This is a genomic window from Bacillus sp. N13C7, from assembly GCF_026790065.1.
GTDB lineage: Bacteria > Bacillota > Bacilli > Bacillales > Bacillaceae > Bacillus.
In genome coordinates this window covers 1-57,505 of the sequence record NZ_JALAMO010000005.1, presented here as the reverse complement: position 1 = coordinate 57,505, position 57,505 = coordinate 1, and the positions used below count along the sequence as shown (strand labels likewise).

Here is a 57,505-nt window from a genome sequence, read left to right as displayed (position 1 = left end):
CCCGACTTTTACAAATATGTGAAGATGGTTCATGTTCATAACCATTTGGTTATACCCCCGATAATAAAAATGTATTTCAGTTATATATAAATGTAACATAAGATAGAAACCAGCACGATACCTAAACAAGAAAGGCGGCTTACTAATGGTAAAAGTCATGCTGGGAATTTTATCTGTCACACTTATTTGGGGATATACTTGGGTTGCAATGAAAGTAGGAATTCATGATATCCCCCCGCTTTTGTTCTCGGCTTTTCGCCTGTTCATTGGGGCGGTTCCTTTATTTCTCATTCTCTTCATTCAAAGAAAAAAACTTTCAATAGGAAAAGCACATGTCAAAAGCTATATCATCATGAGCCTGCTGATGGGTCTGGGCTACATGGGAATATTAACGTATGGAATGCAGTTTGTTGATTCCGGGAAAACCTCTGTCTTGGTGTATACGATGCCTATATTTGTTACGGTGATCAGCCATTTTACATTACACGAGAAAATGAATGTATACAAATCAATCGGGCTGATCTGCGGCTTCTTCGGACTTTTATTTATATTTGGAAAAGAAATGCTGCATGTCGATCAAAGCGCCTTATTTGGAGAACTGTGCGTCCTTGCGGCAGCACTTAGCTGGGGAATCGCGAATGTGTTTAGCAAGCTTCACTTCAAGCATATCGATATCATTCATATGAATGCCTGGCATCTTCTGATGGGAGCCGTCATGTTATTGGTTTTCTCCTTTTTATTGGAACCGGTCCATTCAGCCGAGTGGACATATCAGGCGATATGGTCATTGGCGTTTAATGGTTTGCTTTCTACCGGCTTTACATTTGTCGTATGGTTTTGGGTGCTCAATCAAATCGAAGCATCAAAAGCATCTATGGCATTAATGTTTGTCCCCGTCCTGGCTCTATTCTTTGGATGGCTGCAATTGCACGAACAGATCACCATAAATATCGTCATCGGCGCACTACTGATATGCTCCGGCATCTTTATGAATACATTTACATTTTCACGGCAGAAGGTGTGAGTTTTTAAAGAAATACTTTTTCCCTGTTGAAGTTGGAGACAGATATAGAGAGCGTCTGACGGCAGTCTATTAAACAATGAAAAAAGCTAATGTCTGGTGTGAGACATTAGCTTTAATGGCTGGCGTTTAGAATGGTGAGTAGCAAACTTGCAGGCGGCTTTATTTGCGAAACCAGGTTGCTTTTTGTAATGCACTGTACTTAAAATCGTTATTTATTTGATTTACGTGTCTGCTTCGGCAGGCTTCAAATCATAATCGCTTATGTATGACCAATTATTATCCGCCCCAAACTTTCTCCATCTGGCAAAAAAAGATTCTTTTATCAAAAAGCCTTAAATACTGAATTAAAGAAAAATATCATAATAATGATGGCCAGTACAATAACAATCTCAAACGTATGTGAACTGCCGTCTTCTTTTTCTTGTTCAGTCTTCTCCCTCATTTGTTCCCTATATTTTCTTTGTATCCCATCCTTTTTCTTATCCATTTTATTTCACTCCATTTATCTAAAGAAGCCTGTGAAATGTTAAATCCATATAAACCTCATTGAATAAAAGATGATTTATTTACTTTCACTTAAAAATTTTATTCAAATATACTCTTTCGTGTTTTCTTCTCTCATCTTTTTGTTTAGTTCGAAACCAATAAAGATATTGATAACTGCAGCTGGAAAATATAAAATCCCTGCACCTATAATTCCTATCGCCGTACTTGAACCAACAATAAATGATTGCGTTGCTACACTTCTTGCCTTCAAGCTGAGTAATATAAGAATCCCCGCTAAAACACCTATAAACCGAGCGTTACCCGAAATAAAGAAGTCAGATAAAACCCCAAATAATTGTCCAACGATTGATAACAGGATTCCTATAAAGCTTGAAAGCACAACTAATTTTTTAATGACTTCACACTCCTTTTTAAAGCTTTTTTGCTCAACTACTATAATCCCAGTATCCATTGGGGTCGCTATGACAATTGGTGTTTAAAAGTTCTGTAAACAGGTATTAACAATCAAATAATGTATTCTCATTCATAAAGGTTAACATTTTCACATTAAACAATTCTATACTTTTATGTATAAAACTGTTGTTTCATAAGTCGCCTTCTCTTATTTCTACGCCGCCAGCGAGCTACTATTGCAGGTATTAATAGCAGAGAACCGACAATAAGCAACATAAAAAAGATCACAAACAGCGCGCCTGTACCTGGCACAATTTCTTCATAGGCAATAAAGCGTTCCTCCCCCTGCAGGACGAAGAACCGTGAATTTTCGAGAAAAGCTAGATGAAAGGCTATAGACGTCCACAAGCTTCCTGTTAGGACACGCAGGAGCTGAAGGATGAATCCAAACAACAACAATAAAACGATGTAATCTACTGTGATAGCAGGCGATTCAATTCCTGCTAGGTATTGAAAACCACTTACAGTTAATGGTGCAAGCACAAATAGGATCGGCTGTAGGAGCAAGGCTATGAAACAAGTAAATCGCCTATTCAGAGCATAGTACAACGTTCCGCGAAAAGTTAATTCCTCTGGAAAAGCTTCATAAAAGAAAGCGATAATCATGTTTAAGAGCAATACTGTCACTAAATGGATAGAGAAATGAAATTGTGTAACTTTGATCCAGCCCAATAAATGGGCGATCGCGAATCCGGATCCAGATAGAACAATCACATACATTGCTCCCATCGCGGCTTTCGGAATGGCTTGCCGCCACCCAGTCAGTCCGATAGAGCAGAATGGTTTACTAGACATCCGTCTAAGAAGAATGTAGAGCAACGGGACAGTCCATAATGTTACTAAACCTGCTTGGATACCTTGCTGCAAAAGCTTGGAAGCTCCTGCTTGGCGGGCCATTGAACCGATCAAAGTAGCAACAAACAAAGCAAAAACGAACGTCCCCCAGCTGAGAAAAATCGTTGCCAGCCATTTAAGATGATTGTTTTGTTTTCCGCTTTGGGTATGATGAAGCTGCATTTGGTTACCCCTTTCACATTACTCATAAGCACTAAATAAGAAAATAAATTGCGCAATTTATATTTAAACTTTATTATCTCGATACATTCCACATAATGTTATTGTTCAAATTTCTGTATTGCTTTACTACAATTGCGTCCTTTTCTTTCAACAAATAGACATATTCCATCATTCAAGATATTTAGACTTTAACAAACAAATGCCCCTTCAGTTAAGGGGCATTTGTTAATGACTCTTTCAATTTATTGTATTCATTAACTCAAAGAAGTATTCAGGTTTATGGGTCTGATTCAGCTTATACCATGAATGCAATGTATCTGGTGCAAATACATCTAGTTTTTTCAGTACTTCCATCGCAAATTCCAAGGGAGCTATTCCTGATGCAGTTACCAAATTTTCATCAGATACTGCAGGTCCCATCTCGTAAAATGTTTCTCCTTTATAAGTAGGACAGGCCATTTTCATATACGCTAGATCATTGCTTGTATGCTTTCTAGAATCTAAGTAGCCATCATTCGCAAGGCCCACTGTTGCACCACAAATTGCAGCTACAATCGCGCCGAGCTTTAAAGCTTCACCAGCTTTTTTCAGGATCGGTTGATGAATATCTTCTCCCCAAGTATTCCCTCCGGGTAAAATCAAAAGATCTTTACTCTTAAGCGTACACTCATCAAGGGAAATATCTGGTTTTATGCTGAGCCCTCCCATCGTTGTAATCATTTCTTTTTTAACTCCTACTGTAACTACTTGTAAAGGGGTTGCATCTTTTTTAAAATATCTCCCTGAATGGAGTTCTGCAATTAAATATCCATATTCCCAGTCTGACATTGTATGAAATGCATAAAGATAAACTTTTTTTGTTTGCATCCATAACACTCCAATCACAATTGATAAAGCCTAATAAAATGACTCCGTCCCACACTTTAAAATAAGGCCATATGGATGACAATAGGAACAAATAGAAAAATCTCATGCTGCACCTGCCCTATTATCAGCGATTTTCATCATGCCCCTAATTCTCTTAAACTTTTAATGGGAATATATCGATTTTACACCTATTTTTGTGGTACTAATAGAAGAGGAATACAAAATCAATGATCAGGAGGCCTTGATTAATTTGAAAAATAAAGCGACATTAAAACTTGGAATATGTATTGGGCTTTTATGTTTAAGCCTTACTGGTTTCAAACCCTTTGACGGACCAACGCATGCTGAAGCAAAAGCCATACAAGACACAAAAATGACTAACCGTGCAACAATGAAAAAACTTGTTCAACTTGAGAAAAAATTTGATGCTAGGCTTGGCATTTATGCAATTGACACAGGTACAAACAAGACGATCGCTTATCGGCAAAATGAGCGGTTTGCGTACGCATCAACCTATAAAGTTCTAGCCGGCGCTGCGGTCCTGAAGACAAACCCAATTGAAAAGCTTAATGAAGTCATCCGCTACAGCAAAGACGACCTTGTTACATATTCTCCGATCACAGAAAAACACGTAGATACAGGCATGAGCCTGAAGGAAATCTCAGAGGCTGCTATCCGTTACAGCGACAATACTGCGGGGAACATATTGTTGCAACAGCTTGGCGGCCCTAAAGGCTTCGAAAATTCACTGAAACAGATTGGGGATTATGTTACCAAGGCGAATCGATTTGAGACGGATCTAAACTCTGCCATTCCTGGAGATATTCGAGACATAAGCACCCCAAAAGCACTAGCAACCGACCTTAAAGCTTTCACTGTGGATAACACTCTCACGACTGATAAGCTCACGATCTTAACTGAATGGATGCGTGGGAACGCTACTGGAGACGAACTGATTCGGGCAGGTGCTCCTATAGGGTGGGAAGTCGGCGATAAATCTGGAGCCGGAAGTTACGGAACACGAAACGACATTGCTATCGTTTGGCCGCCCAATAGAGCTCCTATTGTTTTGGCAATCCTATCAAACCATTTTACGAAAGATGCTAATTATAATAATGCTCTTATCGCTGAGGCTGCAAAAGTCGTCCTTCACGACCTCAAATAAAGATGAAGACTCCTATTCCGGAGTCTTCTTTTTCTGAAGCCATTTTGTCACATTTTTGATTATTCTTCCCAATATTTCGCCCCATTAGAAGAGACGAACATGTCAAACCATATCTCAAACTTGGAATCTAAGTTAACTGCATCATCAATATCATCGATTGAATCCAGATATAACATATAACCTAAACCGTTTCTTGATTTGTTTGTGTCTATGACATATCTTCCATCATAATGATATCCAATTAGGACGTATCCCTCGGGGAAATCTTGAACTTCATTATATTCAATGATTCCTTCTAAGCTGAGTATTTCAATGCCATCAAATATTTCCATCCCATTGTGTTGTAACAAAAATTCTTTATAATCATTAGGGAAAGTAACACCTAACTTCTTTTCTAAATCGCTAATTGCTTGAGGGCTTGCTGGATCTCTGAAATGGAAAGTAGCATCTTCCATGACATAATCCCCCTGCATAGAGAATGTACCATATTTAGAAATTGCTTTCTTAATACCATCGAGAGTCATGTGAACTAACTTTCCTTCTTCCATAAAAAGCTCCTTAATGTTTTTTTCCATTAGTATGTTCTTCTTGTTTGATAAGCATATACCAATAGAATGTTGGAGTACACTTCTCTTAAGGTGAAAAAAGATCGGCAAATGCACGAACATCTCACCGATCTGCAAAAGAATAGTTCTTCTTAGAAGCTTCACAGCATCCTATTTGATTCTGGAGCTCTCATACTCAAACACTCTGTGTTCATCAGGTTCCGTTACATTACAGTCAACATTTCACTAGCTTTTGATAAGTAATCGCTTTAACCTTATAGTCATAGAACCGTATAGGTATACACTATACCCAGATGCAGCGCGAATTTTTGTTCATTTCTGGAAACCTTATATTCTTGTCCATTATTGGAGGCTCAATCTCATCGTATTAGGTTTACATCAATTACGTTATAAAAGGCATTAGAGGTATCCGCAACATCCCACACCCCTAGAATGACATGATAACCACTGCGATCAGTTGGTACATAAATGTTATGAGATAGATTAGTATCAGCCTTTGAACCATCGTGAACTACAGTTCCAATTAATTCAAATTCATCTCTTGATAAAGGTTTGTTTGGATTCCAATCTTTCTTGGTTATATAATAGTGCCACTTTGATGTTGCGTGAGGAGCAGTATAGTGCCAAGTAAAGGTGTTTAGCCCCCCACGCATGTTTTGTTTTACCCAATGATCTGCAGTCTGCCTGTCTAATCCAAAATCAATTTGACCCGATCCTCCATTTGCTGATGCAATTTTTCCATCTGGTGGCCCTGCGGCTGGAAACCCTTTTGGCCCTTCCACCGATTGAGGATTATCAACTACGGAACCATATTTTTGGGCAGCTGCCGTCCAACCAATTATTTGTTTTTCTAATGACCCCATATAGGCTCTACTAGCAGGTTCTTTTATATACCCGTGTGCAGATACATCACCTGCAAATAAAGTGGCACCAACACTCAGAACAGCAGTTAAAACAGCGCCTTTAATAAAACCCTTCATTACCAACTCATTCCTCCCTTTATTGTAAAATTTTTCTCTTTCCTGCTATAATAATTCATTACATGTGAGGTAATCTCCTTCTTTATTTATGATGTCGTAAACTTTAAAGAACTTCATGTTCCTCTATTCCTTTGTTCTTCAGCTTATACTCTATCAGTCTCTTCTTGATCTTATGGCAACTTTATAAAACACATATCATCTGCAATATCATGTACCCTGCGTGCGGTGTGTGTTCTGTATATTATCGCGATGTCTTTTTTCTTTTGTCTATCGATCTGTTCTTTTTAATTAAACGGGGCACTATAATTGAACTGTAGGTTCGCAGAAAGAAAATAAACTATTATAAGGGGGATTTTTATGTTTCAAACCTTAAATCATTTTTTAAAGTCTTGGGAGTTCGAATCCGGTGCGACACAGAAGATACTAAGTACTCTAACTGATGAATCACTTAAACAAGAAATCACTTCACAAAATTGGACTTTAGGGCGCATTGCTTGGCATACTGTTGCTGCCATTCGCATCATCACCTCAAACACAAACTTAACATTTGATGCTCCAGCTGAAGATTATCCTGTTCCTACTTCGGCCAAATTGATAGCAGACAGCTATCACCAAGCCAGTAATGCATTTGTACAGGCATTAGAAACCCAATGGACTGACAAAACACTTCAAGAACATATCCACTTTATTGGTGAACAATTGCCAAATGGTTCGCTTTTGATGTTTTTGATTCAACATCAAAATCACCATCGAGGACAAATGACGGTTCTTATGAGACAAGCAGGATTAACTGTTCCAGGTATTTATGGTCCAGCTCATGAGGAATGGACAAAATTTGGTTTGGAACCCCCGAAAATGTAAATAAACTTTTTTATAAAGAAGTTAACCTATTACAATATATAAAAACATGTTTTGATCAATCTTATTTCAAAACATGTTTTTTCATTTATCAATGTTGTTATTAATAAATTTGATTCGCTTGACGATCAGGAGTACAAAAGGTGACTATATTCGACTTCTTCCATTCTCGTTGAGATCGTTTTTTCCCGTCTCTTTTCTGATTAAAATTGTTGATTTATTAAGATTCCTCATCAAAAAAAGCGCTCTGCTTTCGGCGGCAGGTGCGCTTCATCTCTCAATATTTGGACATATACCATCATTCCAGAACTATGAAAAACAACAGGATATTCGCCTAGATAATCATATTTGCCAATCCAGCTAAATACGATGACCATCCACCTGGAAGGAAGGTTTAGTTCAAATCCTAGAGTCTGAACAACTGCAGCTAAGAATATTTTTCAAACTTTGTGCTTCCATACTCGGTTCCTGCTGATACCAGTCATCAGCAGTTGTTTTGACTGTTAAGCTCGGAGGCTGTTTTAATGACATTAACTGGTTGATTAACACTTAATGCAATTGTATTGTTGTTCCTGACGTTTTCTTTAGCTTCCGCCCCATCCAAAAACTTAAAAGCTTCCTCTTCCAGGTTAAACACAGTTTAATACTAAGCACGGTAAAATCCACATACCCCTCTTCGAATCCTGGAGAGTATAATCTCTCCATCCCTGCATAAGAGGGTGATACAAATGTACAAGACATTCTCATTAAAAATAAAGGTTGATACATATTGCACACGACTAATATGTATCAACCTTTTAGTTTTGCTCAACAAACTCGCTTGATTGTTGAACCATTTTCTTCGCACTTCAATTTCAATAAATCCTTATTTCGTTTGTCCCACTATAGTTCTGAATCAATCTCCTTTAATAGTTCATAAAACCACTTCACATTAACTTTATGGTGTGAAATGGAATTTTCCAACATACGAACAAAACTCTTCATGAGAGTTGATCTATTTGCTAATGCATCCTCTATGAGAGAAATTTTTTTCTCTGTTTGCTTAATCTGAACTAGAATGATTTCCCTCATCTTTTCTTTGTCGAATTCCTCTTCAAAAAGCATAGCACCATAAAAGGAAAGATTCACATAATCCGTTTTTGTCCCATACTTGGTCATTAAACGATTGAACTCTGTAATTCCTAAATCAGTAAGAATGTATTTATTTCTTTCTCTCGATTCTGATTCCCTCATTTCAGAAATGCGTTGAATCAATCTTTTTTCTTCTAACTGTTGAATATTGTAATAAAATGAACCTTTAGTGTAATTGACTACATACTCGTAATGTCGCTCATTCATAATCGCCAAAAGTTCATATCCATATGAACCGGGTTTTTCTTTTAACAACCCTAAGATTAAAAGTGGAATCAATTGATCTCTCCTCATAAAATGAGATTAATTTTGCTTTACTTACTTTCATTAATATTTGAGACATTAATAGAAAACTCCTCAAAACTTAATTGTCCCAAGGCAAACTTCATACTTTCAACAAATATACGTTCATTTTTAGTTAGTTCACGCTTTGCTTCCTTTTCAATCCATTCATGCTCAACGTCCAAAATATCTAAAACATGCTTTTGTTTTGAAAAAGCCTCATAGTATCTTAATCCAAATTTTCTTTGGGAGACGGCATCAATATGAATGCCATCTGGATTTGCTGTTAAGCCTTTTGATGTTACAAAATAACAATTTTTTTCGGTATGAGCAACTTTAGATAATATCTTGTTTATTTGTTTATATTCTACAGCGCTTTTTCCAAATCCGACATCTCCAAGGTAATGTCCCAACTCACCGATAATGATCGGGATATCTGGTGCATTCAATTCTTCTCTCAAGTGTTTAATTAATGAAAGTAATTTAACTTCATACGTCTTATAACGTTCTCCGTAACTGTCGCTTTCTCCTTGATGCCACAGAATTCCCACTAATTCACTTGTTTCCATTGCGAATTTTGCTTCAGAAATCGCGTGCCTTGTTAATAGTCCGTCAATTGCCCACTCATCAATTGAGCTTCCTCCCTCGGCACATGGTATTACCCCAATGGACTCGCCCGGATGATCCGTTGTCCAAGCTTGAGCAAATGAGGCTGCCGGCCCAACACCAGATACGTGACGATCAAAATTAAGCGGTTCTGCCATCATTTGCCATCTGCCGTTTCGCAACATATTTATACGCTCATTATAAATCGGCGGTACATCCTCAATAAATCCTCTGCCTGCCATATTTGATTGTCCGATTAATAATATAGATTTCATAGAAATACCTTCTTTCTTTGTTTACGATAGTCTAATTAGACTAAGTAGGTTTATAACCATAGTTTAATGAGACTTTCTTGTCAAGTCATTTTTGTCCTTATTCACTAAATGGCCAATAACAAAAAAGACACACCTCTATATGTGCATCTCGATTTTGATTAAGTTTAATCCCGTTTTGCCACTTAGCTAAGCATATATTTTTGTGGCCTCACTCTTTCATGACCAAGTAAGCTTTGGATCGCTTCTAGTAGAACAACGTTATTAATCATATAAGTAGCATAGCTGTGTCGTAGTTGATGAGGATGAATACTCTTTTTTATCCCAGCTCGATTTAATTTTTAACTCTTTGCCTTTTTTATAAAAGTACCTCTTTCTATGTGGCTTTTGCTTTTATATATGAAATCAAATGCAATATCAGCTAAAGCTTGTTTCCATTACACGTTCTATCTTCCTTTTTCTTCACTTCTATATATTTTTACGAATTATATAAAAAAAAGGTACCACTTGGTACCTTTTTTATCTTTACTTCGTATTTCTTGTGAATTTTGGTAGTCCGAATATAATTGCTATGATGCCGCAGATCCCGATTAAAACAGGATAGAAGGAGTAATGCAAGATGCTGACGGGTGAAACATTTCCAAACTTCCCGGCCGATAACATCTGCGCCCCATAAGGGATTAAGCCTTGTATCATGCAAGAAAAGATATCTAAGATACTTGCCGACTTTCGATTGTCGATTTTAAATTCATCAGAGATATTTTTGGCGATTGGCCCGGCTGCAATAATAGCAATCGTATTATTGGCAGTAGCTAGGTTAGTAACGCTGACCAATCCGGCAATGCCGGCTTCAGCACCTTTTTTCGAATGGATTTTTTTAGAAATGAATCCCAGTAAAAAGTCAATCCCGCCGTTTTGTTTCATGACGCCGACCATTCCGCCAATTAACATTGAAAGGATGATAAGATCAGACATTCCGGCAATTCCATCTGTAATTGCTTTAAAATATGACTCAAGAGTTAAGCTGCCGCTTACAAACCCTATAATTCCTGTTAAGATCAATCCGCCGAAAATGACAGCCACCACATTAAAACCAATTAGCGCAAAGACTAACACGGCAACATAAGGAAGTACTTTAAACCAGCTGTAAGTTTCAGCTCCGGTATGTCCTATGTGTCCTGTCGGTATAAAAAATAATAAAATGATAGTTATGATAGCAGCAGGCAAAACGATCAAAAAATTCGTTTTAAATTTATCCATCATTTGTGTTTTTTGTGAACGTACTGCCGCGATGGTGGTGTCCGAGATAAAAGAAAGATTATCTCCAAACATAGCTCCGCCGACAACAGCTGCAATAGCAATTTCAGTAGACAATCCAAGTTCTCCGCTCAAACCGGCGCTAATTGGAGCAACTGCCGCAATCGTCCCCATTGATGTTCCCATCGAAACAGAAATAAAACAAGCAATGATAAAAAGCCCTGGCAGTATAAACTGCTGCGGAATAATGCTCAAAGCAAGGTTGACGGTTGAGTGTACCGCTCCCATCGCCTCAGCTGCAGAAGCAAAAGCACCTGCTAATATAAAAATGATAACCATAATAATAATATCAGGATGTCCCGCACCGGAAGCAAACCATTCTATTTTCTGATTGAGCGATTTCTTCTGGTTAAATGATAGCGCGAAAGCTGATGCTATAATTGCCGCAATCAATATTGGTAATTTATAGAAATCTCCAGTCAATACACCAGAGCCGACAAAAAGACCTACAAATAAAACTAGCGGCAATAGCGCCCATGGATTTCCATTCTGTTTCATCTAAGTAGCCACCTCTAATTTCAATATCAAAACCGTTAAACATAGTCTAAGCAACATTCCATACTTTAAAAGGCTACAGTAAAAAAGTCAAGCTGAAAAATAGTATAGTAATTATTAAATTAATAACAGAAAAGAGAGAAGGATTATTCAAGGTGAGGAAAAGCACTCTTATCAACAGATTTATTTGGAAAGTACAATATGCAAATACAACTGTTTTGAGGCGTGTTTAAGCGGGAATATCTAGATAACTAAACTTTCTCATTAAACTTTGGGGAAGTTGGCAACAACGATATTCGGCAAAAAAACAGTTTAGTATTATTTATAATATAAAAAGGAAAGGGTTCATCCCCTTCCTCTATATGCACCAACTCAATCTGTGGTCGTAGCAACTGTTATTCAAACAAGACAAAACAATTTCAGAGAACATGAGAAGCATTTACAAGAAAATGCTTTCAAACGGGTATGAATATGCCTTTACTTGGATTAACTTTAAATAATTTTTACACTTTAGAAACAGTTGATACACCTTTAATTTTCTTATACATTTCTCTTTCTTTTTGTGCTTATACATATTCGTCACAAGGAATATGTCATCGTTTTGTTCGAATAATTCATTAAAAATGATTGAAATTTTTTTTAAGCCAAAACATCCAAATAAAAAAGCTGGTTATAATTATTATAAAAATCAATAGGAACAATATATATATTAAAGAGGGATTGTTATGACTAAATTATATACATGTTTAATTTGCGGATATAAAGGATTAAGTGAAAACCCATTAAACAACGATGGTGAGTATCAAAAAACATTTGAAATCTGCCCTTGTTGCGATTTTGAATACGGCTACAGTGAAGATCATGAAGTAAGCTTAGGTTTTATTGTGACGCCAGATTACTTAATTGACGCTGCACTTCAGTTATATCGAAAACAGTGGATTGAGAATGGAATGAAAATTGCAAATCCCAAATATATTCCAGATGAATTAAGAAACGGTGACTGCTTAAAATTTGAGGTGTTGTTAAAGCAATTGAATAGCCTAAATCTCGATACTGAAAACTTTGAAATTAAAGGATTTAATGGTTATTAAGCAGATTCAAGCCCCCATATGGGGGCTTTCTTATTATTGTACAGTCTATCAGAAAACTATTTATAGAAAAACTATTTAATGTATTGTATAAATATCACTGACCTTTTCTTTCTCCATTCAACTTCTTTAACCTCAACTGTTTGCTGCTGCATCACATTCCTCCTTTTTGATTTTCGTGTATCAAGCCTGTACAATATTCAAAAACCCTAAAGGATGATGAACATGTGTGGAAGGTTCACTTTATTTTCTGAGTTTGATGACATCATTGAGCAATTCAATATAGATCAATTCTTACCTGAAGATGAATATCACCCAAGCTATAATGTCGCTCCTTCACAGAACATCCTGACAATAATCAACGATGGATCTAATAATCGTCTGGGTAAACTTAGATGGGGTCTCATTCCTCCTTGGGCAAAAGATGAGAAGATCGGTTATAAAATGATCAACGCTCGAGCTGAAACATTGGCTGAGAAACCCAGCTTTCGAAAGCCGCTTGTCAGCAAACGCTGCATCATCCCTGCAGACAGTTTTTATGAATGGAAACGTCTTGATCCGAAGACTAAGATCCCTATGCGGATTAAGCTTAAATCATCTAATCTCTTCGCTTTTGCCGGCTTATATGAAAAATGGAACACGCCAGAAGGCAATCCGTTGTACACTTGCACAATCATCACAACAAAGCCTAATGAGCTTATGGAAGACATTCATGATCGTATGCCAGTTATCCTTACTGATGAGAACGAAAAGGAATGGCTTAACCCTAAAAATACTGATCCTGATTATCTGCAAAGCTTGCTGCTGCCTTATGATGCTGATGATATGGAAGCATACCAGGTTTCATCTTTAGTGAATTCACCTAAAAACAATTCACCTGAGCTCATTGAATCCCATTAAGTACCACTGCCATATCGCTTTATATATCGCCTTCGCTTAGCTAATGTGTTCTAAGTAGGAGGTGATATTTTGTTTGTATCGCCAATGCTATTGCATTCGATAAAGGAACCACTTGAGGACAAAGACTATATCACTGAGCTCAAAATTGATGGTATCAGACTCATTATCAAGACTTACTTTGAATAAATTAAACACGCCTTGTTGTCATTCATTGTTTATATGTACACGATGATTCTTTCCAAAGTAGTAACCCAACTAGTTTCAGTTACAAAAAAACATTCAATAAATCATATTTGAGGTCACAAATCACTTTAGTCCTTACTCCACTTCGCCACTTTGAAAGTTTGATTTAAGTTCCCTTTGCCAAAGAACAATATATTGCTTGTTAAAGTGATGAAAACGATCATAAACATATAAAAATTTCTATCTGACTGATATTTCGTCCTTCTCCCCTGCTATAAACGCTATTAAATAAAATAATGCCCTTATCAATATGCTCCTTTAAAATATATGCATGCATGAACATACATAATTTTTAATTCACCATTTAATACAGAAAGAATTTAATATAACTCTCATACAAACTGTTAAGACGCTTATCATTCCTCTGTCCCCCAACCTTGTTGATCCCTGAATACAGAATTAAGGCAAAACTAAATAGTACCCTCTCTAAACAAATTCCTCGACCTTTTCTTTAAAAAACGATTCATATTTTTTAAGAACGTCCAAATTTATTCCGTTTAAGCAGCATTCTCCTTTTACAGGAAAGAATCATTCCCTCTGAACATTACGATATACATATAGTATCCGAATGAAATGGTGAAAGGACGGAGGTTATGATGAAAACGAGTATTATTGTGCTCACTTATAATCAATTGGCGTTAACGAAACAATGCTTGGAGAGCATATGGAAGCATACGAATAATGATTGTATAGAAGTAATTGTTGTAGATAACGGCTCTCATGACGGTACACGTGACTACCTCAAACAGATATCTTCAATTAAGACAATTTTCAACAAGACGAACAAAGGCTTTGCGAAAGCCTGTAATCAGGGCTTTGGAGCTGCTTCAGGTGACAACATTCTTTTTTTAAACAATGATACTGTTGTAACAAGTGAATGGCTGGAGCCAATGATCAAGCTGCTTTATCAAGATGACAAAATCGGCATGGTCGGACCTGTAAGCAATTATGTCAGCGGTCCGCAGCAAGTTCCCGTTGACTACACAAACGTTGAGGGAATTGAAGATTTTTCTCGCCTTTACTGTTTGCAGCAGCGAGGCAAGTCAAAAGCTGTATTGAGGCTGGTCGGATTTTGCATGCTTGTTAAAAAGGAGGTGTTGGACGAAATCGGCGGTTTTGATGAACGTTTTGAAGGTGGTTCATTTGAGGATGATGATTTAAGCCTCCGCATACTGCAAGCGGGTTATCATCTGAAAATCGCTCTTGATTCATTTGTCCACCATCACGGCCATGCCACGTTTACAGGCAATCCAGACTTAAACATCAGTCGATTATACGAAGAAAATCGGCAACGGTTCATCGATAAATGGAACGTTGATATGACAGCTTTCTTTGATTCCCGGCCCCAGATGACAGCGCTTGTGCCCGTGGAAGCCGGCTCTATCTTACATATCGGCTGCGGCGCGGGAGCTGCGGGGGCAGAGCTTTTCAACCGGCAAACCTGTACATTGTATGGAATTGAAGAGGATGAATTGTTACAGACCATTGCTAGCGCATATTACGAGCAAGTCATTTCGGCAGATGTGGAAACATGCGACCTCCCTTACCCAGAGGCCTTTTTCGATGTCATTTTGATCGGAGACCTTTTAAACTGCTCGATGAATCCCAGACATACGATTGAAACTCTTACCGTTTATCTAAAGCCTTCAGGTTCGCTGATTTGCGGCATCCCAAATACTGCCTATGCAGATACATTTTTCTCTTTATTATGTAGTGCTTCGACGTACACACATTTCATCACTCCTCGCAACGTAAATACCCTATTTCCTGAATATCTTTATAACATAAAATCCATCACTTCCCATACCACCGAGACTGAATCAAACATACAACTCTTTTTACAAGAACTCCAATTCCTTGCCGGGCAATTTGGTTTGTCTTTGGATCAATTGTCAAAACATGCCCATATTGATTACATGTTTGTCCATGCCATAAAGAAAAAACAGAATAAAACGGAGGTGGCCATGTGATTTCAATCAGTTTATGTATGATTGTAAAAAATGAAGAAGCTGTTATTGGGCGGTGCTTAAATTCTGTGCAAGGAATAGCTGATGAAATTAACATTGTGGATACCGGCTCAGTTGACCAGACGAAAGACATCGTTGCGCATTATACAGACCGGATTTTTGATTTTGAATGGATCGACGATTTTGCTGCAGCCCGAAATTTTTCGTTTCAACAGGCAACGGCCGACTATATTTTATGGCTTGATGCAGACGACGTGTTTACCGAGAATGATCAAAAGCTGTTGCTGGATTTAAAAAGAACGCTTGACCCACATATTGACGCGGTCTCAATGAAATACCACTTGGCGTTTGATGAAGAAAACAACGTCACATCCAGCTTAAAAAGGTACCGTCTTGTAAAGCGAGAAAAGGGTTTTAAGTGGATTGGCGCCGTCCATGAATATTTGGAAGTGTACGGAAACCTTCACCACAGTGAAGCTGCAGTTTCTCACATGCCACTTAGCCATGATGCAGACCGAAACCTGCGGATTTATGAAAAAATGGCGTCTTCGGGAAAGGATTTTTCGCCAAGAGATTTATTTTACTATGCGAACGAGTTGTGTGATCACGGGAAAATAGAAAAAGCAATTGAGTACTATTTGCGTTTTTTGAAAACAAAACAGGGATGGGTAGAAGATAATATTAGAGCATGCAATAAATTAGCAGATTGCTATCATACATTGGGGCTAAAGGAAAAAGAATTAAGCTGGGTGCTCCACACGCTCGTCTACGGACCGCCTAGAGCAGAAACCTGCTGCAGGCTGGGATACTCTTTTTTAGAAAAAAACGATTTTCAAAGTGCGGTCTATTGGTATGAAAAAGCAATAGAAAACAAAGGAGCAGAAAACCTAGCTTTTCAAAACCGCGCCTGCGCGACCTGGCTTCCCCACCTGCAATTAGCCGTCTGCTACGATAAACTCAGTCAGCATCAGCTTGCCTATCAGCATAATGAATCGGCATTACAATACCGTCCCCATGATTCAAGAATGCTAGCCAACAAAAAGTACTTTGAAGATACTCTAAAGATGCAGACCGGTTCCGGGGGTGAACATCATGGAAATCAATAAAAATTCACTTGACGATTCTATGAAAGAGTATGAGCTAAAAGATAAAGAGTATTACAAAGGCATCAACTGGCAGCTATTTGATCTGATAGAACCGCATGCGAAAACCATTCTTGAAGTCGGATGTGCAGAAGGCTTGTTTGGCGCAGCTGTTAAGGAAAAAACGAATTGCTCCTATTATGGGATTGAGTCTTATCCACCAGCTGCCGAAAAAGCAACACATTATATTGACGAAGTAATAACGGGAGACATTGAAACACTGAAACTACCTTTTCAAAAAAACGCATTTGATCACATTATCTTCGGTGATGTTCTGGAGCACTTAATAGACCCGTGGGCAGTTTTAGGTAACATCAAGCCTTACGTAAAAGAAACAGGGAGCATCTTGGCAAGCATCCCGAATATCGGACATATCTCGATTTTCGAAAGTCTCCTGTCCGGCAAATGGACGTATACACAGGCAGGGCTTCTCGATAAAACACACTTCCGTTTTTTCACCTTGGAGGAAATGAAAAAGATGTTTCATGAAACAGGCTACAAGATCAGCCAAATCGAGCCCATTGTTTTTACGACTCATTATTATGAAAAAATGATCAGCAAACTTGCTTATGTCAGCTCATGCATGGGAATTCACCATGCAGTTCTTGAGGAGGAGGCCAGAGCCTATCAATATGTCATAAAGGCGGATATAAGATGAACCAGCATGCAAACGAACATTCAATTAGCTTCATTACTTGTGTGAATGACGATACCCTTTATGATCTCTGTCTAAGACATATTCATTCTCTTTCTGTACCGCCGCATATGAAGGTAGAATTAATCAATATCCGAGACGCAGACAGTATGGCCTCCGGCTACCAGGCGGCAATGGAGGACTCTGACTCAAAATATAAAGTGTATTTACATCAGGACACATTTATCATCAATCGTTCCTTTATTTATGATATTCTCCATGTCTTTCAGCAGAATGATCAGCTTGGCATGATAGGCGTCATAGGATGTGAAGAAGTGCCGCAAAGCGGGATTTGGTGGGAGGCTTCTAAAAAAGCCGGAAAAGTCATTGAATATCGCAGTACGTACAACTATTTATTATTTGATGAAATTGATGAAACTGTGAAAGCAGTTCAAGCATTAGACGGTTTATTACTGGCGACTCAGTACGATGTTCCATGGCGAAAAGATATTTTTGACGGATGGCATTTATATGATACTTCTCAATGTTTTGAGTTCAGAAAAAAAAGATATATAGTGGGCATCCCTCATCAGAAAGAGCCTTGGGTCTTACATGCATGCGGCAACGAGTTTGATACAGACCAGTATTCTTATTACCTTAAAAAATTTTTGGAGGAATATTCCGAGACATGATAAGGTTTCAATACTACGACAAAGAAACCTACTGTTTAAAAGTAGGTTTCTTGTTTCATATGCTTGAATTTTTTTAAAAAAGTGATTTTTTAATTCTCTATTATTAAGGGAACCTAATAGCATTTATATCTAGGTTTAGTGCGCTGCTGCCACTCACATTACTTACTGTTGTGAAGATTATTCTAATCTCATAAGAAGTCGTGCCTGTGACCGTTGTAGCATCTACATACGTTGTAGCAATTGGAAATCTTGACGTATTGCAGCGTTGACATTTCTTTGGACGGAGCGTGTATCTACTAATACTCCGTTTCTATAAATTCTGGTTTGAAAAGTAAAGTTTGAGTTAGCTGTCGTTGTAACATCTACAGAAATGGCAAGGTCTAATTTTATTAATTGTCCTGCGACTGTTGGCACAATTAAAGTACCAATCGACGTTTCAGTACCAATTAATAGCAAGCGGAACGGGGCCTGCTACCTCATTGTAAAACAGCTGCGGATTTGCCCCGGTTGAAGCGGTTGGTCCCGTTACTCCCGTTGGACCAGTTGCGCCAGTTGCACCAGTAGCGCCAGTTACTCCGGTTGGACCGGTTACTCCGGTTGCGCCTGTATCTCCAGTTGCACCAGTGACTCCGGTTGCTCCAAAATTAGAACAGATCCAAAAGTAGTTTTACTTATTACACTACTGCGTTTACTGCTTCTGCGGGGATTTTAATTGTTCTATATATTTCATTCCATGTATTAAATGAGACATTTGGCAAATTTCCGGAAGCAATGATAATTTCATATCCGCCTTCTATCTCTTCCCCTTCACTGTTAACAAATAAAATTTGTATAGTTACTTGAGGACTTGGATTATTTCCAATTCTCCCAAGAGAAACGATGAATAACAGAGATTGTCCAGAAACGACAGGCACGATCCGTCCTAAAAAAGCATATGGCTGGTTACTTATAAACTGGGCGGAATATCTTCCAGAATGGGCAAAAGTATTAATAACGGACGTATTTGCAGAAGCCCAGCCCGTCAGATTGGCTGTTTCAAAACCTCCATTTACAATCACATCATTCACTCAACTTCATTCCCTGCCTTTTTGAATAGTTCCAGCTATTATATGCAGGAAAAACGCCATCGGTCTTTCACTTCGCTAGACAAAATAAAAAAAGATGAATGTCCCTGAATCACTTTTTCTTCCGAATGCTGTAAAGGCTGGTATGGAACCTGAAAAGAAGAAGTAGTAAATTGATTTCTTGATGGCCAAGAAAATGAGTTTGGACTTGATAAGGACAGGGAAAGCTCTCCAGGAATTTGCAATGCAATTGAGGATTTCACATATCTTAGACTGAGAAGAGGGCGCTAATGAAGAAGTTATACCAAGCTAAGAAAGAGAATTCAAAGTCAAAAAACGTTTTATAAAAGCTGCTGGCAAGGGTACCAACAGCTTAGCTATTTTTAACACAAGATTGCTATTTTATCTATTAATTGAAGTTGCGCCTAACAAACCTTTACTCCTCCCATTTCTTGTATATTGCTTTAATTAGAGAATCATAGTTCTTTTCCCCACATTTAACGGGACATTAATGTGTATCTTCTACTATCAAAACAACAATGACTATGGAGTGCAAAGGTTTTTCTTTCTGGATAATTAAAGAGATATAATTTTAAATATAGACATAGTTATCACTAAACTTGAAAACAAATACTTAAATATTCATTTGTACTTCTAAATCTTTTGCAAGTGTTTTGGAGCCTGATAGTCCTTTTAAATATTTCATTTACCCCTGGTTTGACCAATTCACTTTTTTTATCCTAGTAAGATATTTATTCAATTTTGAACTGTCAACTTGGTTACTCTCTCCGATCATGCACTTAGCTAATAATTTTTGACCCTAAAATTGATAAAGCGTTAATACATACAATATGAGTAAGTTTTGATTCTTTATAGTTCCCCCAATCATCCGGAAAATTTTTTTGATATTTTCGAAATAAAGCATTGAAATGATAAGAACTGAAACAAATTCATCCAAAAATTCTAAAAAGGAATTTAGAGCAGAGGTATACCTTGTATAGCCCGAGTTGCGAACTTTTTTATGTTTCACCATATGTGCTCTTCAACTCCTCTTCTGGTATCTTCAAAACCGCTAATATTCATTTGATAAAAATTCACCTATAAACATTAACGGAGCTCTTGCTGAAGCAAGAGTAGACGGTGTCCACACTTCGTTAATTAAATATTCAGATAAGAAATACTTCATCTCGTTTTTTATGTTCGCGTTTTTTATCTTTGTAAAATCAATATACTTAGTATTTAAACATTTATTTTTTGAAGTTAAAACTCAATGGCATCTGATCACATGCCATAAATCATTTTGCCAATAACCTTTAATCGGTAATTCTTTTGTCGGTACAAGTTCAGATATTTATTCTATCCTCAATAAATCTCCCACTCCTTTACGAGTCCATCTTTTTAGTGACTATCTCCCATTCTTTTCTGATTGTTTCATGTGATGGATGTATATACATTTTTAAAGTCGTTTCAATGTGCGAATGACCCATAAGGGCACGAATTGAATTAGCTTTCATACCATTATCATTTAAATTCGCAGCAAAAGTATGTCTTAGCATGTGCGCTGTAAAATCTATTCCTGTTTTATGTCGCAACCTTTTTACTAAAGACTCTAAACCCCAATATGTCATTTTGTATCCTTTATTTTTCCCAGTATGATTAACGAATACATGCTCTGTAACTACAAATTCTGAATGATAGTCGATAATGTAATCTTGAAAAAGATTTATAGTCTCCGATGTTATATAAACTGTTCTGTTTTTACCAGTTTTTGTATTTGATTCTCTCACTAAAACACTGCATTTACTGACATTAAAATCACTCAGGATTAGATTAAGTAACTCATTTGCCCTTAGACCAGTTTCGAATAGAATCCTGATGATTGGTTTATCTCTAATTTACAAACAAGAAGCAAGTAGGGTATTAACATGTTCTTTAGAAATTGTTTTTATGTATCTTCGAGGTTGCTTTACTTTAATAAATTCATTTTTATGGATTTATCTGTGGAGATGTGATCTAAGAAGGATTTATAAGTTTTATTTTTCGTTTTTATTTCCTTGGTGAGAGCTGATTTTACATCCTTATCAAAATATTCTCTTCTTGTCATGTAATCATAAATTCCAATTACACAGTTTACTATTTGGTTTATTGTTTTTTCTGACCTCTTAGCTTGTGTCGCATTAACTTAGGTTAAATTTATTGAGCCTTTTGGATGCCTTAGCCAACTGATGCTCGGCTAATATATTTAAATCAATTAAATCGTAATTGAGGTTTTTAATCTCTAAGAAGCTCCAATATAGTTTTAAATGGTATGCATTTTTTAAAGTGTTTGCAGAACGGCCCAAGAGATCAAGATATTTAACATACTTCATAACGGGTATTACGGGATTTAAATTGCTGCTTACAACAATCCATCTATTTTCCCCTTTTGAATTTAAAATATTGATAACACTAATCATCTCAACCTCCTTATTATGCTTACTTTGTTTACTTTAGAATATCAGACTTGTTAATAAATAAGTAACAAAAAGATATAGAAAATGTATCTATCAACAAATACGATAAACACTCTCCTATAATATAGTCTGGAGAAAATTGTTCCTCGATCCCTAAGCATATCGACTCACTCATTTATCAGTCTAATATTAACGGAGCAAACGTTCTTTATTCGATATAAATAGGATCAAATGTTCTATGTGAATGTTGGTAATAAATATAAAGGTCAATAATGATATCCGTAATATTAATAAAGGAGGGATTCTTTTCCACGAAGGAGAGTGTGATGGTGAATGAAGAAGAGGTTAATCGGATATTTGATCTTAGTTCCTGCTTTGATTACGTCGGGTATAACTTTAATCGAATCAAACAAAAAAGCACCTGAAGAAGTTTTAGAAAGTGCTTGGAATGAATTTGGTTTATTTAGTTTTCAAATTGGAATAACAGATCCGGCAATTACAATTGGCATGGGTCAAACCAAAAGTGAGGCAAAGCTCCGTGAATATTTAGAACATAATCTGTCTAGAGACGCAAAGGAAAAATATAAGATTTATATATTCAAAGATGATATTGATAAGCTGGAGAAAGAACATCAAGAATATTTGAAAGAAAATAATCTCAATAAGTAAAACGCCCAGCACTTATTAAGCTGGGCACTGTTTCATATTTAAATTGAATTTTTATAAGCATTAATTGCTTCGTTTCGCAGCAGCATATTATTTTTGTTAACCATGCCTAAGTTGTAAGCTTTTTTAATAATATCTAATACCTGTGAATCTAATGCAGAGAGATTACCTCCTGGATTAAATCTTGATTTCCAATAGTCTAAAGACTTATTTAGGTCAAGTGAGCTTTTTTTGTTCTCGGGTTTAACTACTTCATTTTTCTCAAGTTTTTCACAGAATTCACTAAAACCAATTGATCTACTAGGAGCTGAGTTATTTCCCCCGTATCCTTCTGTAGCCAAGCTGCAAAATGCTAAGAACTTTGGATCTTTAGTTACATCATAATTAGAAGTGCTAATCACCTGGTTCACTCTCTTTCAAAATCAATTTTTTGGCTGTAAACAAAAGTGGTGCCTGAGCTTAATGCTTTAATCTGTATAGAATTATCTTGAAGTGCGTCCATTGGAATCTCAAAATATTTATCCCAGCCTATAACCACCTTATTCTGTCCAAGAATGGCATCGGATTTATACATTCTAGCTGTACCATCATATAACAGATTTTTCCATCTTTACCCGTGATAACTGTGAACTTTGTATACCCCATAAAACGAGCCCTAACGTGAAGTTTATCACCTTTTAAAACACTTGGAGCTTTGGTTTGGTTAAAGTTAATGTAATCCCAAGCAAAATCATTTCCTTCAGATGTTATGCCCGTAATTTGCAGATAATAAAGTGGTGTCGCTTCTGCTGCTTTGGCTTTTGATGAATCAGTGAAAGCAAAAGCTACTACTGCTAGAAGAGCAAGCAGTACATACGTAATTCTCTTCTTCATTTCCTAAATCCTCTTGGAACAAGTTTACATATTAAATATCGTCAATCGATTGGAATTGTTTAATATTTGAAATTAAAAAAGAACCTGCATTAAGCAAGTTCTTTTCATATTGTCGATTTATTGTGAATTTTTAACGACAAGGACATTTATGTATAGTATAATATTTCCTGTACATTAAGTTTGCTCACTCAAGGGAGTCTTGCTCATCCCCTATGAAAGGGGGTGGGAAAATGACTGTTTACGAATCATTAATGATTATGATCAATTTTGGCGGGTTGATATTAAATACCGTCTTGTTGATCTTCAATATAATGATGATTGTAACGTCAAGCCAAAAGAAAAAATAGACCTCCCCTTGAGCTTAGGAACCTTAAAGGGTTAGGTCTACGCAGATTGAACATCGAGCAAGCCCTTTGATGGGCAGCTTTTTGTACAGAGCCGGGGTGCGCCAACACCCTGGTCTTTTTATTTTTGCATTTCTCATTAAAGAAATACGCTATAACCAATCAAATGTCTTACAGTTCTGATTATAACACATTAAGTAAAACCATTGAAATAATTTGCAAAACTTTTGTTTTATAGATAAAACCATTATTTTATTTGGATTGGTTATAATTACTTCTACAACATCTCATACAATTGCAATTACTTTTGCCTAGAAGAGCGTTTTGAAAAAATAAAGACTAGTTGTCCTTCCCAAAGAGCAACTTTCCAAAATCATTGTCCAAAATCTCAATTTCAACATCGCTAACATTATCATCAGTTTCAATTGGTTCATCAACTAAACTTAGGATAAACTCCTCAAACGAGTTGGCAATCAGGAAAAAGTCTTTCTCAGGATGACTTGATTCATGATCCCAAAACAATATCTTTCCATTATCGATATCCATGCATATTTCATTCCCGCCTGCAGAGCTTGCGATAGGAATAATATTTCTAGGAAAGCGATCAGAATATGTATCGATTGCTTTCTGAAGACTGTTATGATCATTCGCTAAACCATAAAAACCTTCTAACAATTGTGTATCATCGCCCTTGCCCATCCAAGGATCTTTCTCTAAAGGTTTATAGCAAACGTCATACTCAATTTCATCTGTTGTTTTGTACTTTCTAGATAACAGCCGCCATATTTCTTCAGAAAGTCCTTATAATCAGAAGGTAATTGTTTTCCTATGTTCATTTCAATTTCTTTGAGTTGTTCATTTTTATTGATTCTGGGATCTGTTTTTGCAACAATTGAAAACTCTTTCAACTTTTGTTTGATATTATTGAAGCTCATATTAATCCCTCCGCATTGCACATCTTTAGCAATAAACAATTGCAATACTTTTGTTTAATAGATTATTCAATTTCTATGCCATCATATGCATCGCCTAGTGATACATAATCATCCCTTAACCAATACCAATGTTTACCCTTATTCTCAAGCAGTCGCTGTATTAAATCTGTAAATGAACTTGCTATCACCTGTGTTTCGCCGACTATTCCATGTCGATCAAAAAAGCTGTCATAGCATTTCCCTTTTCGCTCTTCGTTTAAGTCAATTGTTAGGTATTCACCTTTTCCATCAGTGCATACAATATACCACTCGGATGAAATGTCTTCTTCACAGAGCTCCCCAACAATAATGGGATTAGCCAATTCAAACTCAGCTGGTCTTACTATGTATATTGGATAATCCGCATTTTCATATAAAACTGCTCCACCACATTGTTCATAAAATTCACTAATATCTTTTGGTAGTTGATGCTTCTCGTCTATTACTGGGAGACCATCAGCTTCAAACAGCCGACAGTCTGATGTGGAAGCAATCTTCTTGATTAACATATCAATGCTCAAGTCCGCACCTACTTTCTAAAGTTGTATTGATTAAATGCGTTATAATATTGCTGTCTCGCTTCTTTAGGAACATTAGCAGCATCAAACATCTTCTCAGTAAGTTCTTGTATTTCCCTAGGTGATACTTCTTTCCAATTTACTTTACCGCCAACTTTTTTCCCTGTTTTTTCATACAACCATTCTCTATAAACTTTCTTGGTAGCATTGTGTTGCTCCTTAGTTAAAGCTACTGTTGGCGTATTACTACCTCTACTCACATAATTCGGAACATTATGTTTGGCCCATACATCCATTACACCATGATGATTCTCTAAAGGACTGTTACTTGGTCTATAATCAACGACATCAAAAGGTTTAACTTCTTTATCTGATCCTTTAGCAAAACTCATTAGTTGATTTTTTAAGTTTTCTCCATCCACTACATTGTATGGCACGTCCCCTGCCATAGCAAGGTCGTATTTAGGGTTATACGGAAGCAAATCTGGAATCTTGACGTCCTTAATTTTCTTTCCTGCTTGACTAGCTTTATTTATTACCTTGCCTGCTGCATCAGCTTTGTTAATGGCTCCTGCACCTTTGGTTCCAAAAACAGCTACAGCCACTGAACCAACAGCATAGGTTACCCACCTTGTTCTAGAATAGGCATCCCCATTCACCATATCTTTTTGATATGACTCTTCTATTGCTGCTGAAATAGCGTCATATGTTTTCACTGGATGAATAACAGCGTTCCCCAGTGCTGAGAGCGTTTCTCCCGGATCGGTGATGAAATCCCATATGCCGGTTACAGTGTCTTTCCCAACATCGTATAAACCAACTCCTACACCTTTTACGATATCCCAGGTGATTTCTCCTGCTCCTTCTAGCTGCTTCGCTTGTTCAATTTGCACTGCAAGCTGAACTTGAGCCGGTTCAAGATTCTCGTAGCCTACTTTCTTAGCAATCTCTAAATACTCATCAGGATCAGAAACACCGTCATTAAGTTTCTTTTTCAACTCTTTAATTTCACGTTCTTTTGCTTCTTCTTTTTTCACGCTTAAATAAGCTTCAGAATGCTTTTCAATATCGCCTTTTTTCTTATGTATGTCACTTTCTCTGTACGCTTTAGCGTTATAGTGAATCGGGGTGGCGTTCTTCCCTTTGCCTGTTGATTCCTGCAGCTTTTTAAAGTCTTGCTGAATAAATTGTTCGTTTGGTTCTGTTTCAGCGTATTCTGTTTTTAAATCCTCATCAAGCTTGTTTAGCTTATCGATTGTTTTTTCACGTTTGTCATCTGCAGAAGAAAGTTTGTCTTTGAAGTCTTCTGTTGAGAATATTTCAAGGGGAAGAATATCATTGATGTCGTTTAATATGTCTTTCATTGCTTTTTTCTGTTCAGACATAATGGATTTTGATTTTGTATAAGCGTTAGCCAACTCGTGTTCTAGAAAGGATTCTTCTATGTAAGCATCAGACATCTTAGCATCTTCAAGTTTTGCAGAAACGCCGCTTAAGAAAGCAATTTTCATATCAATTAAATCAATCCATTGATCTGTAACACCGACATGATCTTGATAAAATGCTTTAATGTTGTCTGCGCCCTTACCGGAAAACTCGCTGTCATCTAGGTCAGCTACGTCCTTAAAGGCTTTTCTGAGCTTCACCATTTGTGACCTTAGTTCCTTGTACTCTTTGGTTCTTTTATCTGCTTCAGAGAGTAATGAATCAGCCTCAAATACCTTCATATCATTCTCCTTCCTATCCCTACTCTATGTAAATTTTACCACAATCAACTATTTGAATAACAGAAAAAGACAGCCAAATCTGACTGTCTTATACATCGTGCTATCGTGTTCTATAATAATTTTCTGCGGTATAGTAGCGCCATTCCCAAAAAGTTGCCCCATTGGATTCTATATACCGATCTAGAAATATCTCAAAGTTTAAATTTAATGGTGTATACTCTCCTAATTGTAATATAAAAAGATAGTTGGGATCACCTTTATCCAATTTATCTTTGTCGATCACCAAATGACAACCTTCTAATAAGTGGCCAATTGGAATACCATTGATGCCTTCAAACAAATCCTCATATTTTAATTCTTCTTCAATCTCTTCAAGGCTAAATAAATAAAGTCCCCCACCTATATTCTCCCCATCAGCAAGAATCTGAAAAATTTTCGCACCATTATGTAGTGTCATGAACTTCTGATAATCCTTTGGAAGGGTAAGCTGGTGTTTAGCCTCAAAGCTTTGAATGTCATGCAGGGTTGCTTTGTCCTGTGAAAATGTAACAAGGAACTCCATGATATCCCCTTCCGAACAAAACAATTTAATGGCTCCTTTTTCATCTAAGAGACGTTTCAAACCGTTTACAGTCTTATGAACAAAGTTAGTCAAATCAATCACTCCATTATTGTTCTTTTAACTTGTAGTCCATTCAAATTCCAAAAGATGTGAACAGATCGTGATAGGCGCCCTTTTCACTGAATATAATGCAATAAAATCTAAAAAGAGGTGCCTCCTAAAAGTGAATTCTCTCATGAATGAGGACATGATAAAGATCATTAGAAATGGCCTTAACGCATCTCAGCATCCAAAGCATATTCTTGTTGTTGGAGCTGGATTGGCCGGGCTTGTATCAGCATCCTTACTAAAAAAGGCCGGTCACAGAGTAACCATTCTGGAAGCGAGCGGCAGAGCAGGCGGCCGTGTCTGCACGTTGAGATCTCCCTTTAGTGAAGGACTGTATTTCAATGCTGGCCCAATGCGCATACCGAATAACCATTTGTTAACCTTAGAATATATCAAAACATTCAGGCTGCCAACAAATGTATTTATCAACAGAACCCCCATGGACATCATTTATGCGAACGGAATCAAAACACGTCTCCATACGTTTGAACGAAATCCTCAAATATTACGATACCCTGTTGCCCAGAACGAACAAGGGAAATCGGCTGAAGAGCTAATGCTTTCTGTATTGCAGCCTATATTACATTTCATTAATCAAGATCCAGAAAGAAATTGGCGGATTGTTGAAAAACAATACAAGAATTATTCATTAAGCTCTTTCTTAAACACGTTCTTTTCATATGGTGCGATTGATATGATTGGTATCCTTTTGGATATGGAAGCGTACATGGGTATGTCCCTTGTTGAAGCGTTACGGGAATCCATCTTTTTTACATCACCCTCTCACTTCTATGAGATAACAGGCGGTATGGATCGGCTTCCTTATGCGTTTCTTCCTCAGTTAAAACCAAATATTCTATACCATCAAAAAATGATGAAAATTTCTCAAAGTGAGAACAGCGTTACGATCCATTGTCAGCATCAACAAACAGCGGAACATGTAACATTCACAGCTGATCTCGCGATTGTAACCATCCCTTTTTCAACATTGCGATTTGTGAAAATCGAACCATTCCATTCTTTTTCCTACTATAAACGGAGGGCAATTCGTGAACTGAACTATATGAGTGCAACGAAAATCGGCATAGAGTTTAAAAGCAGATTTTGGGAAAAAGCCGAACAGCGCGGCGGCAAATCTATTACCGATCTTCCGATTCGATTTTCGTATTATCCAAGCACTGATATTGGAGCAAACGGACATGCTGTTGTTCTGGCGAGTTATACATGGGCAGACGAGGCACTGATGTGGGATAGTCTTTCAGAAGGAGAGCGTATCCAGTATACTTTACTGAATTTATCTGAAATATATGGTGATATTGTATGGTCTGAATTTGTGTCCGGCGCCTCTATTAGCTGGAGTCAGAACCCTTATTCTGCAGGGGCCTTTACAGCTTTCGAACCAGGACAAGAATTAGAGCTGTATCCTTATATCCCTGTCCCTGAGGGAAGAATTCATTTCGCTGGAGAACATGTCTCGCTCACTCATGCATGGATGCAAGGCGCCATTGAATCTGGAATTCGTACCGCTTATGATGTCAATCGCTTGCCTTAGGGCCTGCTCACCCCTTTATATATTGTAATAGGTTAACTTCTTTATAAAAAAGTTTAAGAGAGCTTGTGCTGCTTCAGAAGCATACCCTCTATTATGATAATGTTTTGATCAATCTTATTTCAAAACATGTTTTTTCATTTATCAATGTTGTTATTAATAAATTTGATTCGTTAAAGCTAATGTCTCGAATTTTATATCGTCAGATCGTGATCAGATAGACAGATTAAATCACAATAACAGAAAGTAACCCTTTCATTCCTCCACCCGCCATGCTATTTTCATATAGCGGTGAGCTGAATTGTGTAAGCCGATGTACATGCCTTTGCGGCGCACACGAATGTGGCGTGTTCAAAGAGGTATTACAAACCCTTACACACCATAGCTTATCGCTATTTTTATTACATCAGGTCACAGGTAAGGTCACGATTTTAACAATAAATCCATCTTATCTGCTGCTTCTAATTGCATTGACGGAAGAGCATGACTATATGTTCCTAATGTTTGTTTAATATCAGAATGTCCTAACCTCTCTTGTACTATTTTGGGACTTACTCCAATACTGATTAAATACGTAGCATGTGTGTGTCTTAATGCGTGAGGTTTAATCTTTGGTAACCCCAGCTGTTTACGTATTGAGTGAAATCCCCTTGTCCAATTACAAGGCGGCAGCCAATTCCCCATTTTCGTACATACTACTAAATCTAAATCATTGTATTTTGCTCCTGCTTCTTTCTTGTCCCTTTCAACCAACCTTTTGTGTTTCCGTAAGCTTTCACATAGTGACTCAGGTATATTAACATTTCTGTATGAGTTAACTGTTTTAACTCCTGGCTCTAATCCATAGTTACCTTTATCATCTATCCGCATAGTGTTTGGCGTATTGTGATATACCGTTTTTCCCAGTCAATACTCTTCCACTCTAACCCCAGTACTTCACCCATTCTCAAATCAGTCTTAATGGATATCTCATAAGCAATATAGTGTCTTGATGGGCGTTTAAGTTTTGAAGTATCCAGGAAACGTTTAATCTCTTCAGGAGTCCAAGTCTCCACTATGCTCTTTTCTCTTGGTAAGTTCAATTCATCAAAGATCGCCATATCAATTTTTCTTCTTCGTGATGCCTTTTTGAATATGCTCCTGTTTACCTGTACTGCCCTTCTTACTGTGTCAGCTGATACTTTACGCTCAAAGTGGAGTGTGTTTATGTGTTGCTGCAATACATCCTCTGTGGTCTCATCGAATTTGTATTTCGATAAATAAGGAAGGACATTGTATTGGAGTATCTCTCTATAGTTGTTAAACGCACTTGGTCTAAGCTTCACTCTTTTTGATTCTAACCAGGATTCAGCATACGTCCCAAATGATTCAGATATCTCAGGTAAGTAGTTCTTTTCTTCTTCAACCTCAAGAATCACCTGTCTAAGTACCTCTTGAGCTTTTTTATAAGTCTTGATCCCTTTTCTTTTACGCTGAATCCTCTTTTTTGTTATTGGATGTGTTCCACCTGAATAAACAAAATAGTAAGTTCCTGATTTCTCGTCTTTTTTAATTGTTGTCATTCTGCTCACCTGTTTATAGGTGAACACAGGGAAAACGTACTAAAGACAATTATAATGACATGCTTATAAGAAGTCACACAAAAGAGAAGTTAGATTATGAAAAAGAGAGATATATTAACTCATCCTCCAAATTTTGATATACTTTTCATAGGAGGTGAGCCTTATGTCTGAAGTTAATGCAAAATCTAATAACTTACCAAAAGAAGAAAATAAACATTTTGGATTTGGTATAGCAGCTGTTTTTTTAATTATTGGTGGTGTACTTTTTGCTTCATGGGAAACCTTTGGTAATGAAACTCCCATGAAATTATTAGCCATGGTTTTATTGGTTATAGGTGTTTGGGGTATAGGGTCTGAATTGTCTAGCTTAACTAAAAATGATGGTGCATTTGAAATGTGCACTGGACTAGGTATTACTTTGTGTATTTTTATTTTGAAAGACGTCTTCAATAAAATTCCTAATCTTATAGTATTATTGGTACTTGGATTCGCACTTTTCTTTGTTGCTAGTTCTGTAACACGCTTATTTTCCAAAGAGAAACCCCCATCTGAACGGCCTAAACTTATTATTCGAAGTATTATTCTGATTGGACAATTGTCTACTGCTATTGTAAATATTGTAACTTTGTTTAAAATGCTATGGCCTTAAAACTTTGTTAACTATACCTTGCCAGGTTCACCATGAACCTCACAAATTTCTTTGTTATTTGTCTTGACTTTTCTTTTGATTTTTTTGCTTGATTGGTTGAGACTGTGGACAACGGCTGGACAAGTTGTCTGCCTGAATTTGCTTGTAAAAAAATAAACAAACTCAGGCAGGCGACTGAAACTTGATTGTATATCCACTTGTGGTATCCGTGTGTTCACCCTATTTGCCGTTGGTTATTCCCCAAACCAAGCCTGCTGTGTCAAGTGTCCCTAACAGGTTCCACCGAACGCAATTTTACGTTTAGTATACTTATGGCTTGTCCTGCATCATCAGAAACGATACACCCATCCTTCGTCAGCACTTAATGTCAGCTTTCGCCTTTCAGATGCATGTGTAAATAGGGAAACACAGAAGGCATCCTATCCTCATTTTTTGCGACGGCTGAGTCACTACCCTGTCAAGTTTTACGTGTGTTAGCGCATTCCACGGCAGTCTGATCCTTAAAAAAGGCCACTAAAGACAACACCTTAATTCAGGAGCATAGACTGACTTTATTTAAAGGACAGGGATATTATTTTTTATTAAAAGTCAAGAAAATGTTTAATATTATTAATAATTAAGCAACCAAATAAAATGTCACACATTTTATAAACAAAAAGAGAGGATAGATGAACAGGGTGAAAATGCCTGTACTCAACTTTCCTTTTGTACAACAAATGACCTCATTTACTACAACAACGGTGTTGTTTGTTCTTCAACTAACGCCCCCGTTACTTTAAGTAGATCTATTCACAAAGTAATCTTTTTTACAGGTCATTTAGTGGTAGCCCCAGGAAAATGCGAATTTACAACGTTAATCAAATTCAAACATAAAAAAGTCGAATTCCCTGTCCTTTAAGGAAAACGACTTTTTTATACGACTTCTTCAAGTAAATCCCCATTAACCTTTTTTGGGGACGATTTGTAATCTCTGCGCAGTGAAATTATACCTGTGCTAGCCCGCCATCTACGAACAATTCAACACCCGTCAAGTAACTGCTTTCGTCTGAAGCAAGGAAAGATACAGCGTCTGCTACTTCTTCAGGTGTCCCAACTTTTCCAGCTGGAACAGTATTTCTGGTATTTTCCATTGCTCCTTCAAGTGCATCACCAAAAAGCTCATCGTATGCAGGTGTAAGAATAACTCCTGGACTAACCACATTTACACGGATTTCAGTACCTTTTAGGTCAAGAATCCAGTTGCGAACTAGTGCTCTTAATGCTGCTTTAGATGCTCCATATACACTAAACGCTGGGTTGCCAATTGATCCAGCAGTAGAGCCCGTTACAATAATAGAACCTACTTTGTCCGGGAATAGTGATAACGCTTTTTGAACAGTAAAGATGGTTCCTTTAACGTTAATGTCGAACGTTCTATCAACCTGCTCTTCAGTAATTTCACCTATTGGAAGGAAGTTGCCGATGCCTGCATTAGCAAAAAGAATGTCCAACTTACCTTTTTCCTGCTTTATAATGTCATATAGTTTGTCTAAGTCTTCAAGCTTAGAAATATCACCTTGAACACCGGTTACGTTCTTGCCAATTTGGTTAACAGCTTTATCAAGTTCGTTTTGTCTACGTCCCGTGATATAAACATATGCACCTTCGTTTACAAATTTTTGTGCTGTAGCAAGACCAATCCCACTTGTTCCACCCGTTACAAGCGCTATTTTACCTTCAAATTTACCCATACTTAACACTCCTTAAGAGTTAATTTTGTTTTATGTCTAGTACCTTTAAGTACTTGAAGAACAACTTACAAGATATAGTATCCTTCAGTAAGCACATTATCGGAAGTACCCACTTTTTTGTGATATAGTAACTAAAAAGTAATAAATGTGGAATGGAGAGGTTTAGACTTGAAAAAATTTAGTTGTGGGTTTGAAGTGACAAAGGAAGTTATTGGCGGAAAATGGAAAGGTCTTGTATTATACTTTTTAATGAATGGACCAAAGAGAACGAGTGAATTAAAGCGCATTGTCCCAAATATAACTCAGAAAATGCTGATTCAAACACTTAGAGAGCTTGAAGACAGTGGACTTGTGAGCAGAAAGATGTATAATCAAGTACCGCCGAAGGTTGAATATTCATCCACTGAACTTGGAGAATCTCTTAAACCTATCTTGCAGGAGCTCTGTCAATGGGGAAGCCATTATGCGGAGCAAGAGTATGCAGAAGGTGAATATGAAATTGTACAACCAGAACAATTGATGTAGCTGCTGAAGTAAATGCTAAACAACTTCAATACCCTCATCTAACAGATGAAGAACAGTCAGAAATAAATGAGATATTCAATTTTGAAAGTGAAGTTCTAATAAGAAGTGTCATGGACTATATTCAGGAGAACTTTGATGAAATTCAAAAAAGAACTGTTTCAAATGTTAAAAAGAAGGTTCAGAAACTTAGCCAAAAAATAAATGAAGATATTGATAATAATATTTAATGCCTATGATCTCTAGATAGGCATTTTTTTGTGCATAAAAAAAGACCTGAATTAAAAATCCAGGTCACACTACTCCCCTGTATTCACCTTATTATTTAGTGCGTTCTCGTTGATTTAACAGCATTTATTCACATTCTCAAAACGGTGTTCCAGGTCGCACTCAGGTCACAGTACGGGTCACAGTTAAGTCACTTTTCTAAGGTTGGATGATAAAACGTAAACTTATTATCGTCATACAATTTAATAATATTATAATTTGAATTGTCTATCTTCGCTTACTTTCGACAATATCAGACAAAATAAGACAAGTTTTTATAACTATTTCAATCACATTAACAAAGTAACCCTTGCATTCCTCCACCCGCCATGCTATATTCATATAGCGATGAGCTGAATTGTGTAAGCCGATGTACATGCCTTTGCGGCGCACACGAATGTGGCGTGTGGTGCATCGCCTCAATACGCAAAGACGTTTGCCTTAGGCAAACGTCTTTTTTGTGTTATCCGATAATTGTGCCGTTTGGGACGGGTTGTCCCGGCTGCAGCAGGACGACATCACCCTGGGCGGGAATGCCGCCGAGGACCAAAACTTCTGATTTAAATCCGGCAATTCGGCGCGGCGGAAAGTTCACGACTGCTATAATTTGCTTGTTGATGAGATCTTCCGGCTGGTAGCGCTTCGTGATTTGCGCGCTCGATTGTTTCATGCCGATTTCTGCTCCAAAGTCAATCACAAGCTTAATCGCCGGGACTCTTGCTTCGGGAAATTCTTCCGCTTTTACAATAGTGCCTGTTCGAATATCCAATTTTTCAAAGTCTTCAATAACTGCCATATCAATAACTCCTTTTTCTCCTATTATAAAAGAGATGTTTAAGGTTCGTTTACCCAAAGGACCATCATTTTTTATCCGATCATAAGATGTTTCGATATAACCGGGGCGGCATGCCAGTATTTTTCGTAAACCATCTTGTAAATGAAGAAAGGTTTTGAAAGCCCAGCGCCTCGCTCACAACAGTAAGTGTTTTATCTTTCTCTATCAGCATTCGTTTCGCTTCCTCAAGCCGAAGATTTGCAATATAATGCTGCGGCGACATCCCCGTCTGCTTTTTGAACCAATTTGAATAGTAAGCTGGGTGATAATGCTCAATTTCCGCCAGCTTCTTAATTGTCAGCCGCTCAGATAAATGGCTGTGAATATAAGCAATTGAGGGGTAAGTATGGGATTGCAGCTTTTCTTTTATGTATTGAACCAGCATATGCAGTGAGTTCGCTGTGCCGGCCTTTGCTTCCTCCGTCAGTAAGTACCTGATTGAAGACCAGAAAGGATCAAGCGCAGCTTCAATTCCCGATCCTGCATGATATTCATCGATTTTCATTGCATGAAGCGGAACATCCAGTACAAGACATTCATTTCTGCCGATTGAACGGAAACGATGCTCGCACTCCGGCGGAATATATAAAAAATGATCCGGCTTTAATTTCACCTGGCGCCCCTCTGTCTCAAGATCTATACTTCCTTCAAGCGGAAAAAGAAATTGGCTGTACCCGTGCTTATGTGAATGATAAAGGCGTGTGTATGTCCGTTTTTCGCAAATAATTTCTTGAAGCGAGTCCATCAGCAAGCTCCTTCCTATGGTCATCTTTTAATCCGGTAATTGCTGTTCGCCCTTTTGGTTACGCCAAAATTCGCTCGAAGACGCCATTGTCCCATGTTTTTCTGAATATAAGACGGCCATGAAGCTGCCGCTACCTTCTCAATTTTGTAAATGTCATCCATAGCCCGATGTCTCTCCCCTATGTATACTACCATGACATTATACAATATTCAGAAATATAAGACATCTATTAATTAGTTTACATAATATTTTTATTGTTTTTTGATAAGCCGGCCAAAAATGTCCGAATTGAAAATGATAGACTTTCTAAAATATCCTCTTCACGTTCAAATGCCTCTTTTGCGATTAAAGCCGTAAAGCCATGCAGCAGGCTTCTAAGCCCCCTTGTCGCATGAATGGCAGTCTTTTCGCTTGCATAGCCGTTATCAATGAGCAGGTTCGCAACAAGCCGAACAATTTGGTCTGACACGATTTCCGCTCTCTTGTCCTGAATCTTGAGCAAAGCCGCTTCATAATATCCGGGATTTTCAACTGCAAAATCAACATATGCCTGAGCTAAAGAAAACAAAGCGGAATCTCCCTTTTGTACCGTTACGGCGTCAGCCATTTGATCATAGAGCTTTGTCAGTCCGCTGACAGCAAGCTCCGTTCTGATCGCTTGCAGCCCGTTGATATGATTATACAGCGACGGAGAGCGTACATTCATTTTTTTAGACAGTGCGGCAAGCGTGACACCATTCAATCCTTCCTGATCGGCAATCTCGGCTGCGGCGTCTACAATCATTTTTTGGCTCAACCCTATTCTTGGTGACATGCTCATCATCCTTTCTTCGCTTTTTGAATTGCCTGTCTCATCTGCTCTGAGGGTGATCTCAGAAAATTCCCATGTCCGACAGCGAGACAAGAAGGCGCCTTGTCGGCGAGCAATTGTGCACTTCTGATCGCTTCCTCCTTATTCCATGTGGCGAAGCCTGGAAAAGGGAACGCCCATTTTATCTGGCCAGATACAGCGATTCCTCCGTGCAACTGAAACGCATCTCCTGCTATGATAGTGCCGTTTCTTGTATCAAAAAATGACATACTGCCGGGTGTATGGCCCGGTGTAGGAATGGCAAGCAGGGAACCGATTGTTTCACCGCCCGTCAGCAATTGGTGAGGCTTTGTCTGTACGTGTTTCGGAATACCTCCTTTTATAGGTGTCTGCGGCTCATCATGACGTAAGGATGTATCACCTTGCAGCAGAAGTGAATCACGTTCTGAGATCATTACCTTTGCATGCGGAAATGCTTGTGTTAATGCATCCAGTGATCCGACATGATCTCCATGTGCATGGGTCAGTAAAATGTGCTGAAGCGGTTTCCCCAGCTGGTTTACAGCTTGAATAATTCTTTTATAACTGCCTGGCAGTGCAGCATCAATAAGGGTGACTTCGTTTTCTTCCTCAACTAAATAGCAGTTAACCGGAAACAAGGCCGGAAAAAAAGTCAGCTGCCAAACGGTTTGATATTGAGTAACTCTCATCTTATTATTCCTCCTAACAAAAACTAATGATGTTAGTTTTATTATAACTAACACCATTAGTTTTTCAAACGTTTATCAATGTTTTATGGCCACATATATGTGAACTTGCGCCCGCTGAGGTACTGCTGCACTTTGATCATACATTTCGAAGTCACCTGTAAATGTACGCAGATGGCGTTTATCCCAAGTCCAAATTTCCTTCCACGTTTCAAGCACGATCTCTTCAATAGGGCCGACTCTGGAAGTAAACACGGCATAAGCGGAAGCCGGCAAATCAATATGTTTATATGGTTCCAAAAGAGTGCAGCTGTGCTCCTGAAACGTTCCGACTGAAAACGTGTAAAATCCATTCGTCTCTTGTTCGTAATTGGAATATAAGGCGATAATGCTTTGGTCTTTTTCAGCCTGTGAGAAAAGAATGCTCATATCTTGCTGCCAGAATTGATCCCATAGTGCCGGGATCCTCCTTTCTTCCGTCATTTCCAATGCGTTGCTTGTCCGTAGTGACAGTCCGGCAAATCGTTTCCGGTCTAAGTGTGTCATATGTGAAAAGCCCATACGATCTCCTCCTTTTTTTAAGATTATAGACAAAGAAACCTGACAGCAGTGTGTCAGGTTTTATATACTTTTTGCATCTGATGAATGGTTTCTTTTACTTTATCCCGTATATGAAGAGGTTCCAAAACCTCAATGTCCTTTCCGAACTGCAGCAAAAAACCGATCAGCCATTGATCTTCTGGAAGTGAAATCACTGCCCGGCAGATTTCATCTTCATCACAGTGAAGGACATCATATCCGAACCATTCGCCTATGCGCTGACGTGCTGCCGGCTGTACAAGAATAACCAATTCAGTTAAATGGTCCTTTTGGTACCAACTCTTATCCCATGGCAAAGTGTCCAGCTGAATATCTTTTCTGATAAAGGTCTGATGTAAGATAGCCAGATCTTTCATCCGGTTAAGTTTAAAAAAACGAAAATCGTTTCTAACCAGGCAATAGGCGTATAAATACCAGTGTCCCGCCTTACAAACCAATGTGTAAGGTTCTGCTTCACGAAGAAGTGTTTCTCCGTTTGCGTTTGTATATGTAAATGATATCGTTGATAACCGATCAATGGCGGCACTGATGTTCTCACGAAGCGCCTTATGATCCTCAGTGCGGCCCCAAGCCGTCATGTCAATAAACCATTTTTCTGTTTGCTGCTTAAATGCTCCAGCTGACTGCTCCGGTATGAGATGCTTGATTTTTTGATAAGCTGTGCTGTGAGAAATCGATCCATACATGGATGAGACACTCTGTAAAGCAGAAGCTATCACAAACAGCTCCTCTTCTTTCAGCCATTCTCTCTCAAGGCGATACGTTTCCATAATGCCGATTCCGCCTCCAGAGCCCTGTGAGGTTACAATCGGAATACCAGCTCTATTGATCGTATCAATATCACGGTAAATCGTTCTGACGGATACTTCAAACAGCTCAGCAAGTTCAGCGGCCTGGACTTGTTTTTTGCTGATTAATAACACAACAATCGCTAACAAACGTTCCAGTTTCATTCTGTGCACCTTTTCTTCTTTTTATTTCCAACAAAAACAATCATAACATTTTATAAAGCTTGGGCATATCTATTATGCGGCCCAGAGACTCCTTGCATATGTTATGAAAACAGGGGCTTCCCCTTCTTTTTTGTGTTCAGCATTTGATTTGAACTACTATTTCGTACCGGATAAGCATACACTTCTCAACGGAGGGGATTCACATCATGCATCTTACACTTCAGAGCGTTTATCCTGCCATGATTATTATTTTTTTTCTGTATAAAAAAATTAAAAGGTCCATCGGATACCAGCCGCTGAAGCCTCGCTGGCTGTTCACCCGTATGATTCTTTTCTCGCTGTTTGCTTTTGGTCTTTCGCTTTTCAGCGTCACGCACCCTTTTTTATATGGACCTCTTATTTTCGGCATTCTTGGCGGATGGCTCCTTGTCTTTTTCGCTAAGAAAAACATCTCCTTTGAAAAACGCAGAGGAAAAATCTATTTTCGGACACATATTTGGGTAGAAATGATTCTCTTAACCTTATTTCTATCAAGATTTCTGTATCGAGTGACAGAGCTTTATCTTACCTCACTTGATCTAAACACCCTTGGCTCTTACAGTCAGTCAATCGGAACTGATCCTCTGACAATTGGCATCTTTTTTCTGATAGCCGTTTATTATATCGGGTTTTCTTCTTTTGTCATCAAACTCAGCAGAAATGAACTTGACCAGAACGGACACAATAAAGAAAAAGACATCCTTGCCCGCTAGCAGCGATTAAGCAAGGATGTCTTTTTTAATCGTGTTGTGTATGATGGATCATTTGCTGAAGAACATCTAAAACGTGTTCATCCTCCGGAGAGTAATAAATGGATGTTCCTTCTCTGCGCGATTTGACAAGCCGGAGATTTTTTAAGAATCTGAGCTGGTGGGAAACTGTGGATTGCAGTAAATTCAGCTTTTCTGCAATTCCGTTTACAGCATGTTCACCCTGAGATAATAAATGGAGAATTCTGATTCTGGTAGGATCAGAAAGCGCTTTGAATGTTTGCGCGACCAGAAACAGCGTCTCCTCGTCCAGATCGGCAGCCGACCGTTCTGTTTCTTTAAATTCAGTCATCTGTATCACCTTTCTTTATTCATAGTTTTATCATATAACAAATGTGTTTTGGTGCAAACCAGCCTGCTTGTATTCCAATTCAATCTCATAGTTTAAATTTATGTTTCAAATCAGGTTTTTACTTGGTCTGATATATGTTCTGTGTCATAATAAAAAAGTCATACTGCTCCAAACATTGAGGGTGAAACACAGTGAAAAAAAAGAGAAAAGGCTGTTTCGCTGCTGCGGGTTTTATGATGATTTTTGTCTTTGTCATCGCCTCTTTTTTATTGGTCTTGCTTTTTTTCAACCGGGATTTAATCAAAAAACTTCCGATCGATACGAAAACGATTGTTTTGGAACGTTTAACCGATTATAAACCGCTGGTGGAAGACGAGCTTGAAAACCAAGGGCTCTCTAATTATACATCACTGATACTTGGCATGATGTATCAGGAGTCTAAAGGAAAAGGCAATGATCCCATGCAGTCCTCTGAATCTCTGGGGTTAAAACGCAATGAGATAACAGACCCTCAACTCAGTGTTAAACAAGGCATCAAGCAATTTACCCTCATGTACAAGACCGGAAAGGAAAAAGGTGTGGATTTGGATACCATTATTCAAAGCTACAACATGGGGGCAGGTTATATTGACTTTGTAGCTGAACATGGAGGAAAGCATACTGAGGAATTGGCAAAACAATACTCCGAGCAGCAAGTCAAAAAAAATCCCGAGCTGTATACTTGCGGAGGAAATGTAAACAATTTCCGCTATCCGTATTGCTACGGTGATTATACGTATGCAGAAAAAGTAAAAGAAAAAACAAAAACTGTTGAAGAATCTTTGCAGGTTGCAACACTTGAAACCATGGAATCTAAGGCTCATGATTAGGAGTCTATCAATTTACTGACAAAAGCCCAAATCCGTTTTTGGGCTTTTGTCGTGTTTACATGTGCAAAAAAAGCCATACAAAGTATGGCTTTTAATAGTACGGTGATATCATCAGATATACAATAACGCCTGTCAGGCTTACATAAAGCCACAGAGGCATTGTCCATCTGGCAATTTTTTTATGGCGCTCAACCTGCATGCTGAATCCTCTGATCAGCGTAAACAGCGCAAGCGGCACAATGACTGCAGAAAGACAGATATGCGTAATTAAAATAAAGAAGTAAATCGGGCGCATAATACCTTCTCCGCCGTAGAGCGTATTCTCTGCAATCGAATGGTAGATGACATAACAAATCAAAAATAGCAATGTTGTTGTAAAAGCGGCTAAAATAAAGCGTTTATGGGCTTTAATATTTTTTTGTTTAATCATAATCAGCGCGGCCAATAAAAAGATGAACGTAAAGCTGTTGAATATCGCATTCAGCATCGGCAAAATGTGGATATTCGCATGGCTGAACTGATCTAATTTAGGCATAAAAAACAGCACTGCGATTAAACCGTTAATCAGAACTGTCAGCGTAAGAACAATTCCCGTATAATTTTTCGGTTTATTTTCTGTTTGATTCATTTGATGACCTCTCCTAATTTGTACTGGCTATCCAAATCGTATGCAAATTCATAGAAGATGTCAACGTTTTCGATTGCTTCGTCAGAAATTAGACACACTTCAAAGGCCGCGGCTTTTAGCCCCGGCCCTATGAGATTTACGCCTCCCTGATCAAATGCTCAACGGCCTTATGTTCTTTTTCATTCAGCAGGTTCTTTTGGATTTTCGAATGAATCGGTTTATTCATATGCTGATCCAAAATATCCGCCGTTTCTTTATCCCCGGCGATGACCATTCGTTCCCATCTTTTCACGGCAGCTTTTTGATCAAGATTGGCAGCCAGCCGCTTATACAGTCTCGTTTGATTCTCCGTTGCATGTTCCCTCATTCGGTCCTCTTCAAATGGAGCCTCTTTTTTTGCAGAGGAATGGCAATTCTCCCAAGACTCTTTGACCATATCATACTCATAATGCTCAACCGCCTCAATTTTGCCTAAGACGGTTTCAATGATTTTCACTTCATGCTGCTGAGTTAAAATAAACGCCGTACTTGGGTATGTTTGGCGCAAATCTTTCAGCTGATCCAGAACAGCTGTTTCTTCCCAGTAAAATCTTGTTTCTACAGGGATTTGAAGTTTAATTGGTTCCCATATGCCGCTATCCGAAACAAAAAACACGAGACTGCGGGGCATCTCTTTTCCCAATTCATTGAGGTATTGATCAATTTTCATTCTGATTCCATCCAGACATTTCTCTTCCTCTGGATCACTTGCTGCCAAATACTCTTTCAATCTGCTGAATCCCGACTTTAAGGCAATTTTCCATTCTCCCCCCTGCTGATCTGGATCTCTCATGTCTGTATTGAGATAGAGGGAGAGAATTTTATCCGGCGGTTCCAATTGGACATACTGTAATTTTTTAATCAATGAATCAATCGCCATTCCGTTTCCTCCTTTTCCACAGGTTAGTTTTCTTTTTCCTATCTTAAAAATGATCAAACCTCACTTTGCGCTAATTTCTAGCAATCATGGATTTGTTATTTACAATGCCCCTCTCATCTAATACAATTGATAACTGTGTTTCTAAGCTGATTTTTGAAAGGGGTTTGATCTTGTTTACTGTTAAAGAAAAAAATCGCCAAGAACTTGAAGAAGAACTAAATGATTTAGAATTTCAAATTTACCGCATGCAGGAGAATATGAAGGATTTATCTAAAGACGCCAAAGTGCTTGGTATTGATCAATCGAAACATGAAGAATGGTTGATTGTTTCCTCGATTGATGATGGCCAAACATGCAAAATTATGCTTACCGATTGTAAAACGGCTTATAGAGGAAAAGGCTGTTTTTCACTTATAGCTTCTTACAAGGACGATGCCATTCATATTGGGGACATAAAAGGCCCTCCGAATCACGGGTTTGGCTCTATTTGCATGAAATATTTAAAAGATATCGCCAGAGACCACAATATTCCTAAAGTCACCGGGGACATTGCCAAACGGGATTGGAATCATGTAGACCGGCTGATTCATTTTTATGAAAAACATCAATTCAAAGTATGCGTCGATCCTGCTACACAATCCGGCAGCATTAAGTGGGTTGACTTGTAAAAAAGCCTGGAAGAATGAGCCAAGATGTGCTGTAATGGTGTAAAACCATTGATGGAGGGTTCTATGTACGCCTCAAAACTAAAAAAGGGAGACGAAATCCGGATCGTGTCTCCCGCGACCAGCATGTCTATAATGTCAAATGAACCAAAAATACAAGCTAAAACGGTGTTAGAACGCTTAGGTTATCGAGTGACTATCGCCGAACATGCAAATGAAATAAACGAATTTGATTCATCCTCTATCGAATCAAGAGTCCATGATCTGCATGAAGCCTTTTTTGATCCAAACGTCAAAGCGATTTTAACGACACTCGGCGGTTTCAATTCAAATCAGCTGCTGCGTTATCTTAATTACGAGAAGATCAAACAGCATCCAAAAATTCTATGCGGCTATTCCGATATAACGGCTCTTTGCAACGCCATTTATCAAAAAACGGGCCTTGTCACGTATTCAGGCCCCCACTTTTCAACATTTGCAATGAAAAAAGGACTCGATTATACAATAGAGTATTTTCTTTCTTGCTGCGCTTCGGACGATCCGTTTGAGATTCACCATTCAAGGGAGTGGAGCGATGACCGCTGGTTTTTGGATCAAGAAAACAGACACTTTTACCCTAATAACGGTCCCGTTGTGATCCAAGAGGGTTATGCGGAAGGCACCTTGATTGGCGGAAATCTATGTACGCTTAATTTGCTGCAGGGAACGGAGTATTTTCCTGAAACAGAACAGATCATTTTATTGATTGAAGATGATTACATGTCAGACATCCATATGTTTGACCGCGATCTGCAATCACTCATCCACCTCCCCGCTTTTTCTCATGTGAAAGCGATTTTGATTGGCAGATTTCAAAAAGCATCAAATGTATCAATAGAACAGGTAAAAGCCATGATTGAAACAAAAAAAGAATTATCCGCTCTCCCCATCATCGCAAACGTAAATGCCGGGCATACCTCCCCGATTGCCACGTTTCCAATAGGAGGAACATGCAGGATTGAGGCTGTTTCGGGTACATCACGTATATGGATCGATAAACATTAATCAGCTTGTAAATTCTTTTTTACAAGCTTTTTTAGCGTGTCATTCATGCATGCGCACGAGGAGCCATGACAAATGTCATATATGATGCATGATGTGTGCTACTACAAAAGACTTCTCTCTTTCGCGTATACTGAACTGAGACACACAATGAGAGGATACTTACTATGACTGAACAAACTGCACATAAACAAAAACAGCTTACAAAGCAAGTCGCTGCTTTTGCTAAGCCCGAAACAAAAAACAGCCTGATTCAGCTTTTGAACACGTTTATTCCCTTCTTCGGCCTGTGGTTTCTTGCTTATCTCAGCCTCGATGTCTCCTACCTCCTTACGTTAGCATTAACAGTGATTGCCGCAGGTTTTTTGACAAGAATTTTTATCATCTTCCATGACTGCTGCCATCAATCATTTTTCAAACAAAAACGCTATAACCATATTCTCGGTTTTCTGACAGGTGTTCTGACTTTATTTCCGTATCTTCAATGGCAGCACAGCCATTCGATTCATCATGCGACAAGCAGCAATCTGGATAAACGCGGAACAGGAGACATATGGCTGTTAACGGTAAACGAATATAAAGCTGCACCTAGACGAACGAAGCTTGCATATAGACTTTATAGAAATCCGTTTATCATGTTTATTCTCGGACCGATTTATGTTTTTCTCATTACAAACCGTTTCAACAAAAAGGGTGCAAGACGCAAAGAGCGTGTCAACACGCACCTTACGAATCTGGCAATTGCAGCGCTGGCTGCTGCTAGCTGTCTGATCTTTGGCTGGCAATCATTTTTGCTGGTGCAAGGCCCCATTTTTCTGATCTCAGGCTCAATCGGTGTGTGGCTGTTTTATGTGCAGCATACATTTGAAGATTCTTATTTTGAAGCAGATGAAAACTGGAGTTACGTTCAGGCTGCTGTGGAAGGCAGTTCATTTTATAAACTCCCAAAACTGCTTCAATGGCTGACAGGCAATATCGGTTACCACCATGTTCATCATTTGAGTCCAAAAGTGCCTAACTATAAGCTTGAAGTTGCCCACGAACATCATGAGCCATTAAAAAACGTACCGACAATTACCTTAAAAACAAGCCTGCAATCACTTGCCTTCCGCCTTTGGGATGAAGACAAAAAACAATTTGTGTCATTTCGGGATGTAAAACATACACCTTTCAGCCTTCCGCCTGATTCAACAGAAAAACAGAAGCTGCGGAAGAATGCCTGATGATGAAGGAGGTCTTCTCTTTACACTAGAAGGCTTCTTTTTTATTGTTCGAGGGTGCATTCTGGCTTTCGCAATGATAAAGTTACATGTAAGATGAAAAGCTGAAAATGAGGGAATATCATGATTAAAAAGCATTTTACATTTCAAAAGCTAAGCGGGATTACGCCTTATATATGGACGATCTTTTTCATCCTCCCCTTCTACTTTATATGGAAATCAAATTCAACATTTGTCATTATCGTCGGCATCATTTTGACGCTTTTATTTTTTTCGGTATATCGATTTGCTTTTGTCTCTAAAGGCTGGGCCATTTATTTATGGGCGTTTCTGTTAATCGGCATTTCAACCGCCTCCATTACGATGTTCAGTTATATTTATTTTGCCTTTTTTATCGCCTATTTTATTGGAAACATAAAAGAACGTGTCCCTTTTCATATTTTATATTACGTCCATTTAATAAGCGCAGCCGTGGCAGCTAATTTCAGTCTTGTGCTGAAAAAGGAATTCTTTCTGACGCAAATCCCTTTTGTCGTCATTACCCTCATCAGTGCGATTTTATTGCCGTTTAGTATAAGAAGCCGCAAGGAGCGCGAACGGCTTGAAGAAAAACTCGAGGATGCGAATGAACGGATTGCCGAGCTGGTGAAATTAGAAGAGCGGCAGCGTATTGCCCGCGACCTCCACGATACGCTTGGGCAAAAGCTTTCGCTTATCGGTTTAAAAAGCGACTTGGCGCGAAAACTGATATACAAAGATCCCGAACAAGCAGCTCGTGAACTGAAAAGTGTTCAGCAAACAGCGAGAACTTCTTTAAATGAAGTAAGAAAGATCGTATCCTCTATGAAAGGCATCCGGCTCAAGGATGAACTGATCAATATCAAACAAATTCTCGAAGCAGCTGACATTACGTTTATCTATGAAGAAGAGAAATGGCCCGAAAATATCTCATTGCTTAATGAAAACATTTTGAGCATGTGCTTGAAAGAGGCTGTCACAAATGTCGTCAAACACAGTCAGGCTAAAACTTGCCGAGTTGACATTCAACAGCTATGGAAGGAAGTTGTCATTACAGTATCTGACGATGGAACATTTCAAGGAGAAGAAAAATTCTTTTCAAAAGGTCACGGCTTACTCGGTATGAGAGAACGGCTTGAATTTGCAAACGGGAGCCTTCACATTGATACCAAAAACGGCACTAAGCTTACCATGGCAATTCCTAATAACTCAAAATAAACATAAAGGATGGCTTACATGATTAGTATATTTATTGCGGAAGATCAGCAAATGCTGCTGGGCGCTTTAGGATCACTTCTAAACTTAGAAGACGATATGGAAGTCGTAGGCAAAGGTACAACCGGGCAGGATGCTGTTGACTTTGCCAAAAAACATCAGCCTGATATATGTATTATGGATATTGAAATGCCAGGGAAATCAGGGCTTGAAGCAGCTGAAGAGTTAAAGGATACAGGCTGCAAAATTATAATCTTAACTACCTTTGCAAGACCCGGCTACTTTCAAAGAGCCATTAAAGCAGGCGTTAAAGGCTATTTGTTAAAAGACAGTCCGAGCGAAGAGCTCGCAAGCGCCATCCGAAGCGTCATGAACGGAAAACGCATCTATGCACCTGAGCTGATGGAGGACATGTACAGCGAAGCTAACCCTCTTACAGATCGAGAAAAAGAAGTGCTTGAACTTGTGGCTGACGGTAAAAACACAAAAGAAATCGCTCAGGAACTCAGCATCAAAAGCGGGACGGTGCGAAATTATATCTCAATGATTCTAGAAAAGCTCGAAGTGAAAAACCGAATAGAAGCAATTACTCGGTCAAAAGAAAAAGGCTGGTTTAAATAAAAAAGGATCTTGGCAACTGCCAAGATCTTTTTGTTAACCAGCAGCTCCCCCCAGGGAGATTGTCACGAGCAATCAGATTCATACTGACCCATACTCCAGCTTCACTTTTTCGCTCCTAATGTCCGCTAATTGCTTGGTTAACAGCCCAATAAAAGGGATGATTCACTCCGCTCCAAAGCTGCCTTGCATAATAGAACAGCAGCTCGTTACGCATAATCAGTAGCATCAAAATAAGCCCCGATGTAGAGATGCCAAATGTCTCTGCAATGCGGAATTATACATGTAAACGATAGCCCATAGAATCACACTAAGAAAAACAGGACCACTTTTCTGTTATCAGCATATGATAAATACATCTCCAAACAGAAAAAAAAGACACGAGCCAAAAGCTCATGTCTTTTATCACAATCTATATCATTAGTTTAAGATTTTAACACTTACAGTTTTGACGCCCCAATTAGATGCATCACTTTTATTTGGTACAAATACGTCGATTTTATTACCTTTAATAGCGCCGCCAGTGTCTGCTGCTGTTGCTTCACCATAGCCTTCAACATAGACTTTAGAACCTAGCGGAATCACATTAGGATCAACCGCGATGACTTTCGCGTTCGGGTTCTTATTTAAGTCAATGCCTGTTGCCGTAACGCCGGAAATGCCGCCGTCGTTAGCAGTGTAAGCAGTAGCAGTAACTGTTAGTTCTTTTGAAGCTTCTTGATTATTTGTATTTGATTGAACAGCCTTCTCTTCTGTGTTAACAGAAGTTTCTGCCTCAGCCTTTGTTTCTTGTTTAGGTTGCTGTTGTACAGCTTCTTGTTTTGGTTGCTCTTTTTGCACAGCCTCTTGTTTTGGTGCAGTTTGAGGTGCGCTTGTTTGCGCATTCTCAGTAACTGTGTTTGCTGCTGTTGCCTGACCTTTTACTGAAAGTGTAGATCCAGCATAGATCATGTCAGAGCTTAGGTTATTCCAAACTTTCAGGTTGTTGACTGTCGTACCGAATTTTTGAGCAATCTTAGAAAGCGTATCTCCCGCTTTAATTGTATATTGCCCAGAAGTGGTTGTTTCTTCTGAAGAAATGGTCAGTTTTTCTCCTGCAAAGATTTTATCAGAAGTTAACTTGTTCCATTCTTTTAAGTCCTTTAGGTTCACTCCGTTTTTCTGAGAGATTCCCCAGAGCGTATCACCCTTTTGCACCGTGATTTCTTTTGCAGAAGCGTGAGCTCCGAATGCAGTTGTTGAAAGTGCAGCAACTGCTACAAAGGACATAATCGTCTTCTTCATAAGTAAATCCTCCCTTGTTAGCTTTTTATTGGCGGCTAACAGGTGATATCGTAACACACGTAAATGTCAAATCAATAACAAAAAGATATGATTTAGATTACAGTTCCTTTACATGAAGGATTTCTCTGTGTTGGAAAGACTTGCTGAACCCTTGATATAATAGGCTTCGCAAGTCTTTTTGATGTGAACCAAAAAAGAGAAAATAAAATGTGTTTTTTATAGAAAAAAAGATTGATTTTCTGTTTTTTTAGTCTGTCATCCCTGCATAAGCTTGTATTTCTTGTAAAAAAAGCCGGCCGTATTTTGCTCTTTTTTGTTCTCCGACGCCTTTTATAGACAAAAGTTCCTCATCATTTACGGGCTGTTTGCCTGACATTTCTTTTAACGTTTGATCAGAAAAAACGACAAAAGGCGGAACTCCCTGCTCTGCTGCAATTTCTTTGCGAACCATGCGCAGTCGTTCAAACAGCTCGTCATTTTCAGTAATGGCTGCCGCTTTTAATGCTTCTTTTCTTGTGACTGATAATTCTCCTCTAAGCACGTTCCTTCCTTTACTGCTGACAAAAAGAGTCGGAAATGTCCCGTCAGACATCCTGATGAAATCGTCAGAAATAAGAAATTCGATAAAATCGCTGATTTCCCCTACTGATTGGTGTTTTAATATCCCGTATGTTGAGAGACCGGCAAAGCCGTTCTCAAGAACTTTTTTATTTTTAGATCCGGCGAGCACTTGGGCAACGATCGTCTTGCCAAACCGTTCTTTCATGCGAATGATACACGATAAGACCATTTGCGCCTCCCGTGTCACGTCATGGGCAGCCCTTGTATCAGTGCAGTTTCCGCACTGTCCGCATACATCAGGCTCCTTTTCTCCGAAATACATCAGGATAAACCGCTGCAGACAATCCTCCGTGTGGCAATAGTCAACCATTTGTCTCAGTTTTTTTAAATCCCGTTTTTGTTTCTCTTCATGCTCTGATTGTTCAATTAAAAAACGCTGCACCATAATATCCTGCGGTGAAAACAGGAGAACACATTCGCTGTCAAGCCCGTCCCGTCCAGCTCGTCCAGCCTCTTGATAGTAGCTTTCCATATCTTTCGGAATTTGGGCATGAAGAACAAATCTAATATTTGATTTATCAATGCCCATTCCAAAAGCAGAGGTTGCCACCATTACTTGCAGCTCATCATTAAGAAACCTTTCCTGCTGCTCTTTTCTGACTTCATCAGCCAAGCCCCCGTGATACCGGCCTGCACTGATCTGATTTCGTTTCAACCTCTCATAAATCCGATCAGCTTCTTTTCTGGTCGCTGTATAGACAATGCCTGCTTCATGTTTGTTTTTTTGCACATATTCATCAATAAATCGATCTTTATTTTCTCCTTTTACTACTTTAAAGGTTAAGTTCTCTCGGGAAAAACCCGTATATACCGTGTTTTCTTTTTGAATATGGAGCTGTCTGCAGATATCCTCATGGACCTCGGGCGTTGCTGTTGCTGTCAATGCCATGATGACAGGTTTGGCATGTAATTCTCGGAACAATATCTCAATATTTCTGTAGCTGGGCCTAAAATCGTGGCCCCATTGAGAAATACAGTGCGCCTCGTCTATTGCAACCAAAGGAACATCAATGCCCTGCAAAATCCGAATAAACTCCGTAGACGTTAATCGTTCCGGTGTAATGTAAAAAAGCTTATAAGCCCCTTCTTTAAGCCCGTTCAGCCTCTCATGTATTTCCTGATTGGATTGTGTGCTGTTAATGTAGGCAGCGTGAATCCCCGCTTCTTCCAACGCATCGACCTGATCTTTCATCAAGGAAATCAAAGGCGAAATGACGATCGTTGTCCCTTCAAACATCAGTGCCGGAATTTGATAGCAAATCGATTTGCCTCCTCCCGTCGGCATTATGCAGATTGTATTTTGCCTTTCTTCGGTCACCGAGCGGATCGCTTCCTCCTGGCCGCTGCGAAGGTTTTCATAACCGAAATAATGGGCCAAAAGGGATTGGGCTCTATGTAACATACGTGTAAACCTCGCTTTTTGTTCAATTTCTCCCATCATATCATATAAAAGCGGCCTTCATTTCTTTCACACAGAAATTGAATTTTCACTATACCAAACCTTTTTAGATAAATTAAAAAGCCATTTCCAAAAGGAAATGGCTTTCGCTACGTCTTGCCGTATGCAAGTAAGAAAGTTTTAAACCACCACTCCTCAAAGTGGGTGTTTGCAGAAACGTTCCTGTCGTCCCCTGCAATGGAGGCATGACATTCCGGCTTCGATATAAAACTCCCTATTACAGCTTAAAGGTTAAAACTTAATTAACAATACGTACAAAGTAGCTTCTTTTATATAGTACACCATCAGACGTTTTTTATCAAGGGGCCAAAACAATTGTTTAGAAAAACTTTTTCTCAGCCATTAAAACTGTTATTTCGCTATTATATTCGATCATTCGACAATCAAAAATATATTACAATAGAAAAAACAGCCATTATAGCGAAAAGAAATTATCACTTTCTTCTATATAATATGTATACTAAAAACTCCTATCGCATGGATAGGAGTTTTGACTTGATTAGAATTTTGCAGCAAGATCTTTTGCTTCTTGTAAACCTTTTTCAACGATTTCTTGCGCTTGATCAGGCGCTGCGTTATGTCCTTCGATGACAACTGTGTGCAAGTCTTGAACACCCCAGAAACCAAGAACAGTTTTCATGAAGTTTAATGACATTTCAAGAGAAGCCATTGGTCCTTCAGAGTAGATGCCGCCGCGCGCGTTAAGAAGCGCAACTTTTTTGCCGCCCATTAAACCAACTGGTCCTTCTTGTGTGTATTTGAATGTAACGCCTGCACGAGACAGGTAATCAACATAAGTATGAAGCACTGCCGGCACTGTGAAGTTCCAAAGCGGGAATGCGAAAACAACTTTGTCAGCTTTTACAAACTGATTCAGATATTTGTCAGCAATTGCAGCTTGTTTTTTCTCTTCTTCTGTCATTTCCATTCCTTGGCCTGCTTTAAATGTTCCGTTAATCATATCTCTTCCAAGGTAAGGAAGGTTTTCTTTATGAAGATCTAATTCAACCACTTCATCATTAGGGTTGTTTTCTTTATAAGCAGCTAAGAAAGCTTCATAAAGTTTCGTTGAAACGCCTTCTTCAGCTGTACGGTCACTTGATTTTACAAATAAAACTGTAGACATTTGTATTCCTCCCGGTAAACTTTTTATATTTACTTACAAATAGTATGTTACTTTCTTTTTTACTCGAAGTCAATCACTTTATTTTGAATGTGAGATTTTTTTTCAAAAAAAAAGCAAGTACCCCTCATATCGGTGTACCTGCCTGCTATTTTCACTTCGAATCTTGTTCACGATCCAAAATTTCATATGTCTGTGAGCTTTTTTGGTCGACTGTTTCTTTATTAGATAGATCTTTTACCTGTTCGTGAAACTCTCTTTCAAATGACGGAGCATCTGTCTCAACATCATCCTCCATATCAGCTTGGGCCTCAACTGTCATTCTTGCATAGGGTACCGCTTCAAGTCTTTCGTAAGGAATGTCTTTGCCGGTTTTTTCACACACTCCGTACGTTCCGTCTTTCATTTTTTGTAATGCATGGTTGACCTCCTCTAACAGCTCCCGGTCAATCTCTCTTACCGTTTGATCTGTCATTCGGTCTGTGACGATCGTGCCGTGATCTCCCATATGGTTATCGACCCCATTGGAAAGCTCCCCTACTTCTTCCGTCATTGATTCTGTTTCCTTTTTCTCACCAGATAATTCTTTTTGCATATCGAGCAATTTATGGTAGAGATGCTGTTTTTGGTCTTTAGTCAATGCCATGTGTATCCTCTCCTTTCTATCCTGTTTCCCGTTTTGCCGCCTGTCAAACATGTGAGCTTTGATAGAAAGGTAAATTACTTCAGCTTAGAATATGTCGTAAAACAGAACAGGGCATTTGCGCCCTGCTCTGTTTATATAAAAAAAGCCTAACCATTTTTGAACGGCTGGCTCATCAAATATTCAGCTGCACAAGTGTTTTGTCAGCACCGCTTGAACTTCGCTTAAATCGGTGTCTTTTGCAAATTCTAATTCAAAGGTTTTGCTTCTTGTCATCAATAAAAGCCCGGTGTCCGGATCAAACATGCCTGCTTCCTGAATCGCAAAGCTTTCAATTGTTTTATATGGAAGAAATACACGAACCTTCTTTTTAGAAAACATTTTATTGTCAAAGAAAATGATCCGTTTATTTGTAAAGCAAATTTGGTCAACGCGGAGCTTATAAATCGATTCTATTCTTTCCCCTTCAACGAGCAGAGCTTCAAGCTTCTTTGCGTCCGTTGATCTGCTAACAGAAAAAATACCCAATGAAGAACCCCTCTTTCTGCATTTATCTATTTGTTTTATCATTCATTACTTAAAAATAAGTCCTTTATCCCTATATAAGAATACGACATGGAAGACATTTAAACCATTACGAACAGATTACATTTTTCAAATTTTTGATTTGTTTTTCGTCTTTGTGCTTTTGTCATCAAGTAATACGCACATATAGAGAAAAAAGTTTCAATATTCAGCAATGTTTTTTTAAAAAAGCGGTTTTTTAAAGCTTTCATTGATTTTGTTTCATTTTTCCATTCTTTACCTATAGAAAAAAACCGCAGCTGAGCTGCGGTTTTCTCTACATCTGCTTTAAAAGATCTTCAAGCATTACATCTCTTCGAAGTATTCTTTATAATAGCCGCCGACTTTATTCGTATTGTCGACCACAAACAGAAACTCCTCTGTTTCATTTTTTACTTCATATTCTTTTCCGGGAGTTAAAACGCGGTTCACGATATATTTTTTTGCGTTTGTCTGCACACATTTTACCTTTTTGATTGTTTCTTTTTCAAGCCAATTATTATGAATCATGATGTAATCTCCTTTACTTATCTATAAGCTTATTGTAGCTTTTTTCTTTTATAAATTGCAATATCGGTTATTCATTGATTTTGCCTTGTTTTCTATTATAGAATGTTTGTATACGCTTACGCTTATAGAAAAAATCACAGCTTATTTCTGCTATGTAATCAAGGAATCGATGTGCTATCACCAAGAATCTCAGAACAGACCATAAAAATTGACTGGAGGTTTGTTACGAATGAGTTCTTTAACGATGCAAGTGACGAAAAGGCTGGAGACTTTTTTACAGGGAACAAAGAAGCTTTATATTGACGGAAAGTTTGTTCCTAGTGCCTCAGGGGCCACCTTTGACACTCCCAACCCGGCGACCGGCGAAACATTGATGACGCTGTATGAAGCCCAGGCTGCAGATGTGGACAAAGCGGTTAAAGCTGCCCGGAAAGCCTTTGACCAAGGTGAATGGAGAACAATGTCTCCAGCTTCGAGAAGCAGACTGATGTATAAGCTGGCTGACTTAATGGAAGAGCATGAAACTGAGCTTGCTCAGCTTGAAACGCTTGATAACGGAAAACCGATAAATGAAACGACGAATGGAGATATTCCGCTGGCTATTGAGCATATGCGCTATTACGCCGGCTGGTGCACAAAAATAACTGGACAGACGATCCCGGTTTCCGGCGCCTATTTTAATTATACGCGCCATGAGCCTGTCGGCGTCGTCGGCCAGATCATTCCATGGAATTTCCCGCTCCTGATGGCAATGTGGAAAATGGGCGCAGCTCTTGCAACAGGCTGTACAATTGTGCTTAAACCGGCTGAGCAAACACCGCTTTCAGCTCTTTATTTGGCAGAATTAATTGACCAAGCCGGTTTCCCTGACGGTGTCATCAACATCATCCCAGGATTCGGTGAAGATGCAGGAGAAGCACTGACGAACCACGAAGCGGTTGATAAAATTGCCTTTACCGGTTCCACTGAAATCGGCAAGAAAATCATGTCTACCGCTGCAAAAAGCATAAAACGCGTTACATTGGAGCTGGGCGGTAAATCCCCTAATATCCTTCTGCCTGATGCGAATTTGAAGAAAGCAATTCCAGGCGCTTTAAACGGCGTAATGTTTAATCAAGGCCAAGTCTGCTGTGCGGGCTCACGCGTTTTCATTCATAAAGACCAGTATGATGAAGTGGTAAATGAGATGGTGTCCTATGCTGAATCACTCCGTCAAGGAGCGGGACTTCATAAGGATACACAAATCGGTCCTCTCGTAAGCAAGGAGCAGCACGAACGCGTTCTTTCCTATATTCAAAAAGGAAAAGATGAAGGAGCTAAAGCTGTGACAGGCGGAAGCTGCCCTTTTGAAGAAGGATATTTTGTCGCACCGACTGTGTTTGCGAATGTGGAAGATGAGATGACCATCGCAAAAGAAGAAATTTTCGGACCGGTGCTGACTGCGATTCCATATGAAACAGTTGACGAAGTGATTGAACGGGCGAACCATTCAGAATATGGACTCGCAGCCGGACTATGGACAGAGAACGTCAAGCAGGCCCACTATATCGCGGACCGTCTTCAAGCCGGAACCGTCTGGGTGAACTGCTATAACGTGTTTGACGCGGCATCTCCGTTTGGCGGTTATAAACAGTCCGGACTTGGAAGAGAAATGGGATCATATGCCTTAGATAACTACACAGAAGTCAAAAGTGTATGGATTAATCTCGAAGACTAATATGCATTTCACAAAAACTGCTGCCTGCCAGCAGTTTTTTTCTTTCTGTAATGGCGGTTAAAAACGCTGAATATATATGCTTCTGAAGGAGTTGAGCGAGATGGGCACACTTCAGGAGAAAGTGAGGCGTTATCAAAAGAAAACCATTGCAGAGCTAAAAGACAGGCAAAATGCTGACGGTTCGTGGACATTTTGCTTTGAAGGACCAATTATGACAAATTCGTTTTTCATTTTGCTTCTCACCTCACTTAATGATGGGAATGATAAAGGGCTAATATCAGCGCTTGCAGCAGGCATTCGGGAAAAACAGCAGCCAGACGGCACATTCTTCAATTATCCCGATGAAACGAGCGGAAATATAACAGCTACTGTCCAGGGATATGTCGGGATGCTGGCATCAGGATGTTTTCACAGATCTGATCCGCATATGAGAAAGGCTGAACAATTTATCATTTCACATGGCGGCCTGAGACCTGTTCATTTCATGACAAAATGGATGCTTGCCGCGAATGGGCTGTACCCTTGGCCTATTATGTATTTACCATTATCACTTATGGCGCTCCCCCCAACATTACCGGTTCATTTTTATCAATTCAGCACATATGCCCGAATTCATTTTGCTCCTATGGCTGTAACACTCAATCAGCGATTCGCCCTTAAAAACCGCAATATTCGGTCTCTTCACCATCTCGATCCGCACATGACAAAAAACCCTTTCACTTGGCTTCGATCTGATGCTTTTGAAGATAGAGATCTCACGTCTATTTTGTCACATTGGAAACACATTTTTCGTGCACCTTTTGCTTTTCAGCAGCTGGGCTTACAGACAGCAAAAACGTATATGCTGGACCGGATTGAAAAAGACGGAACATTGTACAGCTATGCGAGCGCAACAATATTTATGGTTTACAGCCTCCTGTCACTTGGTGTCTCGCGTCACTCTCCGGTCATTAAGAAAGCAATTAAGGGCATCAAATCGCTGGTGACAGAATGCAGCGGGATACCGTATCTGGAAAACTCTACTTCAACGGTTTGGGATACGGCTCTGATCAGCTATGCCCTTCAAAAAAACGGCGTGTCCGAAACAGACGGCTCTATTACAAAAGCAGCCGCCTTTTTGCTAGAACGCCAGCATACAAAAATAGCAGATTGGTCTGTCAAAAATCCGGATGCAGCACCCGGCGGCTGGGGATTTTCAAACATCAATACAAATAATCCTGACTGTGACGACACTGCTGCTGTTTTAAAAGCGATTCCATGCAGTTATTCTCCTTCAGCTTGGGAGCGAGGCGTGTCTTGGCTTTTATCAATGCAAAACCGCGATGGCGGATTTTCTGCCTTTGAAAAAAATGTGAACCATCCTCTGATCCGCCTTCTCCCGCTTGAATCTGCCGAGGACGCGGCAGTTGACCCTTCTACCGCCGATCTTACCGGACGTGTGCTGCACTTTTTAGGCGAGAAAGCCGGTTTCTCAGAGAACCATCAACAAATTCAACGCGCTGTGAACTGGCTTTTCGAACATCAAGAACAAAACGGGTCATGGTATGGGAGATGGGGTGTTTGCTACATTTACGGCACATGGGCTGCTCTTACTGGTATGCATGCCTGCGGGGTTGACCGGAAGCATCCTGCTATACAAAAGGCACTGCGCTGGCTCAAATCCATACAGCTTGATGACGGCAGCTGGGGGGAATCCTGCAGAAGCGCCGAAATCAAAACGTACGTCCCGCTTCACAGAGGAACCATTGTGCAAACAGCCTGGGCTTTAGATGCATTGCTCACATACGAAAATCCGGAACACCCATCAGTTGTGAAAGGTATGCAATACCTTACTGACAGCAGTTCTCATGACTCCGATAGCCTGGCCTATCCAGCTGGGATCGGATTGCCAAATCAATTTTATATCCGTTATCACAGTTATCCATATGTATTCTCTTTACTGGCTGTCGGAAGATATTTGAATTCTGCTGAAAAGGAGAAAGCAAATGAAACGTGAATCTTATCAAACAGAGATGTTCAATTGGTGTGAAGTCCTGAAGGATCAGATTGAAAAACGAGGACAGCTTGATCAGTTTGAAGATCAAATCAATCAAATAATTGAAACACTGGAAGATGACCAAACAACAGAAGAAGATTGGTATAAGCAGGCCGCTGCCCTTTACCGGGATATTACAGAATCGGAGGAGACAAGTGAAAGACGTGCTTATGTTCCAATAGGGAAACATATACTGCCAAAGCTTCCATACAAATATTCTGCCTTAGAACCTTATATCTCACGCGAGATTATGGTCCTTCACCATACGAAGCATCATCAAAGCTATGTTGACGGTCTGAACAAAGCAGAATTAGAGCTTAAGAAAGCGAGAGCATCAAAGAATTTTGATTTGGTCACTCATTGGGAAAGAGAGCTTGCATTCCATGGAGCCGGCCATTATTTGCACAGTATTTTCTGGTTTTCAATGCATCCAAACGGAAAAAGGCGCCCTACGGGTGCATTGTTCCAAATGATTGATCTTTCATTTGGAAGCTATTCCGCTTTTAAAGAACATTTTACCCAGGCCGCTAAAAAAGTGGAAGGTGTCGGCTGGGCCATTTTGGTCTGGGCGCCTCGATCGGGACGGCTGGAGATTTTAACTGCAGAAAAGCACCAGCATTTCAGCCAATGGGATGTGATCCCTCTTTTACCGCTTGACGTATGGGAACATGCCTACTATTTGCAGTACAAAAATGACCGGGCGAGCTACGTTGATCATTGGTGGAATGTCGTGGATTGGCGCGAGGCGGAAAAACGTTTCGAGCTGGCAAAAGAGGTCGTCTGGAAACTCTATTAAAAAAGCCCCCTATTCTGATATTATCCCCTCTAAG

60 protein-coding genes, 1 other RNA gene and 5 pseudogenes (1 of these 66 cut by a window edge) are annotated in these 57,505 nt (G+C 38.9%); 25 read left to right on the top strand and 41 right to left on the bottom strand.

All coding sequences use genetic code 11. The annotated features are described in order from the left end of the window. Nucleotides 1-45: the beginning of a LysR family transcriptional regulator gene (locus MOB98_RS05070; protein WP_268360346.1), read on the bottom strand. It extends 822 nt beyond the left edge of the window; the window shows 45 of its 867 coding nt (coding positions 1-45); it begins with the start codon at nt 43-45; its stop codon lies off the left edge, out of view. Nucleotides 46-145: 100 nt separating this feature from the next. On the opposite strand from MOB98_RS05070, the gene MOB98_RS05065 reads away from it, so the two are divergent. Then, nucleotides 146-1,024: a DMT family transporter gene (locus tag MOB98_RS05065; RefSeq protein WP_268360345.1), complete on the top strand. Its 879-nt coding sequence runs from the start codon at nt 146-148 to the stop codon at nt 1,022-1,024. A 322-nt stretch (nt 1,025-1,346) separates the two neighbouring features. Here MOB98_RS05065 and MOB98_RS05060 read toward each other — a convergent pair whose 3' ends face one another. From MOB98_RS05060 to MOB98_RS05045, 4 genes are all read right to left on the bottom strand, one after another. Continuing rightward, nucleotides 1,347-1,511 carry a hypothetical protein gene (locus MOB98_RS05060; protein WP_268360344.1) on the bottom strand — a complete coding sequence of 55 codons (165 nt, stop codon included), beginning with the start codon at nt 1,509-1,511 and terminating at the stop codon, nt 1,347-1,349. Between the two features lie 102 nt (nt 1,512-1,613). After that, a complete protein-coding gene (locus MOB98_RS05055; protein WP_268360343.1) occupies nt 1,614-1,982 on the bottom strand; it encodes a permease in 369 nt (122 codons plus the stop codon). A 113-nt stretch (nt 1,983-2,095) separates the two neighbouring features. Continuing rightward, entirely contained in the window at nt 2,096-3,001 is a 906-nt protein-coding gene (locus tag MOB98_RS05050; RefSeq protein WP_268360342.1) for a CPBP family intramembrane glutamic endopeptidase, read from the bottom strand. Nucleotides 3,002-3,238: 237 nt separating this feature from the next. Next, nucleotides 3,239-3,868, bottom strand: a complete 630-nt coding sequence (locus MOB98_RS05045) for a type 1 glutamine amidotransferase family protein (protein WP_268367275.1) — start codon at nt 3,866-3,868, stop codon at nt 3,239-3,241. Nucleotides 3,869-4,112: 244 nt separating this feature from the next. On the opposite strand from MOB98_RS05045, the gene bla reads away from it, so the two are divergent. After that, a complete protein-coding gene (gene bla, locus MOB98_RS05040; RefSeq protein WP_268362837.1) occupies nt 4,113-5,033 on the top strand; it encodes a class A beta-lactamase in 921 nt (306 codons plus the stop codon). A gap of 59 nt (nt 5,034-5,092) precedes the next feature. Here bla and MOB98_RS05035 read toward each other — a convergent pair whose 3' ends face one another. Further along, on the bottom strand, nt 5,093-5,488 hold the full coding sequence (locus MOB98_RS05035; RefSeq protein ID WP_419900982.1) for an SMI1/KNR4 family protein: 396 nt from the start codon (nt 5,486-5,488) through the stop codon (nt 5,093-5,095). Between the two features lie 470 nt (nt 5,489-5,958). Continuing rightward, nucleotides 5,959-6,579 (bottom strand): lytic polysaccharide monooxygenase auxiliary activity family 9 protein, encoded by a 621-nt coding sequence (locus MOB98_RS05030; protein WP_268362834.1) that lies wholly within the window; start codon nt 6,577-6,579, stop codon nt 5,959-5,961. A 357-nt stretch (nt 6,580-6,936) separates the two neighbouring features. On the opposite strand from MOB98_RS05030, the gene MOB98_RS05025 reads away from it, so the two are divergent. Beyond that, on the top strand, nt 6,937-7,440 hold the full coding sequence (locus tag MOB98_RS05025) for a DinB family protein (RefSeq protein ID WP_268367274.1): 504 nt from the start codon (nt 6,937-6,939) through the stop codon (nt 7,438-7,440). A gap of 879 nt (nt 7,441-8,319) precedes the next feature. Here the strand turns inward: MOB98_RS05025 and MOB98_RS05020 are convergent. From MOB98_RS05020 to MOB98_RS05000, 5 genes and pseudogenes are all read right to left on the bottom strand, one after another. After that, nucleotides 8,320-8,847 (bottom strand): helix-turn-helix transcriptional regulator, encoded by a 528-nt coding sequence (locus MOB98_RS05020; RefSeq protein ID WP_268362831.1) that lies wholly within the window; start codon nt 8,845-8,847, stop codon nt 8,320-8,322. Nucleotides 8,848-8,882: 35 nt separating this feature from the next. Then, complete coding sequence (locus tag MOB98_RS05015; RefSeq protein ID WP_268367245.1) at nt 8,883-9,731, bottom strand: sialate O-acetylesterase; 849 nt, start codon at nt 9,729-9,731, stop codon at nt 8,883-8,885. Nucleotides 9,732-9,913: 182 nt separating this feature from the next. Next, nucleotides 9,914-10,039, bottom strand: coding sequence for a tyrosine-type recombinase/integrase (locus MOB98_RS05010; protein ID WP_268362816.1), 126 nt, complete (start codon nt 10,037-10,039; stop codon nt 9,914-9,916). A 214-nt stretch (nt 10,040-10,253) separates the two neighbouring features. After that, a complete protein-coding gene (locus MOB98_RS05005; RefSeq protein ID WP_268367244.1) occupies nt 10,254-11,543 on the bottom strand; it encodes a Na+/H+ antiporter NhaC family protein in 1,290 nt (429 codons plus the stop codon). A gap of 451 nt (nt 11,544-11,994) precedes the next feature. Then, nucleotides 11,995-12,174 (bottom strand): annotated as a pseudogene (locus MOB98_RS05000) (DUF3885 domain-containing protein); the annotation flags it as partial. A gap of 91 nt (nt 12,175-12,265) precedes the next feature. On the opposite strand from MOB98_RS05000, the gene MOB98_RS04995 reads away from it, so the two are divergent. The 7 genes and pseudogenes from MOB98_RS04995 to MOB98_RS04965 all read left to right on the top strand — a co-directional run bounded on the left by MOB98_RS04995 (nt 12,266) and on the right by MOB98_RS04965 (nt 18,206). Further along, nucleotides 12,266-12,631 carry a hypothetical protein gene (locus MOB98_RS04995; protein WP_268362952.1) on the top strand — a complete coding sequence of 122 codons (366 nt, stop codon included), beginning with the start codon at nt 12,266-12,268 and terminating at the stop codon, nt 12,629-12,631. A gap of 222 nt (nt 12,632-12,853) precedes the next feature. Continuing rightward, nucleotides 12,854-13,528, top strand: a complete 675-nt coding sequence (locus MOB98_RS04990; protein ID WP_268367243.1) for an SOS response-associated peptidase — start codon at nt 12,854-12,856, stop codon at nt 13,526-13,528. A 69-nt stretch (nt 13,529-13,597) separates the two neighbouring features. Beyond that, nucleotides 13,598-13,705: pseudogene (locus tag MOB98_RS04985) on the top strand (ATP-dependent DNA ligase); the annotation flags it as partial. A gap of 659 nt (nt 13,706-14,364) precedes the next feature. Continuing rightward, nucleotides 14,365-15,741: a glycosyltransferase gene (locus MOB98_RS04980; RefSeq protein WP_268425298.1), complete on the top strand. Its 1,377-nt coding sequence runs from the start codon at nt 14,365-14,367 to the stop codon at nt 15,739-15,741. Beyond that, nucleotides 15,738-16,844, top strand: coding sequence for a glycosyltransferase (locus MOB98_RS04975; protein WP_268358818.1), 1,107 nt, complete (start codon nt 15,738-15,740; stop codon nt 16,842-16,844). The genes MOB98_RS04980 and MOB98_RS04975 overlap by 4 nt, the downstream gene beginning before the upstream one ends. Continuing rightward, nucleotides 16,831-17,538 carry a class I SAM-dependent methyltransferase gene (locus MOB98_RS04970; RefSeq protein WP_268358820.1) on the top strand — a complete coding sequence of 236 codons (708 nt, stop codon included), beginning with the start codon at nt 16,831-16,833 and terminating at the stop codon, nt 17,536-17,538. Before MOB98_RS04975 ends, MOB98_RS04970 begins: the two co-directional genes overlap by 14 nt. After that, complete coding sequence (locus MOB98_RS04965; RefSeq protein WP_268358822.1) at nt 17,535-18,206, top strand: glycosyltransferase family protein; 672 nt, start codon at nt 17,535-17,537, stop codon at nt 18,204-18,206. The genes MOB98_RS04970 and MOB98_RS04965 overlap by 4 nt, the downstream gene beginning before the upstream one ends. A gap of 674 nt (nt 18,207-18,880) precedes the next feature. Here the strand turns inward: MOB98_RS04965 and MOB98_RS04960 are convergent. From MOB98_RS04960 to MOB98_RS04950, 3 genes are all read right to left on the bottom strand, one after another. After that, the gene (locus MOB98_RS04960) at nt 18,881-19,273 is read right to left on the bottom strand and encodes an NTTRR-F1 domain (protein WP_268358823.1); all 393 of its coding nucleotides are present in this window, start codon (nt 19,271-19,273) and stop codon (nt 18,881-18,883) included. Nucleotides 19,274-20,652: 1,379 nt separating this feature from the next. After that, nucleotides 20,653-21,165 carry a tyrosine-type recombinase/integrase gene (locus tag MOB98_RS04955; RefSeq protein WP_311766005.1) on the bottom strand — a complete coding sequence of 171 codons (513 nt, stop codon included), beginning with the start codon at nt 21,163-21,165 and terminating at the stop codon, nt 20,653-20,655. Between the two features lie 282 nt (nt 21,166-21,447). Next, nucleotides 21,448-21,726, bottom strand: coding sequence for a hypothetical protein (locus tag MOB98_RS04950; protein ID WP_268358825.1), 279 nt, complete (start codon nt 21,724-21,726; stop codon nt 21,448-21,450). 330 nt (nt 21,727-22,056) lie between these two features. On the opposite strand from MOB98_RS04950, the gene MOB98_RS04945 reads away from it, so the two are divergent. Next, complete coding sequence (locus MOB98_RS04945) at nt 22,057-22,392, top strand: hypothetical protein (protein WP_268358827.1); 336 nt, start codon at nt 22,057-22,059, stop codon at nt 22,390-22,392. Nucleotides 22,393-22,430: 38 nt separating this feature from the next. On the opposite strand, the gene MOB98_RS04940 is transcribed toward MOB98_RS04945, so the two are convergent. Further along, complete coding sequence (locus MOB98_RS04940; protein WP_010334537.1) at nt 22,431-22,790, bottom strand: hypothetical protein; 360 nt, start codon at nt 22,788-22,790, stop codon at nt 22,431-22,433. Nucleotides 22,791-22,795: 5 nt separating this feature from the next. Beyond that, a pseudogene (locus tag MOB98_RS04935) lies at nt 22,796-23,262 on the bottom strand (DUF4879 domain-containing protein). A gap of 230 nt (nt 23,263-23,492) precedes the next feature. On the opposite strand from MOB98_RS04935, the gene bsrG reads away from it, so the two are divergent. Next, the gene (bsrG, locus tag MOB98_RS04930) at nt 23,493-23,609 is read left to right on the top strand and encodes a type I toxin-antitoxin system toxin BsrG (RefSeq protein ID WP_009967548.1); all 117 of its coding nucleotides are present in this window, start codon (nt 23,493-23,495) and stop codon (nt 23,607-23,609) included. 336 nt (nt 23,610-23,945) lie between these two features. Here the strand turns inward: bsrG and MOB98_RS04925 are convergent. The 4 genes and pseudogenes from MOB98_RS04925 to MOB98_RS04910 form a co-directional block, all read right to left on the bottom strand. Then, nucleotides 23,946-24,541, bottom strand: a pseudogene (locus MOB98_RS04925) (SMI1/KNR4 family protein). A 62-nt stretch (nt 24,542-24,603) separates the two neighbouring features. Then, entirely contained in the window at nt 24,604-25,101 is a 498-nt protein-coding gene (locus MOB98_RS04920) for an SMI1/KNR4 family protein (protein ID WP_069322725.1), read from the bottom strand. 8 nt (nt 25,102-25,109) lie between these two features. After that, a complete protein-coding gene (locus tag MOB98_RS04915) occupies nt 25,110-26,825 on the bottom strand; it encodes a ribonuclease YeeF family protein (RefSeq protein ID WP_268362963.1) in 1,716 nt (571 codons plus the stop codon). Between the two features lie 100 nt (nt 26,826-26,925). After that, nucleotides 26,926-27,480 (bottom strand): SMI1/KNR4 family protein, encoded by a 555-nt coding sequence (locus MOB98_RS04910; RefSeq protein ID WP_268362965.1) that lies wholly within the window; start codon nt 27,478-27,480, stop codon nt 26,926-26,928. 130 nt (nt 27,481-27,610) lie between these two features. Here MOB98_RS04910 and MOB98_RS04905 point away from each other — a divergent pair, with 130 nt between their 5' ends. Further along, nucleotides 27,611-29,047: a flavin monoamine oxidase family protein gene (locus MOB98_RS04905; protein WP_268362966.1), complete on the top strand. Its 1,437-nt coding sequence runs from the start codon at nt 27,611-27,613 to the stop codon at nt 29,045-29,047. Between the two features lie 420 nt (nt 29,048-29,467). On the opposite strand, the gene MOB98_RS04900 is transcribed toward MOB98_RS04905, so the two are convergent. Continuing rightward, on the bottom strand, nt 29,468-29,914 hold the full coding sequence (locus MOB98_RS04900; protein WP_268367242.1) for a site-specific integrase: 447 nt from the start codon (nt 29,912-29,914) through the stop codon (nt 29,468-29,470). Beyond that, nucleotides 29,905-30,606, bottom strand: a complete 702-nt coding sequence (locus MOB98_RS04895) for an Arm DNA-binding domain-containing protein (protein WP_268367241.1) — start codon at nt 30,604-30,606, stop codon at nt 29,905-29,907. The genes MOB98_RS04900 and MOB98_RS04895 overlap by 10 nt, the downstream gene beginning before the upstream one ends. A 163-nt stretch (nt 30,607-30,769) precedes the next feature. Here MOB98_RS04895 and MOB98_RS04890 point away from each other — a divergent pair, with 163 nt between their 5' ends. After that, the gene (locus MOB98_RS04890) at nt 30,770-31,255 is read left to right on the top strand and encodes a hypothetical protein (RefSeq protein WP_268367240.1); all 486 of its coding nucleotides are present in this window, start codon (nt 30,770-30,772) and stop codon (nt 31,253-31,255) included. Between the two features lie 983 nt (nt 31,256-32,238). Here MOB98_RS04890 and MOB98_RS04885 read toward each other — a convergent pair. Further along, nucleotides 32,239-32,985 (bottom strand): glucose 1-dehydrogenase, encoded by a 747-nt coding sequence (locus MOB98_RS04885; protein ID WP_268367239.1) that lies wholly within the window; start codon nt 32,983-32,985, stop codon nt 32,239-32,241. A gap of 168 nt (nt 32,986-33,153) precedes the next feature. On the opposite strand from MOB98_RS04885, the gene MOB98_RS04880 reads away from it, so the two are divergent. Next, a complete protein-coding gene (locus MOB98_RS04880) occupies nt 33,154-33,510 on the top strand; it encodes a winged helix-turn-helix transcriptional regulator (RefSeq protein ID WP_268367238.1) in 357 nt (118 codons plus the stop codon). Nucleotides 33,511-34,237: 727 nt separating this feature from the next. Here the strand turns inward: MOB98_RS04880 and csaA are convergent. From csaA to MOB98_RS04845, 7 genes and pseudogenes are all read right to left on the bottom strand, one after another. Beyond that, nucleotides 34,238-34,570, bottom strand: a complete 333-nt coding sequence (gene csaA, locus MOB98_RS04875) for a chaperone CsaA (RefSeq protein WP_268359891.1) — start codon at nt 34,568-34,570, stop codon at nt 34,238-34,240. A gap of 79 nt (nt 34,571-34,649) precedes the next feature. Next, on the bottom strand, nt 34,650-35,360 hold the full coding sequence (locus MOB98_RS04870; protein ID WP_268359893.1) for an AraC family transcriptional regulator: 711 nt from the start codon (nt 35,358-35,360) through the stop codon (nt 34,650-34,652). A gap of 35 nt (nt 35,361-35,395) precedes the next feature. Beyond that, nucleotides 35,396-35,515, bottom strand: a pseudogene (locus MOB98_RS04865) (GNAT family N-acetyltransferase, cg3035/Rv0428c family); the annotation flags it as partial. Nucleotides 35,516-35,592: 77 nt separating this feature from the next. Further along, nucleotides 35,593-36,168: a TetR/AcrR family transcriptional regulator gene (locus tag MOB98_RS04860; protein WP_268359889.1), complete on the bottom strand. Its 576-nt coding sequence runs from the start codon at nt 36,166-36,168 to the stop codon at nt 35,593-35,595. A gap of 5 nt (nt 36,169-36,173) precedes the next feature. Beyond that, entirely contained in the window at nt 36,174-36,875 is a 702-nt protein-coding gene (locus MOB98_RS04855) for an MBL fold metallo-hydrolase (protein WP_268359888.1), read from the bottom strand. Between the two features lie 75 nt (nt 36,876-36,950). After that, nucleotides 36,951-37,433: a GyrI-like domain-containing protein gene (locus MOB98_RS04850; RefSeq protein ID WP_268359886.1), complete on the bottom strand. Its 483-nt coding sequence runs from the start codon at nt 37,431-37,433 to the stop codon at nt 36,951-36,953. 53 nt (nt 37,434-37,486) lie between these two features. Further along, nucleotides 37,487-38,425, bottom strand: a complete 939-nt coding sequence (locus tag MOB98_RS04845; protein WP_268367237.1) for a helix-turn-helix transcriptional regulator — start codon at nt 38,423-38,425, stop codon at nt 37,487-37,489. Between the two features lie 206 nt (nt 38,426-38,631). Here MOB98_RS04845 and csk22 point away from each other — a divergent pair, with 206 nt between their 5' ends. Further along, nucleotides 38,632-39,177 (top strand): mother cell-specific sporulation protein Csk22, encoded by a 546-nt coding sequence (gene csk22, locus MOB98_RS04840; protein WP_268359885.1) that lies wholly within the window; start codon nt 38,632-38,634, stop codon nt 39,175-39,177. Between the two features lie 25 nt (nt 39,178-39,202). Here the strand turns inward: csk22 and czrA are convergent, their stop codons facing one another. Next, entirely contained in the window at nt 39,203-39,526 is a 324-nt protein-coding gene (czrA, locus tag MOB98_RS04835) for a Zn(II)-responsive metalloregulatory transcriptional repressor CzrA (RefSeq protein ID WP_268359883.1), read from the bottom strand. Between the two features lie 191 nt (nt 39,527-39,717). Between czrA and MOB98_RS04830 the strand changes: the two genes are divergently transcribed. Next, nucleotides 39,718-40,395, top strand: coding sequence for a lysozyme family protein (locus MOB98_RS04830; RefSeq protein ID WP_268359881.1), 678 nt, complete (start codon nt 39,718-39,720; stop codon nt 40,393-40,395). 91 nt (nt 40,396-40,486) lie between these two features. On the opposite strand, the gene MOB98_RS04825 is transcribed toward MOB98_RS04830, so the two are convergent. Together MOB98_RS04825 and MOB98_RS04820 are read right to left on the bottom strand one after the other, a co-directional pair. Then, nucleotides 40,487-41,023 carry a DUF420 domain-containing protein gene (locus MOB98_RS04825; RefSeq protein WP_268359879.1) on the bottom strand — a complete coding sequence of 179 codons (537 nt, stop codon included), beginning with the start codon at nt 41,021-41,023 and terminating at the stop codon, nt 40,487-40,489. A gap of 136 nt (nt 41,024-41,159) precedes the next feature. Beyond that, nucleotides 41,160-41,942, bottom strand: coding sequence for a VLRF1 family aeRF1-type release factor (locus tag MOB98_RS04820; RefSeq protein WP_268359877.1), 783 nt, complete (start codon nt 41,940-41,942; stop codon nt 41,160-41,162). A 170-nt stretch (nt 41,943-42,112) separates the two neighbouring features. Between MOB98_RS04820 and MOB98_RS04815 the strand changes: the two genes are divergently transcribed. The 5 genes from MOB98_RS04815 (at nt 42,113) to desR (ending at nt 46,722) form a co-directional block, all read left to right on the top strand. Next, complete coding sequence (locus MOB98_RS04815; protein WP_268359876.1) at nt 42,113-42,610, top strand: hypothetical protein; 498 nt, start codon at nt 42,113-42,115, stop codon at nt 42,608-42,610. A gap of 63 nt (nt 42,611-42,673) precedes the next feature. Next, entirely contained in the window at nt 42,674-43,651 is a 978-nt protein-coding gene (locus tag MOB98_RS04810) for a S66 peptidase family protein (RefSeq protein WP_268359875.1), read from the top strand. Between the two features lie 164 nt (nt 43,652-43,815). Then, nucleotides 43,816-44,871, top strand: coding sequence for a fatty acid desaturase DesE (gene desE, locus MOB98_RS04805; RefSeq protein WP_268359874.1), 1,056 nt, complete (start codon nt 43,816-43,818; stop codon nt 44,869-44,871). 120 nt (nt 44,872-44,991) lie between these two features. Next, entirely contained in the window at nt 44,992-46,104 is a 1,113-nt protein-coding gene (desK, locus tag MOB98_RS04800; RefSeq protein ID WP_268359872.1) for a two-component sensor histidine kinase DesK, read from the top strand. An 18-nt stretch (nt 46,105-46,122) separates the two neighbouring features. Next, a complete protein-coding gene (gene desR, locus MOB98_RS04795; RefSeq protein WP_268359870.1) occupies nt 46,123-46,722 on the top strand; it encodes a two-component system response regulator DesR in 600 nt (199 codons plus the stop codon). A 417-nt stretch (nt 46,723-47,139) separates the two neighbouring features. Here the strand turns inward: desR and MOB98_RS04790 are convergent, their stop codons facing one another. The 7 genes from MOB98_RS04790 to MOB98_RS04760 form a co-directional block, all read right to left on the bottom strand. Further along, a complete protein-coding gene (locus MOB98_RS04790) occupies nt 47,140-48,003 on the bottom strand; it encodes a LysM peptidoglycan-binding and 3D domain-containing protein (protein WP_268359892.1) in 864 nt (287 codons plus the stop codon). 247 nt (nt 48,004-48,250) lie between these two features. Then, on the bottom strand, nt 48,251-50,026 hold the full coding sequence (recQ, locus tag MOB98_RS04785) for a DNA helicase RecQ (RefSeq protein WP_268361391.1): 1,776 nt from the start codon (nt 50,024-50,026) through the stop codon (nt 48,251-48,253). 139 nt (nt 50,027-50,165) lie between these two features. Beyond that, nucleotides 50,166-50,352: non-coding RNA, 6S RNA (ssrS, locus tag MOB98_RS04780), on the bottom strand. 230 nt (nt 50,353-50,582) lie between these two features. Beyond that, nucleotides 50,583-51,209 carry an FMN-dependent NADH-azoreductase AzoJ gene (gene azoJ, locus MOB98_RS04775; RefSeq protein ID WP_019258647.1) on the bottom strand — a complete coding sequence of 209 codons (627 nt, stop codon included), beginning with the start codon at nt 51,207-51,209 and terminating at the stop codon, nt 50,583-50,585. Between the two features lie 151 nt (nt 51,210-51,360). After that, entirely contained in the window at nt 51,361-51,852 is a 492-nt protein-coding gene (locus MOB98_RS04770; RefSeq protein ID WP_268361393.1) for a TraR/DksA family transcriptional regulator, read from the bottom strand. 180 nt (nt 51,853-52,032) lie between these two features. Further along, on the bottom strand, nt 52,033-52,377 hold the full coding sequence (locus MOB98_RS04765) for a PH domain-containing protein (protein WP_003220141.1): 345 nt from the start codon (nt 52,375-52,377) through the stop codon (nt 52,033-52,035). 342 nt (nt 52,378-52,719) lie between these two features. Beyond that, nucleotides 52,720-52,923 carry a DUF6501 family protein gene (locus tag MOB98_RS04760; RefSeq protein WP_268361396.1) on the bottom strand — a complete coding sequence of 68 codons (204 nt, stop codon included), beginning with the start codon at nt 52,921-52,923 and terminating at the stop codon, nt 52,720-52,722. Between the two features lie 229 nt (nt 52,924-53,152). On the opposite strand from MOB98_RS04760, the gene dhaS reads away from it, so the two are divergent. The 3 genes from dhaS (at nt 53,153) to MOB98_RS04745 (ending at nt 57,471) form a co-directional block, all read left to right on the top strand. Then, nucleotides 53,153-54,640, top strand: coding sequence for an aldehyde dehydrogenase DhaS (dhaS, locus tag MOB98_RS04755; protein ID WP_268367236.1), 1,488 nt, complete (start codon nt 53,153-53,155; stop codon nt 54,638-54,640). Between the two features lie 100 nt (nt 54,641-54,740). After that, nucleotides 54,741-56,636 carry a prenyltransferase/squalene oxidase repeat-containing protein gene (locus MOB98_RS04750; protein ID WP_268367235.1) on the top strand — a complete coding sequence of 632 codons (1,896 nt, stop codon included), beginning with the start codon at nt 54,741-54,743 and terminating at the stop codon, nt 56,634-56,636. Beyond that, nucleotides 56,626-57,471, top strand: coding sequence for a superoxide dismutase (locus tag MOB98_RS04745; RefSeq protein ID WP_268367234.1), 846 nt, complete (start codon nt 56,626-56,628; stop codon nt 57,469-57,471). Before MOB98_RS04750 ends, MOB98_RS04745 begins: the two co-directional genes overlap by 11 nt. Nucleotides 57,472-57,505 lie beyond the last annotated feature (34 nt).

What these genes read in the sequence shown, in the direction of transcription:
- MOB98_RS04945 (WP_268358827.1), top strand. Translation starts at nt 22,057, where the DNA reads ATGAAGAAGAGGTTAATCGGATATTTGATCTTAGTTCCTGCTTTGATT.
- MOB98_RS04750 (WP_268367235.1), top strand. Translation starts at nt 54,741, where the DNA reads ATGGGCACACTTCAGGAGAAAGTGAGGCGTTATCAAAAGAAAACCATT.
- MOB98_RS04995 (WP_268362952.1), top strand. Translation starts at nt 12,266, where the DNA reads ATGACTAAATTATATACATGTTTAATTTGCGGATATAAAGGATTAAGT.
- MOB98_RS04745 (WP_268367234.1), top strand. Translation starts at nt 56,626, where the DNA reads ATGAAACGTGAATCTTATCAAACAGAGATGTTCAATTGGTGTGAAGTC.
- desK (WP_268359872.1), top strand. Translation starts at nt 44,992, where the DNA reads ATGATTAAAAAGCATTTTACATTTCAAAAGCTAAGCGGGATTACGCCT.
- MOB98_RS04760 (WP_268361396.1), bottom strand. Translation starts at nt 52,923, where the DNA reads ATGATTCATAATAATTGGCTTGAAAAAGAAACAATCAAAAAGGTAAAA.
- MOB98_RS04845 (WP_268367237.1), bottom strand. Translation starts at nt 38,425, where the DNA reads ATGAAACTGGAACGTTTGTTAGCGATTGTTGTGTTATTAATCAGCAAA.
- czrA (WP_268359883.1), bottom strand. Translation starts at nt 39,526, where the DNA reads ATGACTGAATTTAAAGAAACAGAACGGTCGGCTGCCGATCTGGACGAG.
- MOB98_RS05005 (WP_268367244.1), bottom strand. Translation starts at nt 11,543, where the DNA reads ATGAAACAGAATGGAAATCCATGGGCGCTATTGCCGCTAGTTTTATTT.
- desR (WP_268359870.1), top strand. Translation starts at nt 46,123, where the DNA reads ATGATTAGTATATTTATTGCGGAAGATCAGCAAATGCTGCTGGGCGCT.
- MOB98_RS05065 (WP_268360345.1), top strand. Translation starts at nt 146, where the DNA reads ATGGTAAAAGTCATGCTGGGAATTTTATCTGTCACACTTATTTGGGGA.
- MOB98_RS04990 (WP_268367243.1), top strand. Translation starts at nt 12,854, where the DNA reads ATGTGTGGAAGGTTCACTTTATTTTCTGAGTTTGATGACATCATTGAG.
- MOB98_RS05015 (WP_268367245.1), bottom strand. Translation starts at nt 9,731, where the DNA reads ATGAAATCTATATTATTAATCGGACAATCAAATATGGCAGGCAGAGGA.
- MOB98_RS04850 (WP_268359886.1), bottom strand. Translation starts at nt 37,433, where the DNA reads ATGGGCTTTTCACATATGACACACTTAGACCGGAAACGATTTGCCGGA.
- desE (WP_268359874.1), top strand. Translation starts at nt 43,816, where the DNA reads ATGACTGAACAAACTGCACATAAACAAAAACAGCTTACAAAGCAAGTC.
- recQ (WP_268361391.1), bottom strand. Translation starts at nt 50,026, where the DNA reads ATGTTACATAGAGCCCAATCCCTTTTGGCCCATTATTTCGGTTATGAA.
- MOB98_RS04825 (WP_268359879.1), bottom strand. Translation starts at nt 41,023, where the DNA reads ATGAATCAAACAGAAAATAAACCGAAAAATTATACGGGAATTGTTCTT.
- MOB98_RS05050 (WP_268360342.1), bottom strand. Translation starts at nt 3,001, where the DNA reads ATGCAGCTTCATCATACCCAAAGCGGAAAACAAAACAATCATCTTAAA.
- MOB98_RS04965 (WP_268358822.1), top strand. Translation starts at nt 17,535, where the DNA reads ATGAACCAGCATGCAAACGAACATTCAATTAGCTTCATTACTTGTGTG.
- MOB98_RS04890 (WP_268367240.1), top strand. Translation starts at nt 30,770, where the DNA reads ATGTCTGAAGTTAATGCAAAATCTAATAACTTACCAAAAGAAGAAAAT.
- MOB98_RS04900 (WP_268367242.1), bottom strand. Translation starts at nt 29,914, where the DNA reads ATGCGGATAGATGATAAAGGTAACTATGGATTAGAGCCAGGAGTTAAA.
- MOB98_RS04970 (WP_268358820.1), top strand. Translation starts at nt 16,831, where the DNA reads ATGGAAATCAATAAAAATTCACTTGACGATTCTATGAAAGAGTATGAG.
- MOB98_RS04810 (WP_268359875.1), top strand. Translation starts at nt 42,674, where the DNA reads ATGTACGCCTCAAAACTAAAAAAGGGAGACGAAATCCGGATCGTGTCT.
- csk22 (WP_268359885.1), top strand. Translation starts at nt 38,632, where the DNA reads ATGCATCTTACACTTCAGAGCGTTTATCCTGCCATGATTATTATTTTT.
- bsrG (WP_009967548.1), top strand. Translation starts at nt 23,493, where the DNA reads ATGACTGTTTACGAATCATTAATGATTATGATCAATTTTGGCGGGTTG.
- MOB98_RS04915 (WP_268362963.1), bottom strand. Translation starts at nt 26,825, where the DNA reads ATGAAGGTATTTGAGGCTGATTCATTACTCTCTGAAGCAGATAAAAGA.
- MOB98_RS04885 (WP_268367239.1), bottom strand. Translation starts at nt 32,985, where the DNA reads ATGGGTAAATTTGAAGGTAAAATAGCGCTTGTAACGGGTGGAACAAGT.
- MOB98_RS04820 (WP_268359877.1), bottom strand. Translation starts at nt 41,942, where the DNA reads ATGGCGATTGATTCATTGATTAAAAAATTACAGTATGTCCAATTGGAA.
- MOB98_RS05035 (WP_419900982.1), bottom strand. Translation starts at nt 5,488, where the DNA reads ATGGAAGATGCTACTTTCCATTTCAGAGATCCAGCAAGCCCTCAAGCA.
- dhaS (WP_268367236.1), top strand. Translation starts at nt 53,153, where the DNA reads ATGAGTTCTTTAACGATGCAAGTGACGAAAAGGCTGGAGACTTTTTTA.
- MOB98_RS04950 (WP_268358825.1), bottom strand. Translation starts at nt 21,726, where the DNA reads ATGATTAGTGTTATCAATATTTTAAATTCAAAAGGGGAAAATAGATGG.
- MOB98_RS05045 (WP_268367275.1), bottom strand. Translation starts at nt 3,868, where the DNA reads ATGCAAACAAAAAAAGTTTATCTTTATGCATTTCATACAATGTCAGAC.
- csaA (WP_268359891.1), bottom strand. Translation starts at nt 34,570, where the DNA reads ATGGCAGTTATTGAAGACTTTGAAAAATTGGATATTCGAACAGGCACT.
- MOB98_RS04860 (WP_268359889.1), bottom strand. Translation starts at nt 36,168, where the DNA reads ATGTCACCAAGAATAGGGTTGAGCCAAAAAATGATTGTAGACGCCGCA.
- MOB98_RS05055 (WP_268360343.1), bottom strand. Translation starts at nt 1,982, where the DNA reads ATGGATACTGGGATTATAGTAGTTGAGCAAAAAAGCTTTAAAAAGGAG.
- azoJ (WP_019258647.1), bottom strand. Translation starts at nt 51,209, where the DNA reads ATGTCTACAGTTTTATTTGTAAAATCAAGTGACCGTACAGCTGAAGAA.
- MOB98_RS04770 (WP_268361393.1), bottom strand. Translation starts at nt 51,852, where the DNA reads ATGGCATTGACTAAAGACCAAAAACAGCATCTCTACCATAAATTGCTC.
- MOB98_RS05030 (WP_268362834.1), bottom strand. Translation starts at nt 6,579, where the DNA reads ATGAAGGGTTTTATTAAAGGCGCTGTTTTAACTGCTGTTCTGAGTGTT.
- MOB98_RS05060 (WP_268360344.1), bottom strand. Translation starts at nt 1,511, where the DNA reads ATGGATAAGAAAAAGGATGGGATACAAAGAAAATATAGGGAACAAATG.
- MOB98_RS04980 (WP_268425298.1), top strand. Translation starts at nt 14,365, where the DNA reads ATGATGAAAACGAGTATTATTGTGCTCACTTATAATCAATTGGCGTTA.
- MOB98_RS04855 (WP_268359888.1), bottom strand. Translation starts at nt 36,875, where the DNA reads ATGAGAGTTACTCAATATCAAACCGTTTGGCAGCTGACTTTTTTTCCG.
- MOB98_RS04790 (WP_268359892.1), bottom strand. Translation starts at nt 48,003, where the DNA reads ATGAAGAAGACGATTATGTCCTTTGTAGCAGTTGCTGCACTTTCAACA.
- MOB98_RS04895 (WP_268367241.1), bottom strand. Translation starts at nt 30,606, where the DNA reads ATGACAACAATTAAAAAAGACGAGAAATCAGGAACTTACTATTTTGTT.
- MOB98_RS05025 (WP_268367274.1), top strand. Translation starts at nt 6,937, where the DNA reads ATGTTTCAAACCTTAAATCATTTTTTAAAGTCTTGGGAGTTCGAATCC.